This window comes from Micromonospora sp. H33 (genome assembly GCF_052068455.1).
GTDB lineage: Bacteria > Actinomycetota > Actinomycetes > Mycobacteriales > Micromonosporaceae > Micromonospora.
This window is the reverse complement of the sequence record NZ_JBQHDE010000020.1, coordinates 1-54,833: the sequence shown is the minus strand read 5'-3', so window position 1 is coordinate 54,833 and position 54,833 is coordinate 1. Positions and strand designations below refer to the sequence as shown.

The 54,833-nt window shown below is 73.7% G+C and carries 59 protein-coding genes and 2 pseudogenes (1 of these 61 running past the window's edge); 47 read left to right on the top strand and 14 right to left on the bottom strand.

Annotated elements, in window-relative coordinates; translation table 11 throughout:
- The 23 genes from ribD to argH form a co-directional block, all read left to right on the top strand.
- On the top strand, positions 1-338 hold the 3' end of the coding sequence (gene ribD, locus ACTMS0_RS27760; RefSeq protein ID WP_441158215.1) for a bifunctional diaminohydroxyphosphoribosylaminopyrimidine deaminase/5-amino-6-(5-phosphoribosylamino)uracil reductase RibD. It extends 724 nt beyond the left edge of the window; the window shows 338 of its 1,062 coding nt (coding positions 725-1,062); the start codon falls outside the window, past its left edge; its stop codon occupies positions 336-338.
- A gap of 1 nt (position 339) precedes the next feature.
- A complete protein-coding gene (locus tag ACTMS0_RS27755; RefSeq protein ID WP_441158214.1) occupies positions 340-1,038 on the top strand; it encodes a riboflavin synthase in 699 nt (232 codons plus the stop codon).
- Entirely contained in the window at positions 1,038-1,727 is a 690-nt protein-coding gene (gene pnuC / locus ACTMS0_RS27750) for a nicotinamide riboside transporter PnuC (protein ID WP_441158213.1), read from the top strand. Before ACTMS0_RS27755 ends, pnuC begins: the two co-directional genes overlap by 1 nt.
- 76 nt (positions 1,728-1,803) lie before the next feature.
- Complete coding sequence (locus ACTMS0_RS27745; protein WP_441158212.1) at positions 1,804-3,069, top strand: bifunctional 3,4-dihydroxy-2-butanone-4-phosphate synthase/GTP cyclohydrolase II; 1,266 nt, start codon at positions 1,804-1,806, stop codon at positions 3,067-3,069.
- Between the two features lie 2 nt (positions 3,070-3,071).
- The gene (gene ribH / locus ACTMS0_RS27740) at positions 3,072-3,572 is read left to right on the top strand and encodes a 6,7-dimethyl-8-ribityllumazine synthase (protein WP_441158211.1); all 501 of its coding nucleotides are present in this window, start codon (positions 3,072-3,074) and stop codon (positions 3,570-3,572) included.
- A gap of 481 nt (positions 3,573-4,053) precedes the next feature.
- A complete protein-coding gene (locus ACTMS0_RS27735) occupies positions 4,054-4,317 on the top strand; it encodes a phosphoribosyl-ATP diphosphatase (protein WP_130324127.1) in 264 nt (87 codons plus the stop codon).
- Positions 4,318-4,364: 47 nt separating this feature from the next.
- Entirely contained in the window at positions 4,365-5,210 is an 846-nt protein-coding gene (gene hisG, locus ACTMS0_RS27730) for an ATP phosphoribosyltransferase (protein ID WP_441158210.1), read from the top strand.
- 56 nt (positions 5,211-5,266) lie between these two features.
- A complete protein-coding gene (locus tag ACTMS0_RS27725; RefSeq protein ID WP_441158209.1) occupies positions 5,267-6,286 on the top strand; it encodes a DMT family transporter in 1,020 nt (339 codons plus the stop codon).
- Positions 6,283-6,756, top strand: coding sequence for a PH domain-containing protein (locus tag ACTMS0_RS27720; protein WP_441158208.1), 474 nt, complete (start codon positions 6,283-6,285; stop codon positions 6,754-6,756). Before ACTMS0_RS27725 ends, ACTMS0_RS27720 begins: the two co-directional genes overlap by 4 nt.
- A 357-nt stretch (positions 6,757-7,113) precedes the next feature.
- A complete protein-coding gene (gene infC, locus ACTMS0_RS27715; protein WP_441158207.1) occupies positions 7,114-7,728 on the top strand; it encodes a translation initiation factor IF-3 in 615 nt (204 codons plus the stop codon).
- Positions 7,729-7,748: 20 nt separating this feature from the next.
- The gene (gene rpmI, locus ACTMS0_RS27710) at positions 7,749-7,943 is read left to right on the top strand and encodes a 50S ribosomal protein L35 (RefSeq protein WP_441158206.1); all 195 of its coding nucleotides are present in this window, start codon (positions 7,749-7,751) and stop codon (positions 7,941-7,943) included.
- Positions 7,944-7,975: 32 nt separating this feature from the next.
- On the top strand, positions 7,976-8,368 hold the full coding sequence (rplT, locus tag ACTMS0_RS27705; protein WP_089008309.1) for a 50S ribosomal protein L20: 393 nt from the start codon (positions 7,976-7,978) through the stop codon (positions 8,366-8,368).
- A 29-nt stretch (positions 8,369-8,397) separates the two neighbouring features.
- Positions 8,398-9,288, top strand: a complete 891-nt coding sequence (locus tag ACTMS0_RS27700; protein WP_441158205.1) for a TrmH family RNA methyltransferase — start codon at positions 8,398-8,400, stop codon at positions 9,286-9,288.
- A gap of 167 nt (positions 9,289-9,455) precedes the next feature.
- Positions 9,456-10,523 carry a phenylalanine--tRNA ligase subunit alpha gene (pheS, locus tag ACTMS0_RS27695; protein ID WP_441158204.1) on the top strand — a complete coding sequence of 356 codons (1,068 nt, stop codon included), beginning with the start codon at positions 9,456-9,458 and terminating at the stop codon, positions 10,521-10,523.
- 35 nt (positions 10,524-10,558) lie between these two features.
- Positions 10,559-13,138 carry a phenylalanine--tRNA ligase subunit beta gene (gene pheT / locus ACTMS0_RS27690; protein ID WP_441158203.1) on the top strand — a complete coding sequence of 860 codons (2,580 nt, stop codon included), beginning with the start codon at positions 10,559-10,561 and terminating at the stop codon, positions 13,136-13,138.
- A gap of 204 nt (positions 13,139-13,342) precedes the next feature.
- A complete protein-coding gene (gene argC / locus ACTMS0_RS27685; RefSeq protein ID WP_441158229.1) occupies positions 13,343-14,344 on the top strand; it encodes an N-acetyl-gamma-glutamyl-phosphate reductase in 1,002 nt (333 codons plus the stop codon).
- Positions 14,341-15,513 carry a bifunctional glutamate N-acetyltransferase/amino-acid acetyltransferase ArgJ gene (argJ, locus tag ACTMS0_RS27680; protein ID WP_441158202.1) on the top strand — a complete coding sequence of 391 codons (1,173 nt, stop codon included), beginning with the start codon at positions 14,341-14,343 and terminating at the stop codon, positions 15,511-15,513. The genes argC and argJ overlap by 4 nt, the downstream gene beginning before the upstream one ends.
- A complete protein-coding gene (gene argB, locus ACTMS0_RS27675) occupies positions 15,510-16,397 on the top strand; it encodes an acetylglutamate kinase (RefSeq protein WP_441158201.1) in 888 nt (295 codons plus the stop codon). The genes argJ and argB overlap by 4 nt, the downstream gene beginning before the upstream one ends.
- Positions 16,394-17,701, top strand: a complete 1,308-nt coding sequence (locus ACTMS0_RS27670) for an acetylornithine transaminase (protein ID WP_441158200.1) — start codon at positions 16,394-16,396, stop codon at positions 17,699-17,701. Before argB ends, ACTMS0_RS27670 begins: the two co-directional genes overlap by 4 nt.
- Positions 17,698-18,669 carry an ornithine carbamoyltransferase gene (gene argF / locus ACTMS0_RS27665; protein ID WP_441158199.1) on the top strand — a complete coding sequence of 324 codons (972 nt, stop codon included), beginning with the start codon at positions 17,698-17,700 and terminating at the stop codon, positions 18,667-18,669. Before ACTMS0_RS27670 ends, argF begins: the two co-directional genes overlap by 4 nt.
- Positions 18,666-19,181: an arginine repressor gene (locus ACTMS0_RS27660; protein WP_441158198.1), complete on the top strand. Its 516-nt coding sequence runs from the start codon at positions 18,666-18,668 to the stop codon at positions 19,179-19,181. The genes argF and ACTMS0_RS27660 overlap by 4 nt, the downstream gene beginning before the upstream one ends.
- Complete coding sequence (locus ACTMS0_RS27655) at positions 19,178-20,383, top strand: argininosuccinate synthase (RefSeq protein ID WP_441158197.1); 1,206 nt, start codon at positions 19,178-19,180, stop codon at positions 20,381-20,383. Before ACTMS0_RS27660 ends, ACTMS0_RS27655 begins: the two co-directional genes overlap by 4 nt.
- 14 nt (positions 20,384-20,397) lie before the next feature.
- Positions 20,398-21,861 carry an argininosuccinate lyase gene (gene argH, locus ACTMS0_RS27650; protein WP_441158228.1) on the top strand — a complete coding sequence of 488 codons (1,464 nt, stop codon included), beginning with the start codon at positions 20,398-20,400 and terminating at the stop codon, positions 21,859-21,861.
- Positions 21,862-21,891: 30 nt separating this feature from the next.
- Here the strand turns inward: argH and ACTMS0_RS27645 are convergent, their stop codons facing one another.
- On the bottom strand, positions 21,892-22,248 hold the full coding sequence (locus ACTMS0_RS27645; RefSeq protein WP_441158227.1) for an MmcQ/YjbR family DNA-binding protein: 357 nt from the start codon (positions 22,246-22,248) through the stop codon (positions 21,892-21,894).
- 210 nt (positions 22,249-22,458) lie between these two features.
- Entirely contained in the window at positions 22,459-25,020 is a 2,562-nt protein-coding gene (locus tag ACTMS0_RS27640; protein ID WP_441158196.1) for an AMP-binding protein, read from the bottom strand.
- A gap of 75 nt (positions 25,021-25,095) precedes the next feature.
- Here ACTMS0_RS27640 and ACTMS0_RS27635 point away from each other — a divergent pair, with 75 nt between their 5' ends.
- Positions 25,096-25,728, top strand: coding sequence for a DNA-3-methyladenine glycosylase (locus ACTMS0_RS27635; RefSeq protein ID WP_441158226.1), 633 nt, complete (start codon positions 25,096-25,098; stop codon positions 25,726-25,728).
- A gap of 106 nt (positions 25,729-25,834) precedes the next feature.
- On the opposite strand, the gene ACTMS0_RS27630 is transcribed toward ACTMS0_RS27635, so the two are convergent.
- Positions 25,835-26,059, bottom strand: a complete 225-nt coding sequence (locus tag ACTMS0_RS27630) for a type II toxin-antitoxin system HicA family toxin (protein ID WP_441158195.1) — start codon at positions 26,057-26,059, stop codon at positions 25,835-25,837.
- Complete coding sequence (locus ACTMS0_RS27625) at positions 26,056-26,268, bottom strand: type II toxin-antitoxin system HicB family antitoxin (protein WP_441158194.1); 213 nt, start codon at positions 26,266-26,268, stop codon at positions 26,056-26,058. Before ACTMS0_RS27625 ends, ACTMS0_RS27630 begins: the two co-directional genes overlap by 4 nt.
- 391 nt (positions 26,269-26,659) lie before the next feature.
- Between ACTMS0_RS27625 and ACTMS0_RS27620 the strand changes: the two genes are divergently transcribed.
- Positions 26,660-27,241: a type 1 glutamine amidotransferase domain-containing protein gene (locus ACTMS0_RS27620; protein WP_441158193.1), complete on the top strand. Its 582-nt coding sequence runs from the start codon at positions 26,660-26,662 to the stop codon at positions 27,239-27,241.
- Positions 27,242-27,339: 98 nt separating this feature from the next.
- Positions 27,340-27,723 (top strand): DUF2267 domain-containing protein, encoded by a 384-nt coding sequence (locus ACTMS0_RS27615; RefSeq protein WP_441158192.1) that lies wholly within the window; start codon positions 27,340-27,342, stop codon positions 27,721-27,723.
- Between the two features lie 57 nt (positions 27,724-27,780).
- On the opposite strand, the gene ACTMS0_RS27610 is transcribed toward ACTMS0_RS27615, so the two are convergent.
- Together ACTMS0_RS27610 and ACTMS0_RS27605 are read right to left on the bottom strand one after the other, a co-directional pair.
- A complete protein-coding gene (locus ACTMS0_RS27610; protein WP_441158191.1) occupies positions 27,781-28,617 on the bottom strand; it encodes a hypothetical protein in 837 nt (278 codons plus the stop codon).
- A complete protein-coding gene (locus ACTMS0_RS27605; RefSeq protein ID WP_441158190.1) occupies positions 28,610-29,140 on the bottom strand; it encodes a SigE family RNA polymerase sigma factor in 531 nt (176 codons plus the stop codon). The genes ACTMS0_RS27610 and ACTMS0_RS27605 overlap by 8 nt, the downstream gene beginning before the upstream one ends.
- A gap of 155 nt (positions 29,141-29,295) precedes the next feature.
- Between ACTMS0_RS27605 and ACTMS0_RS27600 the strand changes: the two genes are divergently transcribed.
- From ACTMS0_RS27600 to ACTMS0_RS27590, 3 genes are all read left to right on the top strand, one after another.
- The gene (locus tag ACTMS0_RS27600) at positions 29,296-29,994 is read left to right on the top strand and encodes a GntR family transcriptional regulator (protein WP_441158189.1); all 699 of its coding nucleotides are present in this window, start codon (positions 29,296-29,298) and stop codon (positions 29,992-29,994) included.
- Complete coding sequence (locus ACTMS0_RS27595) at positions 29,991-31,013, top strand: 1-aminocyclopropane-1-carboxylate deaminase (protein WP_441158188.1); 1,023 nt, start codon at positions 29,991-29,993, stop codon at positions 31,011-31,013. Before ACTMS0_RS27600 ends, ACTMS0_RS27595 begins: the two co-directional genes overlap by 4 nt.
- 132 nt (positions 31,014-31,145) lie before the next feature.
- A complete protein-coding gene (locus ACTMS0_RS27590; protein ID WP_441158187.1) occupies positions 31,146-32,477 on the top strand; it encodes an RICIN domain-containing protein in 1,332 nt (443 codons plus the stop codon).
- 8 nt (positions 32,478-32,485) lie between these two features.
- Here ACTMS0_RS27590 and ACTMS0_RS27585 read toward each other — a convergent pair whose 3' ends face one another.
- Positions 32,486-32,746, bottom strand: a complete 261-nt coding sequence (locus tag ACTMS0_RS27585) for a hypothetical protein (RefSeq protein WP_441158186.1) — start codon at positions 32,744-32,746, stop codon at positions 32,486-32,488.
- A 176-nt stretch (positions 32,747-32,922) separates the two neighbouring features.
- Between ACTMS0_RS27585 and ACTMS0_RS27580 the strand changes: the two genes are divergently transcribed.
- From ACTMS0_RS27580 to ACTMS0_RS27515, 14 genes are all read left to right on the top strand, one after another.
- Positions 32,923-33,417 carry a hypothetical protein gene (locus tag ACTMS0_RS27580; protein ID WP_441158185.1) on the top strand — a complete coding sequence of 165 codons (495 nt, stop codon included), beginning with the start codon at positions 32,923-32,925 and terminating at the stop codon, positions 33,415-33,417.
- Positions 33,418-33,499: 82 nt separating this feature from the next.
- Positions 33,500-34,588 carry an AAA family ATPase gene (locus ACTMS0_RS27575; protein ID WP_441158184.1) on the top strand — a complete coding sequence of 363 codons (1,089 nt, stop codon included), beginning with the start codon at positions 33,500-33,502 and terminating at the stop codon, positions 34,586-34,588.
- Positions 34,589-34,756: 168 nt separating this feature from the next.
- Entirely contained in the window at positions 34,757-35,518 is a 762-nt protein-coding gene (locus ACTMS0_RS27570) for a DeoR/GlpR family DNA-binding transcription regulator (protein ID WP_441158183.1), read from the top strand.
- Complete coding sequence (locus ACTMS0_RS27565; protein WP_441158182.1) at positions 35,515-36,459, top strand: 1-phosphofructokinase family hexose kinase; 945 nt, start codon at positions 35,515-35,517, stop codon at positions 36,457-36,459. The genes ACTMS0_RS27570 and ACTMS0_RS27565 overlap by 4 nt, the downstream gene beginning before the upstream one ends.
- 67 nt (positions 36,460-36,526) lie before the next feature.
- Positions 36,527-37,702: a mannitol-specific PTS transporter subunit IIC gene (gene mtlA, locus ACTMS0_RS27560; protein WP_441158181.1), complete on the top strand. Its 1,176-nt coding sequence runs from the start codon at positions 36,527-36,529 to the stop codon at positions 37,700-37,702.
- Positions 37,703-37,707: 5 nt separating this feature from the next.
- On the top strand, positions 37,708-38,016 hold the full coding sequence (locus ACTMS0_RS27555; protein WP_441158180.1) for a PTS lactose transporter subunit IIB: 309 nt from the start codon (positions 37,708-37,710) through the stop codon (positions 38,014-38,016).
- Positions 38,009-38,479 (top strand): PTS sugar transporter subunit IIA, encoded by a 471-nt coding sequence (locus tag ACTMS0_RS27550; protein WP_441158179.1) that lies wholly within the window; start codon positions 38,009-38,011, stop codon positions 38,477-38,479. The genes ACTMS0_RS27555 and ACTMS0_RS27550 overlap by 8 nt, the downstream gene beginning before the upstream one ends.
- Entirely contained in the window at positions 38,476-39,516 is a 1,041-nt protein-coding gene (locus ACTMS0_RS27545; protein ID WP_441158178.1) for a zinc-dependent dehydrogenase, read from the top strand. The genes ACTMS0_RS27550 and ACTMS0_RS27545 overlap by 4 nt, the downstream gene beginning before the upstream one ends.
- A gap of 39 nt (positions 39,517-39,555) precedes the next feature.
- Positions 39,556-39,837 (top strand): HPr family phosphocarrier protein, encoded by a 282-nt coding sequence (locus ACTMS0_RS27540; protein WP_441158177.1) that lies wholly within the window; start codon positions 39,556-39,558, stop codon positions 39,835-39,837.
- Entirely contained in the window at positions 39,830-41,497 is a 1,668-nt protein-coding gene (gene ptsP / locus ACTMS0_RS27535) for a phosphoenolpyruvate--protein phosphotransferase (protein ID WP_441158176.1), read from the top strand. Before ACTMS0_RS27540 ends, ptsP begins: the two co-directional genes overlap by 8 nt.
- Positions 41,498-41,631: 134 nt before the next feature.
- Positions 41,632-42,717, top strand: a complete 1,086-nt coding sequence (locus tag ACTMS0_RS27530; protein WP_441158175.1) for a WD40/YVTN/BNR-like repeat-containing protein — start codon at positions 41,632-41,634, stop codon at positions 42,715-42,717.
- A 4-nt stretch (positions 42,718-42,721) separates the two neighbouring features.
- Complete coding sequence (locus ACTMS0_RS27525) at positions 42,722-42,994, top strand: MoaD/ThiS family protein (RefSeq protein WP_441158174.1); 273 nt, start codon at positions 42,722-42,724, stop codon at positions 42,992-42,994.
- Between the two features lie 140 nt (positions 42,995-43,134).
- Entirely contained in the window at positions 43,135-44,283 is a 1,149-nt protein-coding gene (locus ACTMS0_RS27520) for an LLM class flavin-dependent oxidoreductase (RefSeq protein ID WP_441158173.1), read from the top strand.
- Positions 44,280-44,909, top strand: a complete 630-nt coding sequence (locus tag ACTMS0_RS27515) for an FMN reductase (RefSeq protein ID WP_441158172.1) — start codon at positions 44,280-44,282, stop codon at positions 44,907-44,909. Before ACTMS0_RS27520 ends, ACTMS0_RS27515 begins: the two co-directional genes overlap by 4 nt.
- Positions 44,910-44,999: 90 nt before the next feature.
- Here ACTMS0_RS27515 and ACTMS0_RS27510 read toward each other — a convergent pair whose 3' ends face one another.
- The 6 genes and pseudogenes from ACTMS0_RS27510 to ACTMS0_RS27485 all read right to left on the bottom strand — a co-directional run.
- Positions 45,000-45,842 (bottom strand): universal stress protein, encoded by an 843-nt coding sequence (locus tag ACTMS0_RS27510; RefSeq protein WP_441158171.1) that lies wholly within the window; start codon positions 45,840-45,842, stop codon positions 45,000-45,002.
- 161 nt (positions 45,843-46,003) lie between these two features.
- A pseudogene (locus ACTMS0_RS27505) lies at positions 46,004-46,153 on the bottom strand (universal stress protein); the annotation flags it as partial.
- Positions 46,154-46,185: 32 nt separating this feature from the next.
- On the bottom strand, positions 46,186-48,309 hold the full coding sequence (locus tag ACTMS0_RS27500; RefSeq protein WP_441158170.1) for a M48 family metalloprotease: 2,124 nt from the start codon (positions 48,307-48,309) through the stop codon (positions 46,186-46,188).
- Positions 48,306-48,785 carry a hypothetical protein gene (locus tag ACTMS0_RS27495; protein WP_441158169.1) on the bottom strand — a complete coding sequence of 160 codons (480 nt, stop codon included), beginning with the start codon at positions 48,783-48,785 and terminating at the stop codon, positions 48,306-48,308. The genes ACTMS0_RS27500 and ACTMS0_RS27495 overlap by 4 nt, the downstream gene beginning before the upstream one ends.
- 52 nt (positions 48,786-48,837) lie before the next feature.
- Positions 48,838-49,065, bottom strand: coding sequence for a hypothetical protein (locus ACTMS0_RS27490; RefSeq protein ID WP_441158168.1), 228 nt, complete (start codon positions 49,063-49,065; stop codon positions 48,838-48,840).
- A 260-nt stretch (positions 49,066-49,325) separates the two neighbouring features.
- Positions 49,326-49,646 (bottom strand): annotated as a pseudogene (locus ACTMS0_RS27485) (PEP/pyruvate-binding domain-containing protein); the annotation flags it as partial.
- Between the two features lie 149 nt (positions 49,647-49,795).
- Between ACTMS0_RS27485 and ACTMS0_RS27480 the strand changes: the two are divergent.
- The 3 genes from ACTMS0_RS27480 (at position 49,796) to ACTMS0_RS27470 (ending at position 52,358) form a co-directional block, all read left to right on the top strand.
- A complete protein-coding gene (locus ACTMS0_RS27480; protein ID WP_441158167.1) occupies positions 49,796-50,323 on the top strand; it encodes a GNAT family N-acetyltransferase in 528 nt (175 codons plus the stop codon).
- A complete protein-coding gene (locus tag ACTMS0_RS27475; protein WP_441158166.1) occupies positions 50,320-50,943 on the top strand; it encodes a hypothetical protein in 624 nt (207 codons plus the stop codon). Before ACTMS0_RS27480 ends, ACTMS0_RS27475 begins: the two co-directional genes overlap by 4 nt.
- Positions 50,944-51,038: 95 nt before the next feature.
- Positions 51,039-52,358, top strand: coding sequence for a hemolysin family protein (locus tag ACTMS0_RS27470; protein WP_441158165.1), 1,320 nt, complete (start codon positions 51,039-51,041; stop codon positions 52,356-52,358).
- 81 nt (positions 52,359-52,439) lie between these two features.
- Here the strand turns inward: ACTMS0_RS27470 and ACTMS0_RS27465 are convergent, their stop codons facing one another.
- Positions 52,440-52,829: a PaaI family thioesterase gene (locus ACTMS0_RS27465; RefSeq protein WP_441158164.1), complete on the bottom strand. Its 390-nt coding sequence runs from the start codon at positions 52,827-52,829 to the stop codon at positions 52,440-52,442.
- Positions 52,830-52,930: 101 nt separating this feature from the next.
- Here ACTMS0_RS27465 and tyrS point away from each other — a divergent pair, with 101 nt between their 5' ends.
- Positions 52,931-54,217, top strand: coding sequence for a tyrosine--tRNA ligase (gene tyrS / locus ACTMS0_RS27460; RefSeq protein ID WP_441158225.1), 1,287 nt, complete (start codon positions 52,931-52,933; stop codon positions 54,215-54,217).
- Positions 54,218-54,833 lie beyond the last annotated feature (616 nt).

Genomic DNA, 54,833 nt, shown 5'->3' with positions numbered 1-54,833 from the left:
CCGCCGCCGCCACCTGGATCGCCACCGCCGCGGAGGTCGGCGCCGGTCCCGACGGCCGGGTCGACCTGCCGGTGCTGCTCGCCGCGCTGCACGGTCGCGGGGTGCGGGCGGCGCTGCTGGAGGGCGGGCCCCGCCTGGCCGGCGCGTTCCTCGCCGCCGGCCTGGTCGACAAGATCGTCGGCTACGTCGCGCCTCGGCTGCTCGGCGCCGGCCCCACCGCGCTGATCGACGCCGGTGTGACCACGATCGCCGAGGCCATCGACTGCGAGGTCGTCGACGTTACGCAGGTCGGTCCCGATCTGCGGATCACCGCGCTGCCCCGAAAGAGGGAGGGCTGACATGTTCACCGGCATCGTCGAGGAGCTGGGCGAGGTCGTCCGGGTCACCGAGACCGCGGGCGACTCCGCGCTGGTCGCGATCCGCGGCCCCCTGGTCACCTCGGACGCCCGGCACGGGGACTCGATCGCGGTCAACGGCGTCTGCCTGACCGTGGTGGACGTCGCCGACGGGACCTTCACCGCCGACGTGATGGGGGAGACGCTGCGGCGCTCGGCGCTCGGCGCGCTGCGGCCGGGCGACCCGGTCAACCTGGAACGGGCCGCCGCCCTCGGCAGCCGCCTGGGCGGGCACCTGGTGCAGGGTCACGTCGACGGCGTCGGCGAGGTCGTCTCCCGGGAACCGGCCGACCAGTGGGAGACCGTGCGGTTCCGACTCCCGGCCGCCCTGGCCCGGTACGTGGTGGAGAAGGGCTCGATCACCGTCGACGGGGTGTCGCTGACCGTGGCCGGCGTCGGGCCGGACTGGTTCTCGGTCGGTCTGATCCCGACCACGCTGAAGCTCACCACCCTCGGGACGCGCGGCGTCGGCGACCCGGTCAACCTCGAGGTCGACGTGCTGGCCAAGTACGTCGAGCGCCTGCTCGGCGCGCACCTGCCGGCCCTGCCGGCGAGCCGGCCCGAGGGGGATCTGCCCGGCGCCGTCAGCCTGCCCGGCAGCGGTGGCCTGCCCGGTGTCGCGACCGCGGGCGGGGTGGCCTGATGGGGCCGCTCGGCTGGCTGCTCGACGCGCAGGTGAGCATCGCCGGCTCGCCGGTGCTGGTTCGCGAGATCGTCGGCAACGTCTTCGGCCTCGCGTCCGCGCTGCTCGGGCTGCGCCGCCTGGTGTGGGCGTGGCCGGTCGGCATGATCGGCAACGCGCTGCTGTTCACCGTCTTCCTCGGCGGGGCGTTCGCCACCCCGCAGGCGCACGACCTCTACGGCCAGGCCGGCCGGCAGGTCTTCTTCTTCGGCGTCAGCCTCTACGGCTGGTGGCGCTGGTCGCGCAACCGCCGCCGGGGCGTCGACGGCGCTCCCGCCGTGGAGCCGCGCTGGGCCACCGGCCGGGAGCGGCTCGGCCTGCTGCTCGCCGCCGTCGCCGGCACCGCGGCCGCGTACCCGGTGCTCGCCGCCCTGGGCTCGTGGGGGCCGCTGCCGGACGCGTGGATCCTCACCGGCAGCCTGCTCGCCACGTACGGGATGGCCCGCGGCTACGTGGACTTCTGGCTCATCTGGATCGCCGTCGACGCGGTGGGCGTGCCGCTGCTGCTGCGCGGCGGTTTCTACCCCTCGGCGGCCATGTACCTCGTCTACGGGGCGCTCTGCGTGTGGGGCCTCGCCGCGTGGTGGCGCACGTCGCGCGCCAGCCGCCCCGCCCCCATCCCGCCGACCTACTCGGAGGCCGTCGCATGAGCGAGCGAAGCGAGCGAATCAGCAGGCTCAGGATGTTGCCGCCGCATGGCGGCACGGAGCGAAGCGGAGTGCCGGCATGAGTGCGTTCGGAAGCATCGAGCAGGCCGTGGAGGACATCGCGGCCGGCCGGCCCGTCGTCGTGGTCGACGACGAGAACCGGGAGAACGAGGGCGACCTGATCTTCGCGGCCGAGCTGGCCACGCCGGAGCTGCTCGCGTTCATGGTCCGGCACACCTCCGGCTACATCTGCGTGCCGCTGACCGAGAGCGAGTGCGACCGGCTGGACCTGCCGCCGATGTACCACACCAACCAGGACCGGCGCGGCACCGCGTACACGGTCACCGTGGACGCCCGGGAGGGCGTGAGCACCGGCATCTCGGCCGCCGACCGGGCGCACACGATCCGGCTGCTCGCCGACGCCGCCACCGGCCCGGCCGACCTGGCCCGGCCGGGCCACGTGGTGCCGCTGCGGGCCCGCGAGGGCGGCGTGCTGCGCCGGCCCGGGCACACCGAGGCGGCGGTCGACCTGACCCGGCTGGCCGGGCTGCGCCCCGCCGGCGTGCTCTGCGAGCTGGTCAACGACGACGGCACGATGATGCGGTTGCCGGACCTGGAGAAGTTCTGCGCCGAGCACTCGCTGACCCTGGTCACCATCGCGGACCTGATCGCGTACCGGCGGCGGACGGAGAAGCAGGTCGAGCTGGTCGCCGACGCCCGCATGCCCACGAAGCACGGGGTGTTCCGGGCGCTGGGCTACCGCAGCGACTACGACTCGGCCGAGCACGTCGCGCTGGTCATGGGCGACATCGGCGACGGCCGGGACGTGCTGGTGCGGGTGCACTCGGAGTGCCTCACCGGCGACGTGTTCGGGTCGGTCCGCTGCGACTGCGGCCCGCAGCTGAACGCCGCCCTGGAGCGGGTCGCCCGGGAGGGGCGGGGAGTGGTGCTGTACGTCCGCGGGCACGAGGGGCGGGGTATCGGCCTGCTGCACAAGCTCCAGGCGTACCAGCTCCAGGACCTGGGCCGGGACACCGTCGACGCCAACCTCGACCTCGGCCTGCCGGCGGACGCCCGGGACTACGGCACCGGCGCGCAGATCCTCTACGACCTGGGTGTGCGCTCGATGCGGCTGCTCACCAACAACCCGGCCAAGCGCGCCGGCCTGGAGGGGTACGGCCTGACCGTCACCGGGCGCGAGGGCCTGCCGGTGCGGCCACACCCGGAGAACGTGCGCTACCTGCGGACCAAGCGGGACCGGATGGGGCACCTGCTGGACGAACTGGACGAGGTGACCGAGGCGCCGATGGGCCGCCCGGTCCCCGGCAACGAGATCGGAGCGTAGACATGGCGGGTTTCGGGGAGCCGGGCATCGACACGGTCGACGCCACCGGGCTGACGGTGGGCGTGGTCGCGGCCCGCTGGCACGGTGACCTCACCGACCACATGCTGGACCGGGCGGTCGCCGCCGCCGAGGCCTGCGGGGCGCGCGCGGTGGTGGCCCGGGTGGCCGGCTCGGTGGAGCTGCCGGTGGTGGCGCAGGCCCTCGCCCGCCGCTGCGACGTGGTGGTCGCCCTCGGCGTCGTGGTGCGGGGCGCCACCGCCCACTTCGACTACGTCTGCCGCTCGGTCACGGACGGGCTGACCCGCGTGGCACTGGACGAGGGCAAGCCGGTCGCGCACGGCGTGCTGACCGTCGACACCATCGAGCAGGCCCGGGACCGCGCCGGCCTGCCCGGCTCGGCCGAGGACAAGGGCTGGGCGGCCACCGTCGCTGCGCTCGACGCCGCCCTCGCCGTCCGCGACGTGACGGTGGCCGCCGCGCAGCGCGTCGGCTTCGGCGGCTGACAGCCGGCTGCGCGCCGGAACCGACGCCGCGCCGCCGCCTCGGGTGGCCTGTCCGGGCCTCCCGTGACGTCCCGGCCACATGTGACGCACAGCGACCTGAGGTCGTACCCCCACGGGCCTTCGCGGCGACTTTGCTCTGCACCTCTATACGCGCCAGTGGCTCTCCGTGATCGCCGCTAGCCCATCGGGCGATTCCCGCGGATGCGCGACGCCAGGTCCGCAGGGTGGTGCGTCGACGGGTGCAGAGCAAAGTCTGTGATCCTTCGCCGCACACCGACAGGCGGCCGTGACCGTGCGTAGCGATGTCGGTGCTGTGACGCTGAGTAACGAGGGGTGGTGAGGGTCGACGCTACGGCGAGACCGGTCCGAGCCGCGACCCAGGTGGCACGACCGCCGGCGGGCAGGTGGGACGGGGAGCCGAGGGTGGGAGGGCCGGACCCCGGCGGAATCGTGCTGGCCGGGTGGTTGAGAGAATCGGCCCGTGAAGACGTTCGAGGAGTTGTTCGCCGAGCTGCAGGCCAAGGCCGCCGCCGGCACCCCGGGCTCGGGCACGGTCGCGGCCCTCGAGAAGGGGGTGCACTTCATCGGCAAGAAGGTCGTCGAGGAGGCGGCCGAGTCGTGGATGGCCGCCGAGCACGAGGGGCCCGAGCGGACCGCCGAGGAGATCTCCCAGCTGCTCTACCAGGTGCAGGTGCTGATGCTCGCCACCGGTCTCGACCTCAAGGACGTCTACCGACATTTGTGAGTGCGTCCCCGTGTCGATCCTCCCCGATCCCAAGGAGCACTCCCGTCATGTTGCGTGTCGCCGTACCCAACAAGGGCGCCCTCGCCGAGTCGGCCGCCCAGATGCTGCGTGAGGCGGGCTACCGCCAGCGCACCGACCCGAAGGACCTGGTCTGCCGGGACGAACCGAACGACATCGAGTTCTTCTACCTGCGCCCGAAGGACATCGCCACCTACGTCGGCTCCGGTGACCTGGACGTCGGCATCACCGGCCGGGATCTGCTGATCGACTCCGGCGCGCCGGCCGAGGAGGTCGTCGACCTGGCCTTCGGCCGCGCCACCTTCCGCTTCGCCGCCCGCCGCGAGGACGTCGAGTCCGTGCAGGAGCTGGGCGGGCACCGCATCGCCACCGCGTATCCGGGCCTGGTGGAGCGGCACCTCGCCGAGCTCGGTGTGAAGGCCGACGTGATCCGCCTCGACGGCGCGGTGGAGAACGCCATCCGCCTCGGCGTCGCCGACGTCGTCGCCGACGTGGTGGAGACCGGCGCCACCCTGCGGCAGGCCGGCCTGGTCGTGTTCGGCGAGCCGCTGCTGCGGTCCTCGGCCGTGCTGGTCCGCCGCGCCGACGCGCCGACCCACCCGCAGTGCGAGCAGCTCCTGCGCCGCCTGCACGGGGTCCTCGTCGCCCGGCGCTACGTGATGCTCGCGTACGACGTGCCGGCCGGCCTGCTGGACCGGGCCAGCTCGTTGACGCCGGGCATCGAGTCGCCGACCGTCTCCCCGCTGCACCGCGAGGGCTGGGTGGCCGTGCAGGCGATGGTGCTGCGCGACGACGTGCACCGGATCATGGACGAGCTGTACGAGTTGGGGGCCCGCGCCATCCTCGTCACGAACATCCACGCCTGCCGGCTGTGAGGCGGCACTCCCCGGAGCCCGGAGCGGCACCGTCCGCCCCGCCGGCGCCCCGACCGATGCCCGCCTGGGTCGCGCTGGTGGTGGTGACCATCGGCGGGGTCGCCTCGGCCGCACAGGGGGCGGTCAACGGCGAGCTGGGCGAGCGGGCCGGCGACGCCACCCTCGCCGCCGTGGTCAACAATCTCGGCGGGTGCCTGCTGGTGGGGCTCGGCCTGCTGGCACTCCGGACACTCCGCGCCGACCTGCGCGGGTTGCGGCGGGTGGGCCTGCCCTGGTGGGCGTACCTCGGTGGGCTCGGCGGCGCCGCGATCGTCGTCCTCGGCGCGTACCTCGTGCCGGTGCTCGGGGTGGCGGTGTTCACCATCGCCCAGGTCGCGGGCGGCAGCCTCGGCGGGCTGACGGTGGACCGGGCCGGTCTCGCGCCGGTGGGGCGCATCGCGCTCACCGGCCCCCGGCTGGCCGGGGCGCTGCTGGGCGTGGCGGCGGTGACGCTGGCCCAGCTCGGCCAGCCGGTCGGTGACCTGGCCCTGGGTCTGGTCCTGCTCGCCGTCGTCGGCGGCGTCGCGGTGGCGCTGCAGTCCGCGCTCAACGGCCGGGTCTCCGCCGCCAGTTCGGCCGCGGCCGGGGTGGCGGTGAACTTCGCCGTCAGCACCCCGGCCGTGCTGCTCGTCGCGGCGCTGGCCGGTGCCCTGACCGGGCCGGCCCCGAGCTGGCCGGACGCCTGGTACCTCTACACCGGCGGCCTCCTCGGCGTCGGCATCGTCGCCAGCCTGGTGGTCGGCGTCCGGGTGGTCGGCGTCCTGCGGACCGGGCTGCTCCTGGTCGCCGGTCAGCTCGGTGGCGCGCTGGTGCTCGACGCGCTGCTGCCCGGCGGCCCGGGCGTCCGGCTGCCGGTGCTCGCCGGGGCGCTGCTCACATTGGCCGCCGCCCTGCTCGCGGGCCGGGGCGAGGGGCGGGGCGACGAGCCGGGCGAGGGGCGGGGCGACGGGCCGTCGGCCGACGTGCGGGGGCGGGTGACGGGCCCGCGTGTGGCGGGCGCGGACCGGCCGGGGGCGGGTGGCAGACTGGTGGGGTGAGCGAAACCGAGTCGATCCGCATCCGGCCCCGCCGCATCCGGCTGGTCTGCTGGGCCTCGGCGGCCGCGCTGGTGGTGGTCTTCACCCTCCTGGCCACGTCGCTGACCGGGCCGACCGGCAACGGCTACGGCACGTTCCAGCGGGGCGACCAGCTCGCCATGATCGGCCTGGGCGTGTTCGGCGCGCTCGGCTTCCTGCTCTTCACCCGCCCGATGGTCGAGGCGGACGCGCGCCGGGTGCGGGTGCGCAACGTGATCGGCTCGTACGAGCTGCCGTGGGAGGTCGTCCGGGGGGTCCGCTTCGACCGGGGCGCGCCGTGGGCCAGCCTGGAGCTGCACGACGACGACCTGCTGCCGATGGTGGCCCTCCAGGCCGCCGACAAGGAACTGGCCGTCGAGGGGGTCCGCGCGCTGCGCCGCCTGCACCAGGGTCACCTGACCCGCCTGGCCGAGGGCGCCTCCGGCCGCTGACGGCACGCGGCACCGAAACGGCCTCCCCGCGCCGGCGACCACGGGCGCCCGGTTTGGGGCCACCCATGGCGGGGGTGTAGTGTGGTCGAGTCGACCAGGCTGTCCGCGTGCGCGGGCGGCCGTGAAAGCGGAGCGCCTGCTCCCACCCGAGTCGCCGCGAGGTGGCCGGGTCCGGTCACCGGTTCCGGGCACGTCCCGGTCCCGGATGCGCGACCATGTGGTCGTGCCGACCGGTCGAGCGGGCCCTGGCATGCGCCGGGGCCTTCTGCTTTCCGGGTCGGTTCCCACCCGGGAGCCGCGGGGTCGGCCACGCATGAACACTCGACTCGAGGAGGCCCCATCAGCGTCGAACCACGCGTGAACGAGCAGATCCGGGCACGTGAGGTCCGACTGGTCGGCCCCGAGGGTGAGCAGGTGGGCATCGTCCCGCTGGAGCGCGCCCTTCAGCTGGCCGCGGACGTCGACCTGGACCTGGTCGAGGTTGCGCCGATGGCGCGCCCGCCGGTGTGCAAGCTCATGGACTTCGGCAAGTTCAAGTACGAGAGCGCACTGAAGGCGCGCGAAGCGCGGCGTAACCAGCAGCAGACCGTCATCAAGGAGATGAAGCTTCGGCCGAAGATCGACCCGCACGACTACGAGACCAAGAAGGGTCACGTGGTGCGGTTCCTCAAGGCCGGCGACAAGGTCAAGGTGACGATCATGTTCCGCGGTCGGGAGCAGAGCCGTCCGGAGCTGGGATACCGGCTCCTGCGCCGGCTCGAGTCCGAGATCTCGGAGCTGGGGTACGTCGAGGCCGCGCCGAAGCAGGACGGTCGCAACATGATCATGGTGCTCGCGCCGCACCGCGCCACCAAGGCGGCCGCCACGGCTGCCCGCGGCGGCGTACTACCGCGGGGCGAGCGGGAATCCGGCGCCCCCGAGACGGCGCCGCCGGTCGAGCCGGCCGGGCCCGCCGGGACCACCGGCGAGTAACAGGGGAGAAGACGTTCCACATGCCGAAGATGAAGAGCCACACCGGGATGGGCAAGCGGGTCAAGGTGACCGGCAAGGGCAAGATCGTTGCCCAGCAGGCCGGCCTGCGCCACAACCTGGAGAAGAAGTCCTCCACCCGGACCCGCCGGCTGACCGGCACCGTCGAGCTGGCCAAGGCCGACGTCAAGCGCATCAAGAAGCTGCTCGGCCGCTGACGCGCGCCACCTGAACCGAAAAAGGAGTTGAGATGGCACGCGTCAAGCGGGCTGTGAACGCCCAGAAGAAGCGCCGTACCCTGCTGGAGACCGCCAGCGGCTACCGCGGTCAGCGCTCCCGCCTGTACCGCAAGGCCAAGGAGCAGGTGCTGCACTCGATGCAGTACGCGTACCGGGACCGTCGCGACCGCAAGGGCGACTTCCGGCAGCTGTGGATCCAGCGGATCAACGCGGGCGCCCGCGCCAACGGGCTCACCTACAACCGCCTGATCCAGGGCCTCAGGCTGGCCGGCATCGAGGTCGACCGGAAGATCCTGGCCGACATGGCCGTCAACGACGCCGCCGCGTTCGCGGCGATCGTCGAGCTCGCCCGTGCCGCCGTCGCGGCCGAGGGCACCGGTGGCGCCGCGGCCCAGGCCGCCTGATCCACCCACGGCAGATCGAGGCGCCTCCCATGCAGTCACGACCGCACGGGAGGCGCCTCGACGCCGTCTCCGGACCGTTCACGCCGCGTACCCCACGGGTCGTCGCCGCCCGCCGGCTCCAGCGCCGCCGGGACCGCGACGCCGCCGGCCGGTTCCTGGCCGAGGGGCCGCAGGCGGTCCGCGAGGCCCTGGCCCGGCCGCGCACGGTCCTGGAACTCTTCGGTACGCCCGCCGCGCTCGACCGGTACGCGGACCTGGCCGCCCGCGCCGCCACCGACGACGTCCCGGTCTCCGAGGTCACCGACGAGGCCCTCGCCGCGCTCACCGAGACCGTCGCCCCGCAGGGGCTGGTCGCCGTGTGCCGGCACCTCGACGTACCGCTGGACACGGCGCTGGCGCGCCGGCCGCGGCTGGTCGCGGTGCTCGCCGGCATCCGCGACCCGGGCAACGCCGGCACCGTCCTGCGCACCGCCGACGCGGCCGGCGCCCAGGCGGTCGTCTTCGCCGGCGAGGCCGTCGACCCGTACAACGGCAAGGCCGTGCGGGCCTCCGCCGGCAGCCTCTTCCACGTCGACGTGGTGCGGGCGGCGGACCCCCTCGCGGCGGTCGCCGCGCTGCGGGACGCCGGGCTCGCCGTGCTGGCCACCACCGGGTACGGCGCGGACGACCTGGACGACCTCGCCGACGCCGGACGGCTGGCCGCCCCCACGGCCTGGCTCTTCGGCTCGGAGGCGCACGGGCTGCCCGACGAGCTGACCGCGGCCGCCGACGCCCGGGTCCGGGTGCCACTGCACGGACGCGCCGAGAGCCTGAACCTAGCTGCGGCCGCGGCGGTGTGCCTGTACGCTTCAGCGAGAGCACAGCGCCGGCCGTCGACCGGCCGCGCGGCCGAGACAGCAGGGGAGAGCGCCCGCCCATGAACGCGCCACCGCGTTCGTTTAGCCAGCCCGCCGGTGTCGGCGGGCGGCGGGCCTGACCTGCTCTCCGCACAACTCCCACCGGCGGGCTGCGGCGAAGCCGCGCGTCCGTAGACTCGCTTCGCCGCCTGACGAGGGCCGGCGCCGCCGTGAGGGAGTGCCCGTACGCCATGACCTACCGCAACGATCCGTACGACCCGAAGCAGGTCGCCCTGCTCGACCCGGCCGCCCTGGCCGAGGCCGTCGCCGCCGCCGAGAAGGCGTTCGCCGACGCCGCCGACCCGGACGCGCTGACCGCGCTGCGCCCCGCGCACCTGGGTGACCGGGCCCCGGTCTCGCTGGCCCGCCGCGAGATCGGCGCGTTGCCGCCGGCCGCCAAGGCCGACGCCGGCAAGCGGGTCAACGAGGCGCGGCGGGCGATCGAGTCCGCGTACGCCGCCCGCGCCGAGGTCCTCGAGCGCGAGCAGGCCGAGCGGATGCTGGTCGAGGAGCGGGTGGACGTCACCCTGCCGTACGACCGGCGCCAGCGGGGCGCCCGGCACCCGGTCAGCACCCTCATGGAGCAGATCACCGACTTCTTCGTCGGGATGGGCTACGAGGTGGCCGAGGGGCCCGAGGTCGAGCTGGAGTGGACGAACTTCGACGCGCTCAACATCCCGCCGGACCACCCGGCCCGCGGCCTGATGGACACGTTCCACGTCGCACCGGAGGGCTCGGGCCTGGTGCTGCGGACGCACACCTCGCCGGTGCAGGCGCGGACGATGCTGACCCGCAAGCCGCCGATCTACGTGATCTGCCCGGGGCGGGTCTACCGCACCGACGAGCTGGACGCCACGCACGCGCCGGTCTTCCACCAGGTCGAGGGCCTGGTGGTCGACAAGGGCATCACGATGGCGCACCTGCGCGGCACGCTGGACCACTTCGCGCGGGCCATGTTCGGCCCGGAGGCGAAGACCCGGTGGCGCCCGCACTACTTCCCGTTCACCGAGCCGTCGGCCGAGTTCGACGTGTGGTTCCCGGAGCACCGCAAGGGCCCGCAGTGGGTCGAGTGGGGCGGCTGCGGCATGGTGAACCCGCGCGTGCTGCGGGCCTGCGGCATCGACCCGGAGGTCTACTCCGGATTCGCCTTCGGCATGGGCATCGACCGGACGGTCATGTTCCGCCACGGCGTCGGCGACATGCGGGACATGGTCGAGGGCGACGTCCGGTTCACCCGGGCGTTCGGATACGGGGCGTAGTGCGGGCACGAGTTACGGAGACGGTGGTCTGAGTCATGCGAGTTTCTGTCAGCTGGCTGCGCGAGTACGTCGACCTACCGGCCCACCTGGCCCCGGCCGACCTGGAGCAGGCCCTGGTGGACCTGGGCATCGAGGTCGAGTCCATCGTGGACCTGGGTGAGACGGTCACCGGGCCGCTCGTGGTCGGTGAGGTCCGCGAGATCGAGGAGCTGACCGGCTTCAAGAAGCCGATCCGGTTCTGCCGGGTCGACGTGGGCGACGCCAACGGCACCGGCGAGCTCCAGGAGATCGTCTGCGGGGCAACCAACTTCACAGTCGGCGACCGGGTGGTGGTGATCCTCCCCGGCGGCGTGCTGCCCGGGAACTTCGCCATCGGGGCGCGCAGGACGTACGGGCGCAACTCCAACGGCATGATCTGCTCCGCGAAGGAGCTCGGCCTGGGTGACGACCACTCGGGCATCATCGTGCTGCCGGAGTCCAGCCCGGCCAAGCCCGGCGACGACGCCCGCCCGGTGGTGGGGCTCGACGACGTCGTGGTCGAGGTCGAGCTGACGCCCGACCGCGGCTACCAGATGTCGGTGCGCGGCATCGCCCGCGAGCTGGCGCACGCCGTCGGTGTGCCGTTCCGCGACCCGGGGCTCGTACCGGCGCCGGGCGCGACCGAGCGGCCCGCGTACCCGGTCGAGGTGCGTGACACGGTCGGTTGCGACCGGTTCGCGGCCCGGATGGTCCGCGGGGTCGACCCGACCGCGCCGTCGCCCGCCTGGATGGTGCAGCGGCTCACCACCGCCGGCATCCGCAGCATCTCGCTGCCGGTCGACATCACCAACTACGTGATGCTCGAACTGGGCCAGCCGATGCACGCGTTCGACGCCGACCGGATCGCCGGCCCGCTGGTGGTCCGCCGGGCCGAGCCGGGGGAGAAGCTGACCACCCTGGACGGCGTGACCCGCAGGCTCACCGGCGAGGACATGGTGATCTGCGACGCTGGGTTGCCGAACCCCCTCGCCGGCGAGGGTGCCGGCGTCCCGATCTCGCTCGCCGCGGTGATGGGCGGGGAGACCAGCGAGGTGGTCGAGGGCACCACGAACGTGCTCTTCGAGGCCGCCCACTGGGACCCGGTGATGGTCGGGCGCACCGCCCGCCGGCACAAGCTGTTCAGCGAGGCCGCGAAGCGCTGGGAGCGGGGCGTCGACCCGGCCCTGCCGCTGGTCGCCATCGACCGGGCGGTCCGGCTGCTGGTCGAGCACGGCGGCGGCACGGCCGGTGACGAGATCCTCGACATCGACCACGTACGGCCGCGTACGCCGATCACCATCCCCGCCGACCTGCCGAGCCGGCGGGTCGGGGTGAGCTACCCGCCGGCGCGCGTGGTGGCCCTGCTGGAGCAGGTCGGCTGCGCCGTCGCCGCCGGAGCGGACCGGCTCGCCGAGGACCCGGGCGAGGTGGGCGTGGCCGCCGGCGACAGCGTCGCGCTGACCGTCACCCCGCCGACCTGGCGGCCGGACCTCACCGACCCCGCCGACCTGGTGGAGGAGGTGGTCCGCCTCGACGGGTACGACCGCGTGCCGTCGGTGCTGCCGGTCGCGCCCGCCGGTCGCGGCCTGACCTGGCAGCAGCGGCGCCGCCGGGCGATCGCCCGGGCGCTCGCCGACCAGGGGTACGCCGAGGTGCTGTCGCAGCCGTTCGTCGCTCCCGAACTGGCCGATCTGCTCGGGCTGCCGGCCGACGACCCGCGCCGCCGGGCGGTGCGGGTGGCCAACCCGCTGTCCGAGGAGGAGCCGCTGCTGCGCACCACGCTGCTCGGCCCGCTGCTCGGCGTGCTCCGGCGCAACCTCGGCCGGGGCCAGCGCGACCTCGCCCTGTACGAGATCGGCGCGGTCTTCCACCCGCGCCCCGGCGCGGGGACCCCGCCGCACATGGGGGTGGACCACCGGCCGTCCGACGCCGAGTTCGCCGCCGCCGACGCCGTCCTGCCGGACCAGCCGCGGCACGTCGCCGTGGTGCTGGCCGGCGAGGTCGAGCCGACCGGCTGGTGGGGCGCGGGCCGCCCGGCCGGCTGGGCGGACGCGATCGAGGCGGCGCGGACCGTCCTCGCGGTCGCCGGCATGCCCGACGACCGGGTCACCGTACGGGCCGCCGAGCACGCGCCCTGGCACCCCGGGCGGTGCGCGCAGGTGCTGGTCGACGACACCGTCGTCGGGTACGCCGGCGAGCTGCACCCGGCCGTCGTCGCCGCGCTGGAGCTGCCCCGGCGGACCTGCGCGATGGAGCTGAACCTGGACGCGGTGCCCGCCGCGCCGATGCTCCAGGCGCCGGCGGTCTCGTCGTTCCCGCCCGCGCTGATCGACGTGGCGCTGGTCGTCGACGCCTCGGTGCCGGCGGCGCAGGTCCAGGAGGCGCTGGTGGAGGGCGCCGGGGACCTGCTGGAGTCGGTCCGCCTGTTCGACGTGTACGAGTCCGACCAGCTCGGGGCGGGTCGCCGGTCGCTGGCGTACAAGCTGGCGTTCCGGGCGCCCGACCGCACCCTGACGGTGGAGGAGGCGGTAGCGGCCCGCGACGCCGCCGTGGCCCGCGCCGCCGAACGCCACGGCGCCACCCTCCGGGGAGCGTGAAAGGAAGGGCCCCTTCTTAACGCCTCCGGTTGTAGAAGGGGCCCTTGTTAACAGCGGGGTCGAGGCCCGTGCCGCATCAGCGGTACGGGCCTCTACGCATTCCCCGTCACGGTGATCCGCGACACCGCCTCATCGCCATGCAATCCATTGCATGAACATGCAGAACGCTGTTAGCCTTCTCTGCATAGTCATGCGGAGGTGAGTATGGGAATCCGGGTCGCGGTCGCCGGGGCGAGCGGCTACGCCGGGGGCGAGCTGCTGCGCCTGGTCGCCGGGCACCCGGAGTTCGACCTGGTCGCCGCCACCGCCCACACGCAGGCCGGGCACCGGCTGGACGCCGTACACCCGCAGCTCACCGGGCTGGACCTGGTGCTCACCGAGACCGACCCGGTGGCCCTGGCCGACGCGGACCTGGTCTTCCTGGCGCTGCCGCACGGGCAGTCGGCGGCGCTCGCCGCCCAGCTGCCCCCCGACGTGCGGGTCGTCGACCTCGGGGCCGACCACCGCCTCGCGGACCCGTACGACTGGGCCAACTACTACGGCGGCACCCACGCCGGGCAGTGGACCTACGGGCTGCCCGAGCTGCCCGGCCAGCGGGAGCGGATCGCCGCCGCGACCCGGGTGGCGAACACCGGCTGCTACGCCGCCGCGATCACCCTCGCGCTCGCCCCGCTGATCGCCGCCGGCGCCGCCCAGCCCGCCGACGTGGTGGTGGTCGCCGCCTCCGGCACCTCCGGCGCCGGCCGGGCCGCCAAGCCGCACCTGCTCGCCAGCGAGGTCATGGGCGACCTGTCGCCCTACCGGGTCGGCGCGCACCAGCACGTACCGGAGATCAAGCAGGCCACCGGCGCGACCAGCCTGTCGTTCACGCCGGTGCTCGCGCCGATGCCGCGCGGCATCCTGGCCACGGTGACCGCCGTGCCCGCCCGGGGTGTCGACCCGCAGGCGGTGCTCGCCGAGGCGTATGCGGACGCGCCGTTCGTGCACGTGCTGCCGGAGGGCCGGTGGCCGCACACCGCCGCCACCCTCGGCTCCAACTCCTGCCACCTCCAGGCCACCGTCGACGTCGACTCCCGCCGGCTGATCGTGGTGAGCGCACTGGACAACCTCGGCAAGGGCGCGGCCGGCCAGGCCGTGCAGAACGCGAACATCATGCTCGGCCTGCCGGAGACCACCGGCCTGTCCGTCTGGGGGACCGCACCGTGAGCATCACCGCACCGCGGGGGTTCCGGGCGGCCGGGGTGGCCGCCGGGCTCAAGGCCAGCGGCGCCGCCGACGTCGCGCTCGTCGTCAACGACGGCCCGGACGCCGGTGTGGCCGGTGTCTTCACCGCCAACCGGGTCAAGGCCGCCCCGGTGCTCTGGACCCAGCAGGTCGTCCACGGCGGCGTGGTCCGGGCGGTGGTGCTCAACTCCGGCGGCGCCAACGCCTGCACCGGCCCCGGCGGCTTCCAGGACACCCACGCCACCGCCGAGCACACCGCCGCCGCGCTCACCGCCGCCAGCCCCCGGCTGATGCTCGGCGCCGGCGAGGTCGCGGTCTGCTCGACCGGCCTGATCGGCGAACGGCTGCCCATGCCCGCGTTGCTCTCCGGCGTGCGCGCCGCGGTGCGCGGGCTCTCGCGTGAAGGTGGGGCGGCCGCCGCCCAGGCCATCATGACCACCGACACCCGGCCGAAGAACGCCGTCGCCGAGGGCAGCGGCTGGACCGTGGGCGGCATGGCCAAGGGCGCGGGGATGCTCGCCCCGGCGCTGGCCACGATGCTCTGCGTCCTCACCACCGACGCGGTGGCCGGCCCGGAGACCCTGGACGCGGCGCTGCGGGCGGCCTGCCGGGTCACGTTCGACCGCATCGACTCCGACGGCTGCATGTCGACGAACGACACGGTGCTGCTGCTGGCCAGCGGCGCGAGCGGCATCGCGCCCACCGAGGCGGAGCTGACCGCCGCGGTCACCGCCGCCTGTCACGACCTCGCGCAGCAGCTGATCGCCGACGCCGAGGGCGCCACCAAGCAGATCGCGATCGACGTGGTCGGCGCCGCCGGCGAGGACGACGCGGTCGAGGTCGGCCGCAGCGTGGCCCGCAACAACCTGGTCAAGACCGCGCTGTTCGGCAACGACCCGAACTGGGGGCGGATCCTCGCCGCGGTCGGCACCACGGCCGCCGCGTTCGAGCCGGACGCGGTCGACGTGGCCGTCAACGGTGTGTGGGTGTGCCGGGGTGGCGCCGCCGCCGAGGACCGGTCGAAGGTCGACCTGAGCGGGCGGGACGTCACCATCCGGATCGACCTGCACGCCGGCGACGCCGAGGCGACCATCTGGACGAACGACCTGTCGCACGCGTACGTGCACGAGAACTCGGCGTACTCGACATGAGCCTCACCACCGACCTCACCCGCGCGCAGGCCAAGGCCGCCACGCTGATCGAGGCGCTGCCCTGGCTGGCCCGGTTCTCCGGCTCGAGCGTCGTCGTCAAGTACGGCGGCAACGCGATGGTCGACCCGGAGCTGCAGAGGGCCTTCGCCGCCGACATGGTCTTCCTGCGCTACGCCGGTCTGAAGCCGGTCGTGGTGCACGGCGGCGGCCCGCAGATCTCGGCGATGCTGGGCCGGCTCGGCATCGACAGCGAGTTCCGGGGCGGGCTGCGGGTGACCACGCCGGAGGCGATGGACGTGGTCCGCATGGTGCTCGTCGGCCAGGTGGGCCGGGAACTCGTGGGGCTGGTCAACGCGCACGGTCCGTTCGCCGTCGGCCTCTCCGGCGAGGACGCCGGCCTGTTCACCGCGGTGCGGCGGCCCGCGTACGTCGACGGGCAGCCGGTCGACGTCGGCCAGGTCGGCGACGTGGAGTCGGTGGACGTCTCGGCGGTCACCGACCTGATCGCGGCCGGCCGGATCCCGGTGATCTCCACGGTGGCGCCGGACGCGGACGGGGTGCTGCACAACCTCAACGCCGACACCGCCGCCGCCGCGCTCGCGGTCGCCCTGGAGGCCCGGAAGCTGGTCGTCCTCACCGACGTGCCCGGCCTCTACGCCGACTGGCCGGACACGTCCAGCCTGGTCAGCGAGATCACCGCGGACGACCTGGCGAAGCTGCTGCCCTCCCTGGAGTCCGGCATGGTCCCCAAGATGGAGGCCTGCCTGCGGGCGGTACGCGGGGGAGTGCCCGCCGCGCACGTCGTCGACGGTCGGGTCGCCCACTCCACGCTGCTGGAAGTGTTCACGTCGGAAGGCTTCGGAACCATGGTGATCCCGTCATGAGCACGCTCCTCGACCGCTGGCAGCAGTCCATGATGGACAACTACGGCACGCCGCCGCTCGCGCTGGTCGGCGGCTCCGGCGCCGTCGTGGTCGACGACGCGGGCCGGGAGTACGTGGACCTGCTCGGCGGCATCGCCGTCAACGCGCTCGGCCACGCCCACCCGGCCGTCGTGGCCGCCGTGTCCAAGCAGGTCGCCACGCTCGGGCACGTCTCCAACCTGTACATCGCGGAACCGCCGGTGGCCCTCGCCGAGCTGCTGCTCGCGCTCGCCGGCCGGCCCGGCCGGGTGTTCTTCGCCAACTCCGGCGCGGAGGCCAACGAGGCCGCCTTCAAGCTCTCCCGGCTCACCGGGCGCACCCACGTGGTCGCCACCCGGGGCGGCTTCCACGGCCGGACCATGGGCGCGCTGGCGCTCACCGGCCAGCCCGCCAAGGCCGACCCGTTCCGCCCGCTCCCCGGCGACGTCACCCACGTCGAGTACGGCGACGCCGCCGCGCTCGCGGCGGTCGTCACCGACGCGACCGCGATGGTGATCCTGGAGCCGATCCAGGGCGAGAACGGCGTCGTCGTCCCGCCCCCCGGCTACCTGGCCGAGGCCCGCCGGATCACCGCCGCACACGGCGCCCTGCTGGTGCTCGACGAGGTGCAGACCGGGGTCGGCCGTACCGGGCACTGGTTCGCCCACCAGGCCGACGGCGTCGAGCCGGACGTGGTCACCCTCGCCAAGGGCCTCGGCGGTGGGCTACCCATCGGCGCGTGCCTGGCCTTCGGCCGGGCCGCCGAGCTGCTCGGTCCCGGCTCGCACGGCACCACCTTCGGCGGCAACCCGGTCAGCTGCGCGGCCGCCCTCGCGGTCGTCGCCACCATCGCCAACGAGGGGCTGCTCGATCATGTCAAGCGGATCGGGGAACGGCTGCGCCGGGGGATCGAGGCGCTCGGCCACTCCCTGGTCACCGAGGTCCGGGGCGCCGGCCTGCTGCTCGGGATCGCGCTCACCGGGCCGGTCGCCGGCTCGGTGGCGAGCGCGCTGCGGGATGCCGGCTTCCTGGTCAACCCGGTGCAGCCGGACGTGGTCCGGCTCGCCCCGCCGCTGATCCTCACCGCCGGCCAGGTCGACGCGTTCGTCGCCGCCCTCCCGGCCGCCCTCGACACCGCCGCGCTCGCCAACGCCGCGCTCGCCACCGCCGCCCCGGTCAGCGATGCCCGCGAGGCCGCCGCACCCGCCGGCCCGGGTGGCTTCGCCGACAGCGCCCCGGACGGACTCATCGACACCGGCCCGACCTGCCCGGAGGAGACCGCATGACCCGGCACTTCCTGCGGGACGACGACCTCTCGCCCGCCGAGCAGTCGGCCGTGCTCGACCTCGCCGCGCGGATGAAGGCCGACCGGTTCGCGTACAAGCCGCTCGCCGGGCCACGGTCGGTGGCGGTGCTGTTCGACAAGCAGAGCCTGCGTACGCGGATCTCCTTCGACGCCGGCATCGCCGAGCTGGGTGGGCACCCGCTCGTCGTGGACACGCAGGTCACCCACTTCGGGCGTGGCGAGACCCTCGCCGACGCCGGGCGGGTGCTGTCCCGCTACGTGGCCGCGATCGTGCTGCGCACCCACGGCGACGACCGGATCGCCGAGGTCGCCGCCCACGCCACCGTGCCGGTGGTCAACGCGCTCACCGACACCTACCACCCCTGCCAACTGCTGGCCGACCTGCTCACCGTCCGCGAGCGCCTGGGCGGCACCGCCGGGCGGACCCTCGCGTACGTCGGGGACACGGCCAACAACATGTCCCACTCGTACCTGCTGGCCGGGGCGATCGCCGGCATGCACGTCCGGGTGGCCGGGCCGGCCGGTTTCCAGCCCGACCCGGACGTGGTGGCCCGCGCCGAGAAGATCGCCGCCGGCACCGGCGGGTCGGTCCGCGCCGGAACCGACCCGGTCGAGGCGGCCCGCGGCGCCGACGTGGTCGCCACCGACGCCTGGACCTCGATGGGCCAGGAGGAGGACGGCCTGGACCGGCTCACGCCCTTCCTGCCGTACCAGGTCAACGCCGCGCTGCTCACGCACGCCGCGCCGCACGCGATCGTGCTGCACTGCCTGCCCGCGCACCGCGGCGAGGAGATCACCGACGAGGTGCTCGACGGCCCGCGGAGCGCGGTCTTCGACCAGGCGGAGAATCGGCTGCACGCCCAGAAGGCGCTGCTGACGTTCCTGCTCGGGGCCGCACCCGCCCCGGACGTGGTGGCGCTGGACGCCACCACCAGGGAGACACCATGACCGCCCCGGTGACCCGGGCCGCCCGCCACGGCCGCATCGTCGAGCTGATCCGCGACAAGGCGATCCACTCGCAGACCGAGCTGGCCGAACTGCTCGCCGGCGGCGGCATCCAGGTCACCCAGGCCACCCTCTCGCGGGACCTCAAGGAGTTGGGCGCGGTGACCGTGCGCGGCGGCGACGGGCGCGGCGTCTACCTGATCCCCGAGGACGGCCACCGCCCGCTGCGCGAGGCGGAGGCCGCGCCGACCCGCCTCGTGCGGCTGCTGCACGAGCTGCTCAACGGGGTCGACTCCAGCGGCAACATCGCCGTGCTGCGTACCCCGCCGGGCGCAGCCCACTACCTGGCCAGCGCGTTGGACCGAGCGGGCCTGCCCGAGGTCGTCGGCACGATCGCCGGCGACGACACCATCCTCGTCGTGGCCCGCGAGGCCGACGGCGGAGCCGCGCTCGGCGACAAGCTCGCCGGCTGGGCCCGCCGCGAAGAGAACGTTGAAGGGAGCACCACCCCATGACCGAGCGGGTCGTCCTGGCGTACTCCGGAGGGCTGGACACCTCCGTCGCCATTCCCTACCTCGCCGACAAGACCGGCGCCGAGGTGATCGCGGTGGCGGTCGACGTCGGGCAGGGCGGCGAGGACCTCGACGCGATCCGGCAGCGCGCCCTGGACTGCGGCGCGGTGGAGGCCGAGGTGGTCGACGCGCGCGATGAGTTCGCCGCCGACTACTGCCTGCCGGCGATCCGCGCCAACGCCCTCTACATGGACCGCTATCCCCTGGTCTCCGCCCTCAGCCGGCCGCTGATCGTCAAGCACCTGGTCGCCGCGGCCCGCAAGCACGGCGGCACCATCGTGTCGCACGGCTGCACCGGCAAGGGCAACGACCAGGTCCGCTTCGAGGTCGGCCTGGCCGCGCTCGCCCCCGACCTGAAGATCGTCGCGCCGGCCCGGGACTTCGCCTGGACCCGGGACAAGGCCATCGCCTTCGCCGAGGAGAAGGGCCTGCCGATCGACGTGACGGCGAAGTCGCCGTACTCGATCGACCAGAACCTGTGGGGCCGCGCCGTCGAGACGGGCTTCCTGGAGGACATCTGGAACGGCCCCATCGAGGACCTGTACTCGTACACGTCCGACCCGGCCCAGGAGCGGGACGCCGACGAGGTCGTCATCACCTTCGACGGCGGAAACCCGGTCGCCATCGACGGTGAGACCGTCACCCCATACCAGGCGATCCTGGAGCTGAACCGGCGCGCCGGCGCCCAGGGCGTCGGCCGGCTCGACATGGTCGAGGACCGGCTGGTCGGCATCAAGAGCCGCGAGGTGTACGAGGCGCCGGGCGCGATCGCGCTGATCACCGCCCACCAGGAGCTGGAGGCCGTCACCGTCGAGCGGGACCTGGCCCGGTTCAAGCGCGGCGTCGACCAGCGCTGGGGCGAGCTGGTCTACGACGGCCTGTGGTTCTCCCCGCTGAAGTACGCGCTGGACGCGTTCATCGACGACGCCCAGAAGCACGTCTCCGGCGAGGTGCGGCTCACCCTGCACGGCGGCCGCGCCACCGTCACCGGCCGGCGCTCCGAGGCCAGCCTCTACGACTTCGGCCTGGCCACGTACGACACCGGCGACACCTTCGACCAGTCCCTCGCCAAGGGCTTCGTGCAGCTGTGGGGCCTGCCCAGCAAGATGGCCGCCGCCCGGGACGCCCGGTTGGGTGGCGCCTGACCGTGGGCACCACAATGGGCGGGGTGGACGACAAGAGCCTGACCGAGAACACCGCCGCCACCAACCGGACGAGCCTGTGGGGCGGCCGCTTCGCCGGCGGCCCCGCCGAGGCCCTCGCGCGGCTGTCGGTGAGCGTGCAGTTCGACTGGCGCCTCGCCCCGTACGACATCGCGGGGTCCCGGGCCCACGCCCGGGTCCTCGCCGGTGCCGGCCTGCTCGATCCGGAGGAGCTGGGGAGGATCCTGGCGGCGCTGGACGACCTGGAGGCGGCCTGCGCGTCCGGGCAGTTCCGTCCCACCGTCGACGACGAGGACGTGCACACCGCCCTGGAACGCGGCCTGCTGGAGCGGCTCGGCAGCCTCGGCGGCAAGCTGCGCGCCGGGCGGTCCCGCAACGACCAGGTCGCCACCGACCTGCGGCTGTACCTGCGCGACCACGCCCGTGGCGTGGCCGCGCGGCTGGTCGAGCTGGCCGAGGCGCTGGTCGAGCAGGCCGAGCGGCACGTGGACACCGCGGCGCCGGGCATGACCCACCTCCAGCATGCCCAGCCGGTAACCTTCGGGCACTGGCTGCTCGCCCACGTGCAGCCGCTGCTGCGCGACCTGGAACGCCTGCGCGACTGGGACCACCGCGCCGCGATCAGCCCGCTCGGCGCGGGCGCCCTCGCGGGCTCCGGCCTGCCGCTGGACCCGGTGGCGGTCTCCAAGGAGCTGGGCTTCCGCACGTCCTTCGCCAACTCCATGGACGCCGTCGCCGACCGCGACTTCGTCGCCGAGTTCCTCTTCGTCACCGCGCTGATCGGCGTGCACCTGTCCCGCCTCGGCGAGGAGGTGGTGCTGTGGACGTCGCACGAGTTCGGCTGGGTGGAGCTCGACGACGCCTTCGCCACCGGCTCGTCGATCATGCCGCAGAAGAAGAACGCGGACATCGCCGAGCTGGCCCGGGGCAAGTCCGGCCGCCTCGTCGGCGGGCTGATGAGCGTGCTCACCATGCTCAAGGGCCTGCCCCTGACGTACGACCGGGACATGCAGGAGGACAAGGAGCCGGCCTTCGACGCGGTCGACACCCTGGAGCTGCTGCTGCCCGCTCTCGCGGGGATGATCTCCACGATGACCGTACGCGTCGACCGCCTGGTCGCCGCCGCGCCGGTCGGCTTCTCCCTCGCCACCGAGGTGGCCGACTGGCTGGTCCGCAAGGGCGTGCCGTTCCGCGACGCGCACGAGATCACCGGCAAGCTGGTGGCGCTGTGCGCGGCCCGGGACTGCGCGCTCGACGAGGTCTCCGACCCCGATCTCGCCGCGGTCAGCGAGCACCTCGACCCGTCGGTGCGGGACGTCCTGTCGGTGCGTTCGGCGCTCGCCGCCCGCACCACCCCCGGCTCGACCGGCCCCGGCCCGGTCGCCGACCAGCTCGCCACCGCCGCCGACAAGCTCGCCGGCTGGCGGGAGTGGGCGGCCGAACGGGTCGTCCCGCGCTGAGGTCGTGAGCCCCGCGCCCCGGCGCGGGGCTCACCCCGTCGGGCGTTCCCGCTTCGGCAGCTTCGCCACCACCGCGTCGTACGACGCGTCGACCGCGACGGTCAGCTCCTCGTCCTCGATCTCGCCGTCCAGGCGCAGCGTGTTCCACCCGGACCGGCCGATGTACGGCGACGCCTTCGCGTCCGCCGGGTACCGGTGGATCCACTCGTCGGCCACGTCCCGGTTGGGGCCGCACTTCACCCCGATCCTCGGCTCCCCCTCCGATGAGCCGAGGAAGGCGAAGATCCGGCTGCCGACCTTGACCACCTCGTCGCCCTCCCAGGGCTGGTCCAGCCACGCTCCCGGCTTGCCCAGGCAGTACGCCCGCATCTCCTCGCGCTCCACCATGCCTCCCACCGGCCGACTCTGTCCGCCCAGTCTCCTATGCTCGCCGAAGTGGATCGGCATCAGCTCACCGACGAGGTCGAGGCGATCTCCCGCCGGTACGCGAAGCGCCATGGCATCGACGGTCGGCCACCTGGTTCCTGCTCAAGGTGCAGGAGGAGGTGGGGGACGACGCTCAGCCGGGTGTGGACCCGCCGACGGGCCGGCTGAGCGTCAATCGATCACGGCGACAGTCTCGCGGTGGCGGAGCGAGGCCACCCAGCGCCAGGCCCGGTTGACCAGGGCCGCGTACGCGATGCCGAGCGCGATCGACGCGGCGAGCGCGACCAGCGGCAGGTCCCGCAGGTGCGGGTAGACCTGCCAGTGGGTCAGGTAGATGTAGAGCGAACCGGCGGCGAGTACCCCCGCCGCCTTGTTGACCACGGCCAGGCTCGGCACGGTGGGCAGCCAGGTCAGCAGCGCGAACCCGGCCACGATCAGCGCCTCCCGCCACGGCTGCCCGAAGAAGCCCGGCACGGTGACCGCGACCGCGGCGGTCACCAGCAGCCGCTGCCGGACGCTGTCGGCCCGGGCGGCCGCCCAGCCGAGCGTGAACAGCCAGCCGGCGACCAGCGCCGACGGCAGGTCGTAGCGGGCGTCGAGGCCGAACACGTCGTACCGGCCGAGGAGCGCGAGCGCGGTCAGCCCGAGCGGGAAGGCGAAGGCGTGCCGCCGTTCCCAGCGGTCCACCCGGCGCAGCCCGAGCAGCGCGGCGAGGCCCACCAACAGGTAGACCACCGCCTCGACGAACCAGAAGTGCCAGCCGTCCGGCACGTCGTCCGGCCGGAGGATGCTGTTGACCAGCAGCAGGGTGCTCAGCTCGTACTGGTCGCCCACCAGCATGACCGCGCCGATCCACGCGGTCGTCGGCAGCACGATGCGCAGCAGGCTCGCGCCGATCTGCCGCTGCCGGTCGCGCCGGCCGGCGTCGGTGAGCTGGAACCGGGCGAAGTTGAAGCCGGCCACCGCGAGCAGCAGGTGCGCCCCGCCGGTGATCGTGAACAGGGGGATGTGCGAGCCGACGATCAGCACGATCGCCGCCGCGCGCAGGGCCACGCTGGTCTCCAGCGAGCGCCGCCGACGGGCACCGGGGCCGTTTGGGCGCCCGGCGTCGGCCGGTCCGCGCAGTGCCGCGATCGGCAGGGTGTGCCAGTTCGCCGGCAGGTGGCCCAGCTCCTGCTCGAGGCGCACCGACATCTCGACGTACGACAGGGAGTCGCCGCCGAGGTCCACGAAGCTCAGGTCCGGGGTGACGTCGGTGCGGTCGAGCACCTCCGCGTACAGCCGGCAGAGGTCACCGGCGGCGGCCGGTTCGGGCGCCGGGGCCTCGACCTCGGCGGCGGCCAGGCCGCGCAGCGTCACCAGGTCCGGCTTGCCCGAGGCGAGCCGGGGCAGCTCGGCCAGCGGGAGAACCCGCACCGCGCGCGGTGGCAGCCCCACCTCGTCGGCGACCAGTCGGCGGATCCGGCGCGGATCGCCCGCGCCGACCATCGCCACGATCAGCTCGTCGTCGCCATCGACGCAGGTCGCGGTGACGCCGTGGGCGGTCAGCAGTGCCTCGATCTGCTGCGGGTCGATCCGCAGCCCGAGGATCTTGGCGAACCGGCTGCGCCGGCCGACGATCTCCCACAGGCCGTCCGGTGTGCGGCGGGCCAGGTCGCCGGTGTGCAGTTCGTCGACGGTGCGGCCGAGCGCCAGGTCGGCGGGGGAGTGCGCGTACCCGAGCATGACGTTCGGGCCGGAATACACCAGCTCACCGACGTCCGGGTCGGGGTGGTCGGCGACCGGGGCGAGCCGGAAGGCGCCGCCGGGCACCGGCACACCGATCGTCGCCGGGTGGTCGAGGGCCAGGTCCGGCGGGAGGTACGCCATCCGCGCGGTCGCCTCGGTCTGCCCGTACATGACGAAGAGGTCCCAGCCGGCGCGGCGGCCCAGCTCGGCGTACCGGCGCACCCGCTCGGGGGCGAGCCGGCCGCCGGCCTGGGTGACGTAGCGCAGGTGGGGAAGGTCCATCGCGGCGAAGCCGACCCGGTCCAGCAGGTCGAAGGTGTACGGCACCCCGGCGAACGTGGTCGCCCGGGCGTCCCGGAACAGCTCCCAGAAGCAGGCGTCGGCGACCGACAGGTCGGTCAGCACCAGCGCGGCGCCCCGGACGAGGTGGCTGTTGACCACCGACAGGCCGTAGCAGTAGTGCAGCGGCAGCGTGGTGGCGGCGCGGTCGGTGTCCCGGATGCCCAGGTACCCGGCGATCGACTCCGCGTTGGCCTGGAGGTTGGTGTGCGACAGCCGGACCAGCTTCGGCGAGCCGGTCGAGCCGGAGGTGCTGAGCAGCAGCGCCAGGTCCGGGTGCAGGTCGTGCGCCGAGGCGGCCCGGCGGTGCTGGATCCGCCAGCCGCCGTCGGCCGGGCCGGCCACCACGTCCGGGTCGTACGCGTCGACCAGGCTGGCGAGAGCCGCGTCGTGCCCGCCGGGCACCACCAGGACCGGGTGGCCGGCGTGCAGCGCCGCCAGGTAGGCCACCAGCGAGTCGACGGTGTTCGCGCCGACCACCAGCACCAGCCGCCGGCCGACGCCGAGGCGTTCGGCGGTCCGGGCGACCCGCTGGGCGAGGTCGGCGTACGAGATCTTCCCGTCCCGGGTGATGATCGCGGGACGGTCCCCGTGGACGGCCAGGTCGCGAACGAACGGCACCGCCCCGACGGCCGGGAGCAGGGAGGACAGGGGTGTCACGGGCACCAACTCTAAGGTAAGCCTGGCCTTATCCCTAGGGTCGGGCGACCCGCATCACGGCCGGATAGGGTCGCAGCCGTGGTGACCTGTCCCGACCGGCGCTCCGGTGATCTCGCGGAACTGGCCGACCTGCTCGCCGGGCCGGTGGTGCCGGCCGCGCGCGGCCTGCTCGGCGCCCGGCTCTCCGCCGGCGGGGTCACCGTCCGGATCACCGAGGTGGAGGCGTACGCGGGCACGGCCGGCGACCCCGCCTCGCACGCCCACCGGGGCCGCACACCTCGCAACGCGGTGATGTTCGGCCCGGCCGGTCACGCCTACGTGTACTTCACCTACGGAATGCACTGGTGCATGAACGTCGTGACCGGCCCGGACGGGGAGGCCTCGGCGGTGCTGCTGCGGGCCGGCGAGGTGGTCGACGGCCTCGACGTGGCCCGGGCGCGGCGCCCCGCCGTACGCCGGGACGTGGATCTCGCGCGCGGGCCGGCCCGGCTCTGCGCGGCGCTGGGGATCGACAGGTCGGTCTACGGCGTTCATCTGCTCGGTGACGGACCGGTCCGGCTGCGACCGCCGGCCGAGCCGGTGCCGGAGGAGGCCGTCGCGGCCGGGCCGCGGGTCGGGGTGACCGGGGCGCACGACGTGCCGTGGCGGTTCTGGATCGCCGGCGACCCGACGGTCAGCACCTACCGCCGCCACGTCCCCCGCCGGCGGACCTGACCCTGCCGATACGGCGGGTATCTGGCTCCTTGGCCGATCAGGAGGACTGGACTCATGGGGTGGCAGCGCAGCTATGGCCATGGCCGTCCCAAGGGGTCACCTTGCGTTAATCGAGCAGCTGCTGGAACTCTGCTGGCGTCAATCCGGCCTGGCGAAGGATGGATGCGAGTGTCCCTCGCTTGATCGTGTTGTGCTGGGGAACGACGACGACGTTCCCAGCAGAGTTGCGGTAGACCGCATGGCTTCCCTTCGTCCGCACGTGATCGAATCCGGCCTTGGCTAGCCCGCCGAGTACCTTCCGCAGCGGAAGGTCGGCCAGAGCAGGACTCACGCAGCCCTCCCTACCTGGAAGGACGTCACGAGGGGAGTGGCCTCGATGGGCGGCTGGGACACCTCTTCGAGATAGACCTCGACTGCCTCCCGCAGATTGCTCAGGGCCTCGTCGAGCGTCTCGCCCTGGCTGGCGACCTCGAGCTCCAGGCATCGGGCGACGTACCAGTCCTCCTCCTGGTGAACCGCCGCAGTGAACGTCCGAACCATCAAGGTCCTCCTGATGTGGCGAGCCGGTTCCGTCATCCTACGATCGGCCGGCCCGGTGGATACGTTGACGCCGTCCTGCCGGCTTCGCGGAGCCGGTCCACGACCAGAGGCCGGTCCACGTAAAGCCAGCCGGCCCATCGATCCGATGCGGTGACCTGCGTCTGCTCCGGCATCCCACGCAGGCAGCCCGACTGTGCCGACATGTCCGGTGTGATCCTTCTTGGCGGTTTGGCCGACGGTTGTGACGCAAGTCCGGCGCGGCTGGGCGGCTGGATTGTCGCTCACGAGGCACGCCGTGCGCGCCCGTTTGTCGGAAGCGGCACCGGGAACGCGATCTGTACGCCAGCCAGTGCGCCGCCGATGGCGGCGGTGCCGGGAAGGGAGCCGAATCATGACGAGCGCCCAGCAACCACTGACCGGCAAGCGGGTCGCGATTCTCGCCGCGGACGGGGTCGAGGACGTCGAGTACACCCAGTCCCGAGCCGCCGCGGAGCAGGCGGGCGCGGAGATCCATCTGGTATCCCTGAAGCCCGGGGAGATCCAGTCGATGAACCACGACGTCAATCCCGCCAACCGATATCCGGTGGACCGTACGGTGGATAAGGCCGACGCGTCCGACTACGACGGCCTCGTGCTGCCCGGCGGGACGGTGAACCCGGACCGGCTCCGGATGAATTCCGACGCGATGGCCTTCGTCACGGCGTTCTTCCAACAGGAGAAGCCGGTCGCCGCGATCTGCCACGGCCCGTGGTCGTTGGTGGAGAGCGGGATGGTCAAGGGTCGGACGGTCACCTCGTACCCCAGCCTGCGCACCGACATCCGCAACGCTGGCGGGAACTGGGTCGACCAGCCGGTCCAGGTCGACAACGGCCTGGTCACCAGCCGCAAACCCGGTGACCTTCCGGCCTTCTGCGAGAAGTTGGTCGAGGAGTTCGCCGAGGGGCGGCACGCGGGGCAGTTGGCCAGCGTGTGACCGGGTGACGTGCCGGCACCGGGACGCGCCCGGTCCCGGCACGTCCTCACGGGCGGCGTGAGGCCGCGACGCCCGACGGCCCCGGAAGGAGAGAGCCGGTGAACAGTGCGGAGTTCCTGAACGCGGTGGCGGAGCGCGCCGGACTGCCGCCCCACGAGGCGGTGACCGTCACCCGTGCCACGCTCACGACGTTGACCGAGCGGGTCAGCGGCGGGCAGGCCCGCGACCTGGCCACACAGCTTCCCGAGGAGTTGCGAGGGTATCTGCGCAAGGAGGTGGACTTCGCCGAGCCGCTCGACCTCGTCGAGTTCCTCAACGAGGTGAAGGCCCGCTCGGGGATGGATGACGAGCAGGCCGCCACGGGTGCCCGCGCCGTGGTGACCACCGTGTGCGAGGCGGTCAGCGCCGACGAGCGCGACGACCTGGTCGCGGAGCTGCCGAAGGATCTGCGCCGGCTGCTCCAGCCGACACCTCGCGTCTAGGTGCCGTGCGGCGGCGCCGGGCATTGGCCGGCGCCGCCGGAGTTGGCGGACGCGTGCTCACCGCAGTCGAGCGGCGGCCCGTTCGGCGAGGTCGCGCACCCGGTCCGGGTCCGAGGGGTACGCCCGGACCGTGGTCACCAGATCCCCGACGCGTACGACGGCGATGTAGTCGATCTGCGGTTCCGCGCTGTCCGCCGGCGTCTGTTCCTGCCGGACGAGCAGCGACTCGTCACCGGCGATCCCGCTGTCCACGACGGTGACGCGGATGTCCGGCACGCCGGAAGCGGCTTTCCCGCACCGGTCGATGACGGCGCGGACGTCGTTCAGGTTCTCGTCGCCCCAGCCGGTCTCGTACCGCTCCACGATCTGGAACGCGCTGGCGGCTTCGCCCTGCCGGTAGGCGACCGTGTCGACGTCGTCCTGGTGCGGCAACGACGCGATGGGGCCGGACCGGTAGGTCGCGCAGACGCCGTCCCAGAACCCCCAGAACCACATGTCCGCGTTCTGCATCTGTTCCGCCTCGAACCGCCGCCAGGTGCCCGGGCCGAGGTCGTCGGGCTGGAGCAGCAGGGCGGCGGCGTCGCCGGTGGGCGCCGGTCGGGACGTCGGTGGCGGCGTCGGAGAGACGGTCGTGGGGGGTGACGTCGGGGTTGGCGCCGTGGCGGTCGGGGTCGGGTCGGCCGGCGGCGCGACCCCGTCGGGCCGTGGCAGGCCCACACCCGCGCCGAGACCGACGGCCGCGGTGGCGACGGCGAGGACGCCGGCTCCCGCCGCGACAGCCGTGCGCCGGGTACGTTGCCGGCCGCGCCGTCGCACCTGCTCGGCGGCCGCGAAGTCAGCCGGGGGCCGCGCGCCGCGCACCCCGGCGAAGAGCGTATCGAGCTGGTCAGACACGGCTCTCCTCCTCAAGGTCGATGCCGAGCATTCCGGCGAGCGCACGTCGACCGCGCGCGAGCCGGGCCTTCACGGTGCCCTCGGGCGCCTCCGTCTCCCGCGCGACGGCCGAGACCGGCAGGTCGCAGAGGTGATGCAGGACGATGGCGGTGCGCTGCTCGACCGGGAGCCGGGCGAGCGCGGCGACGAGCGCGACGCTGTCCGGGTTGGGCCCCGGCAGGTCCTCGGGTGGGCCGGCCCGCCGGTGGGCGAAGACGGCGTTGCGTGCCCGTCGCCACCGGCTCACCGCGATCCGCCGGGCCACGGTGCGCATCCACGCCTCGGGGGCGTCGTACTCACGCACGGTCGACCATCGTTGCCAGGCCCGGGCGTACGCCTCGTGCAGCACGTCCTGGGCTTCCGCGGCGTTTCCGGTCAGGGCGTAGAGGAACTCGAAGAGCCGCTGCCGGGTCGCGCGGTAGAACGCGTCGAAGGAGTTCTGCGGGTCCTCCGCCGCCGTCATGGCGGTGTCGGCGTCCGGCATCGGATCCCCCTCCCGTTTCAGCCCGTCGAGCCCGACCGCGGGCGCGGTCGGCGTGACACCCCACTGACGCCCGGCTCGGAGCGGCGGTTGCATCGGTTCGGACAAGACTGCCCGCGGGGTTGGCCGGACGATAATTGACATCTAACATGTCAGTTGTGGATCTCAAGCCGGTGGGCCGCACACTCCTGCGCGACCAGGCGTACGTCGCCATCAAGGCGGCCATCGTCGCCGGGACGCTCGCGCCCGGCCAGGTGGTCCGCGACCGCGACCTCGCCGAGCGCCTGGGTTTCTCCCGGGCGCCGGTCCGCGACGCGCTCGCGCGGCTCGCCGACGAAGGGCTGGTCGAGTCCAAGCCCCAGAGCCACACCCGCGTGACGCCGCTGATCCTGCGCGACGTCCGCGACGCCCTGGTCGTCGTGCGGACGATGCACGAGGTGGCGGCCCGGGTGGCGGTCTCCCGGCTGAACCCGGAGGACCTCGACGCGATGCGCGCGGCCAACGCCGAGTTCGCCGGCGCCGTGCGGACGGGCGACGTGGAGCGCGCGCTACGCGCCGACGACACCCTGCACGACGTGCTCGTTGCCGCGTGCGGCAACCGGGCGGTCGCCGCGACGATCGACCGTTACACCCCGCTCATCCGCCGGCTCGAGCGGCAACGCTTCGCGACCCTGCCCGGCGAAGGGTCGGTACGCCGGCACGAGGCACTGATCGTGGCGTGCGCGTCCGGCGACGCGGACGCCGCCGTCGACATCACCGCCACCATCTGGTCCAGCCTGGACGAGATCCTGCGGGCCGACCTCGCGGACGGACCCGTCCCGGCGGCCCGTGACGAGTTTCCCGAGGAGATGTCATGAGCCCCGCACTCGATTCGTTCGCCCGTTATCCCCTGCTCTTCGGCGCCTCCCCGGTGCACCCGCTGGAGCGGCTCACCGCGCACCTGGGCGGTGCGCAGGTGTGGGCGAAGCGGGAGGACTGCAACTCCGGCATCGCGTTCGGCGGCAACAAGACGCGCAAGCTGGAGTACCTGGTCGCCGACGCGCTCGCGCAGGGCTGCGACACGCTGGTCTCGATCGGGGGTGTGCAGTCCAACCACACCCGGCAGGTCGCGGCGGTGGCCGCCCGGGTGGGCCTGCGCTGCGTCCTGGTGCAGGAGAGCTGGGTGGACTGGCCGGACGCGGTCTACGACAAGGTCGGCAACATCCTGCTGTCCCGCCTCGCCGGCGCGGACGTCCGCCTGGTCCGGGCAGGCTTCGGCATCGGCTTCAAGGAGAGCTGGCAGCAGGCGCTCGGCGAGATCGAGGAGGCGGGCGGGAAGCCGTACGCGATCCCGGCGGGCGCCTCCGACCACCGGCTCGGCGGGCTCGGCTTCGCGCGGTGGGCGTACGAGGTGGCCGAGCAGGAACGCGAGCTGGGGGTCTTCTTCGACACGATCGTCGTCTGCTCGGTGACCGGGAGTACCCAGGCCGGAATGGTCGCCGGATTCGCGGCGCTGGAGGCGGCCGGCGGGCGCCCCCGCCGGGTCATCGGTGTCGACGGCTCCGCCAAGCCGAGCCAGACCCGGGAGCAGGTGGCCCGGATCGCTCGCGGCACCGCGGCCCTCATCGGGCTCGACCGCCCGCTGACCGACGACGAGGTCATCCTGGACGAGCGCTACCACGCCGGCACGTACGGCATCCCGGACGAGCGCACGCTGGACGCCATGCGAACGGCCGCGCGCACGGAGGGGATGATCACCGACCCGGTGTACGAGGGGAAGTCGATGGCGGGACTCATCGACCTCGTCAGCACCGGTGAGATCGGTCGGGACTCGACGGTGCTCTACGCCCACCTCGGTGGCCAGCCCGCGCTCAACGGCTACAGCGCGCTGTTCTGACACCGGTCGCCCCCGTCGGCGGGGGCAGGGGGGTGCTCGCGGACCGCATCCATGGATAGACTTCCATGCATCCATGGCTGATCGCGTGGCGGCACCCGAGCGGGTGCGGTGGTCGGCCGGGCGGGAGGACGCATGCGCCGGGCCCTGGCCGGTCTGTTGGCAGGTGTGCTGGCCGCCATCGAGCTGTTCCCGGCGTCCGGGGCGGCCCGTGCGGCGGCGTCGGACACCCCGCACATCACCGGACCGTTGACCATCCAGAGCGTGCCGAACGGGCGCATGGTCGACGTCGACGGCGGCGCGATGCAGGACGGCCGCAAGGTCCAGGAGTGGACGTACAACGGCACCGGCGCCCAGCAGTGGCGGCTGCGGCCCAGCGGTGACGGCTACCGGATCGAAGCCGTCCCCGATCCGGCGTACTGCCTCGGCCGGGAACACGCCGGTGACCTGGCCGGGGCCGTCCTGCGACGCTGTGCCGACGGGCTGACCGACTGGCGGTTCCAGGCGCTGGGCGGCGAGCGGTACCGGATCACCGACCCGGCCGGTGGCCGCCACCTGCGCGTGCGGGACGAGGTGCCGACCAGCGGGCGGGACCTGGTGCTGAGCGCCGACGGCGGGACCGGCGCCGAGTGGTACCTCACCGACCTCACCGTGCCGCGCCGGCCCGTACCCGCCGACCCGCGCCTGGACCAGGTGACCTTCCTGGTCGCCCACAACGCGATGGCCAACACCGACGAGGGGTTCTGGGGGCGTTTCCCGAACCAGTCGTACCGGCTGCGCGACCAGCTCGGTCACGGCGTCCGCGGGCTGCAGCTCGACGTGTACCCGTACCGGGGCGACGTGCGGATGTGCCACGGCAGCTGCTGGGGCAACGAGCGGATGCTGAGCGACGGGCTGCGCGACGTGGTGGCCTTCCTCAACGCCGACCGGGACGCGGTGGTCACCCTATTCCTCGAGGACTACACCGGCGTGGACGAGTTGCGCGCAGCCGTCGAGCGGGTCGCCGGCCTCGACGCCCTGCTCTTCCGCCCGGACCGGTCCGGCGTCCGCGACCACGGGTGGCCACGCCTGTCGGAGCTGCGGTCGAGCAACCGGCGGCTGCTCATCTTCTCCCAGCGTCCCGGGCGGGAGGCGTTTGGCGTGATGTACGACCGGGACTGGACCGCCGAGAACTACTGGTCGCTGGGGAACGGCGGCGCGCTGGACTGCTACAGCCGCTGGAACGAGGTCGCGCTGGCGAAGGAGGAACCGGGATTCCGCCGGCTGCACGTCATGAACCACTACCGCGACATCCCGACCGAGTGGGCGGCCTCGGCCGACAACGGCGCGAAGCTCCGGGATCGGGTGCAGCGGATCTGCGGCCCGTCGGCGCGGCGCAAGCCCAACTACGTCGCGGTGGACTTCTACCAGAAGCCCGAGGGCGGGGCGACCTGGGACCTGATCCGGGAGCTGAACACGTACTGGTGAGCCCGTACTCAGCGTCGATTCTTGAGCTCGTCGCACAGCCTCTCGGGATCGCGGATGAAGGACCTCTTCGCGTCCCGCAGGCGGGAGAAGTCCTCGATCATGTGTCGTACCTCCCCAGGCGTGAACCGCCGGTCGGCGTCGCCTTCCCGCTCGAGCCACTTGATCACCTCGTCGTAGCTTGTCCATTCGCGCTTGCCCATGAGGCGCTCGATGTCCGTGACGTCGTAGTCCTTCTCCGTTGCCTGACTGGCCGGGTCGTGAATCCGCACTGGTTCCCCCTACAGTGACGAGCAGTCGGACCGTTTGCGGGGTGCGGTAGCGCCGCGTTCCCGCCGGTGCCGTCTTCCCCTGAGGATCTCCGTGAAACTGGCGAGGCTCCGGTTCACGCGCGATGGCCGGGGGACCGATCGCCGCTACGGTGGGGTTGCCGACAGGGAGGGTGGACATGGACCGGAGGCATCCCGCGCTCGCCCGGCTCGACGTGCTCGTCGGGCGGTGGACGGTACAGCCGAAGGTCGAGGGCCTGGGCGCGGCGTGGACCGAGTTCGCCTGGCAGGACGGTGGCCAGTTCCTGCGCCAGATCTCCGACGTCGATTCGATCTCGGCCAGCGCGCCGCAGGCATGGCGGGACAATGCGCCCTTTCCCATCACCGCCGTGATCGGGCTCGACGACGCCGCCGAGGACTTCACCATGCTGTACGCCGACGGACGTGGCGTACACCGGGTGTACCGGATGACGCTCGGCGCCGGTGAGTGGGTGCTGTGGCGGGACGCGCCGGGATTCCACCAGCGGTTCACCGCCACCCTCAGCCCGGGGGAGGACCGGATCGACGGGCGCTGGGAGATGTCGAAGGACGGCACGACGTGGCACCTCGACTTCGAGCTGAGCTACCTCCGCGTGGTAGCCGGCCATCGCGGATTGGCTGACCACGCGCCGTAGCCTGTGCGGGTGATGACCACGCTGGCCGTGGAGAACTACCGGTCGCTGCGGAACCTGGTCGTGGAGCTGGGTCGAGAGAGTGGTGACCGGGGCCAACGGCACCGGCAAGTCGAGCCTGTACCGGGCTCTTCGGCTGCTGGCGGACTCGGCGCGCAACGGCGCGGTGTCGGCGCTGGCCCGGGAGGGCGGACTGCCGTCGACGCTGTGGGCGGGGCCGGAGACCATCGGGAAGGCGGTACGGGCGGGGGAGCACCCGGTGCAGGGCACGGTGCGGCGCGGCCCCGTCAGCCTGCGGTTGGGCTTCGCCGGGGACGACTTCGGGTACGCGGTCGATTTCGGCCTGCCGCAGCCCTCGACGTCGGCCTTCGCGTTGGACCCGGAGATCAAGCGTGAGGCCGTGTGGGCCGGTCCGGTGCTGCGCCCGTCGTCGCTGCTGGCTGAGCGGTCGGGTACTGCCCTGCGCATCCGGGACGGCGGCTCGTGGCTGTCCGTGCACGACGCGGTCGCGACGTTCGACAGCATGCTCAGCGAGTACACCGACCCGCGGCGTGCACCGGAGCTGCTCACGGTGCGGGAGCGGATCCGGTCGTGGCGTTTCTACGACCATCTCCGGACGGACGCGGACGCGCCGGCGCGCCGCCCGCGGATCGGCACCCGGACCCCGGTCCTCGCCCATGACGGCGCTGACCTGGCCGCCGCCCTCCAGACGATCCGGGAGATCGGTGACCGCAGCGCGCTCGCGGCCGCCGTCGACGCGGCGTTCCCCGGAAGCGAGTTGGAGATCGACGCTGAGTCCGGGCGCTTCGTGCTGCGGCTGCGGCAGCCGGGCCTGCTGCGGCCGCTGGGCACCGCCGAGCTGTCCGACGGCACGCTCCGCTACCTGCTGTGGGTCGCCGCGCTGCTCACGCCGCGGCCGCCCGCGCTGCTGGTGCTCAACGAGCCGGAGACGAGCCTCCATCCGGACGTGCTACGGCCCCTCGCCGGTCTGATCCTCGCCGGGGCCGCCCGTACCCAGGTCGTGGTCGTCACCCATTCCCGGGCGCTGGTGAACGCGCTCGAACACGATGCCCACGAGCTGACGACGATCGAGCTGGTGAAGGACCTCGGCGAGACGCGAATCGCCGGCCAGGGCCGCTTCGACCAGCCGGCGTGGCACTGGCCCAAGCGCTGACGCGGGCCGGCCAGCCGAGGCCGGTGCCGGCCGGCGCGGGCCGGTGCCGTGTCGATCGACCCTTCCTCGGCCCCCGGACTCGGTCGTGAATGACGGCCTCTTGACTTCCCCACACACTCGGGCGTAAACAAAGAGGAAGCCACATTGAAACGGCGGTGAAACCAAGCGATGTACGCCGAGGAACGGCAACAGGAGATCCTCCGCAGGGCCCGGGCCCAGGGGCGCGTCGACGTGATGGTCCTGGCCGAGGAGCTGGCGGTGACCAGCGAGACCATCCGGCGGGACCTGACCGCGCTGGAGCGCGCGGGGGTGCTGCGCCGCGTGCACGGGGGTGCGATCCCGGTCGAGCGTCTGGGTTTCGAGCCGGCCCTGGCCGCTCGGGACACGGTGCTGACCACGGAGAAGGAGCGCATCGCCAAGGCGGCCCTCGCCGAGGTCCCGGACGAGGGGGCCATCATCATCGACGCGGGCACGACCACCGGGCGGCTGGCCCAGGCGCTGAACACGGAGCGCGAGCTGACGGTGATCGTCAACGCTCCGCCGCTGGCGACCCTGCTGGCCGCCCGGCCCAATCTCAACGTGATCATGCTCGGCGGCCGGGTTCGGGGCCGGACCATGGCGACGGTGGACGACTGGGCCCTGCAGGCGCTTTCCCAGATGTACGTCGACGTGGCGTTCATGGCGACCAACGGCTGCTCGGTCGAGCGTGGGCTCACCACGCCGGATCCCGCCGAGGCCGCCGTCAAGCGGGCGATGATCGCCTCGGCCCGGCGTACCGTGCTCCTGGCCGACCACACGAAGTTCGGCAACGACTACCTCGCGCGGTTCGGCCGGCTCGCGGATGTCGACCTCGTCATCACCGACACCGGGTTGAGCACCGCCGCCGCCGGTGAGCTGCAGCACGCCGGCCCGGAGGTGATCCGGGCATGATCCTCACCGTCACCCTCAATCCGAGCCTGGACCGGGCCGTCGCCGTCGAATCGCTGGTGCGCGGAGCGGTGCTGCGGGTGGCACCCGCGCACCTCGACCCCGGCGGCAAGGGAGTCAACGTCGCGCGGGCGCTGCTCGCCAACGACGTGCCGTCGCGAGCCGTCATCCCGTGCGGCGGGCCGGAGGGGGAGCAACTGGTCCGGCTGCTGGCGGCGGAGGGCGTACCCATGGTCGCCGTACCGGTCGCCGGACGGACCAGGTCCAACATCACCCTCGCCGAGCCGGACGGCACGATCACGAAGATCAACGAACCGGGCCCGGCGCTCTCCGGCGCCGAGCTGGAGGCGGTGACCGAGCTGGTCCTGTCCGCCGCCAGCTCGGCCGACTGGGTCGTGGTGTGCGGCAGCAACCCGCCGTCCCTGGCGGTCGACGAGTTCGGCAAGCTGTGCCGCCGGTTGCTCGACGCGGGAGTCCGGCTCGCGGTCGACACCAGCGGCCCGGCGCTGGTCGCCGCGGCGGCCGCGGGAGCATGGCTGCTCAAGCCCAACCGGGAGGAGCTCGCCCAGGCCACCGGGCGGGCGGTCGACTCGACGGAGGACGTCGTCGCCGCCGCCCAGCACCTGCGCGCGCTGGGCGCCCGGGCCGTGGTGGCCAGCCTGGGCGCGGACGGCGCGGTCCTGGTCGACGGCGACGGCGTCGTCACCGGAACCGCACCCGTCGCCGAGCGCCGCAGCAACGTTGGCGCCGGGGACGCCCTGCTCGCCGGCTTCCTGGCCGGTGGCGCCACCGGCGGGCAGGCGCTCGCCGAGGGCCTCGCCTGGGGCGCGGCGGCGGTCAGCCTGCCGGGCAGCCGGATGCCCGGACCCGGCGACCTGCGCCGCGACCACGTCCACATCGAACGTCGGCCGGACCTGGTCCGGCACCTGCTCACAAGGGACTGACTGACCCGACCCCCCCCCACCACCCCCTCACCGGCCCGGCGGCCGGCAGTCGAACAGGAGGCCTCCCATGGCCACGGATTACACCCCCGCCGTCACGGGGACCGGCATCAAGGCCCGGATCCAGCGGGTCGGCGGTCACCTGGCCGGCATGGTCATGCCCAACATCGGTGCGTTCATCGCCTGGGGCCTGATCACCGCGCTGTTCATTCCCACCGGCTGGCTGCCCAACGAAACTCTCGCCGAGCTCGTCGGGCCGATGATCATGGTCCTGCTTCCGGTGCTGATCGGCTACACCGGGGGTCGGCTGGTGCACGGCCAGCGCGGAGCGGTCGTCGGCGCCGTCGCCACGATGGGCATCGTGGTCGGCAGTGACGTGCCGATGTTCCTCGGCGCCATGCTGATCGGCCCGCTGGCCGCGTACCTGCTGAAGCTCTTCGACAACGCCGTCGAGGACCGCGTCCGGGCCGGCTTCGAGATGCTGGTCAACAACTTCTCCGCCGGCATCATCGGCGGCGGCATGGCGCTGGTCGGCGTCTGGGTCATCGGCCCGGTCGTCCGGTCCGTCACCAACCTCGCCGGTGACGGTGTCGACTGGCTGGTCGGGAACAACCTGCTGCCCGTCGCCTCGGTACTGGTCGAGCCGGCGAAGGTGCTCTTCCTCAACAACGCGATCAACCACGGCGTGCTCGGCCCGCTGGGCGTCGCGCAGGCGGCGGAGACCGGCAAGTCGATCCTCTTCATGATCGAGTCCAACCCCGGTCCCGGGCTCGGGCTGCTGCTGGCCTACCTGTTCTTCGGGCCCCGCACGCTGCGCCCCAGCGTGCCGGCCGCGATCATCATCCAGTTCCTCGGCGGCATCCACGAGATCTACTTCCCGTACGTGCTGATGAAGCCGCGGCTCATCCTCGCCACGATCGCCGGCGGGGCCGCCGGTGTCGGCACCTTCATGATCACCGGCGCCGGTCTGGTCGCCACCCCCTCGCCGGGAAGCATCTTCGCCTACGCGGCCGTCACGCCGCGGGGCGGCTGGTTCGGCGTCTTCCTCGGGGTCCTCGTCGCCGCGGCGGTCTCGTTCGTCGTCGCCTCGGCGCTGCTCGGCTTCGGCCGGCTCAAGGACGAGCAGCCGGACGACCAGGCGGGCGATGACGACGCGGATGCCACTCCCGCGACCGCCGACGAGGTCGCGCCCCTGCCGCGGCAGACCGCCGGAACCCGTACCCCCACCGCAGCTTCGGAGGCCTGAGCGACATGACCACCATCCAGGGAAGCGACATCCGCAAGATCGTCGTCGCCTGCGACGCCGGCATGGGCAGCAGCGTGATGCTCGCCAGCCAGCTCCGCAAGCAGCTCGGCAAGCACTCGGTGGCGGTGGAGCACACCCCGGTCGAGCACATCCCCGCCGACGCCGACGTGGTCGTCGTCCACACCGGACTCGCCGCCCGCGCCCGGGCCGTCGCCCCCGGGAAGGTCATCGTGCCGTTCCAGGTGTTCGTGGGCGACCCGTCGGTGGCCAAGGTCGTCGCCGCGGTGAAGAACGGCGGTGCGGTCGATGGCTGAGGTGGCGACCGGACCGCTCGCCGCGCTGCTCGACCGGCGGGCGATCCGGCTCGGCGAGACCGCCGCCGACCGGGAGGACGCGATCCGGCGCAGCGGCGCGGTGCTGGTCGAGACCGGTGCCGTCAATCCCGCGTACGTCGACACGATGCTGGCGCGGGAACGCTCGGTGTCGACGTACGTGGGCGAGGGGGTGGCGATCCCGCACGGCACCCTCGCCGGCAAGGACGCCGTACGCCGGGACGCGCTCGCGGTGCTCCGCTTCCCCGCCGGCGTGGACTGGGGCGGCGAGCAGGTCGTGCTCTGCGTGGCGATCGCCGCCCGCGGCGACGGTCACGTGGCCCTCCTCGCCCAGTTGGCCGAGATCCTGCTGGACCCGGAGCGAGCCCGCGCGCTGCGGGAGGCGACCGACGCCGACGACGTTCTCCGGCTGCTCAAGCCCGTCGATGAGGAGACAGACAGATGAAGGTTGTGCGCTTCCACGCTCCCGGTGACGTGCGGGTCGAGGACGCACCCGAACCGACGCCGGGACCGGGCGAGGTCAGGATCCGGGTACGCAACTGCTCCACGTGCGGCACAGACGTGAAGATCTGGCGCTTCGGCCACCACCACATCGACCCGCCCCGGGTGATGGGCCACGAAATCGCCGGCGAGATCGTCGACACCGGTGCCGACGTGACCGGCTGGCGGCCCGGCGACCGCGTCCAGGTCATCGCCGCGATCCCGTGCGGGCGGTGCGACCAGTGCCGCCGCGGCCGGATGACGGTCTGTCCCAACCAGGAGTCGATCGGCTACCACTACGAGGGCGGCTTCGCCCAGTACATGGTCGTGCCGGCCAAGGTGCTCGCCGTCGACGGCCTCAACCGCATCCCGGACGGGGTCAGCTTCGCCGAGGCGTCGGTGGCGGAGCCGTTGGCGTGTGTCCTCAACGGCCAGGAACTCGCCCGGGTCGGGGAGGGCGACGACGTCGTGGTCATCGGCTCCGGCCCGATCGGCTGCCTGCACGTACGGCTCGCCCGGGCGCGCGGTGCCGCCCGGGTCACCCTGGTCGACCTCAACCGGGACCGGCTGGACCTGGCGGCGGCGCTCGTCGCGCCGGACGCCACGGTCTGCGCGGCGGAGACCGACCCGGTCGACGCGGTCCTCAAGGTGACCGACGGCGCCGGAGCCGACGTCGTCATCACCGCGGCCGCCTCCGGCGCCGCACAGGAGCAGGCGCTGCAGATGGTCGGCCGCCAGGGCCGGATCAGCTTCTTCGGCGGCCTGCCCAAGGACAAGCCGGTCATCGCCGTCGACGCCAACCTGGTGCACTACCGCGAGCTCACCATCGTCGGCGCCAACGGCTCCAGCCCCGCGCACAACAAGGCCGCACTGCAGCTCATCGCCAGTGGTGCGGTGCCGGTCGCGGACCTGATCACCGACCGGCTGCCGCTGGAGCGGGCCCTCGACGCGTTCGACATCGTCTCCCGGGGCGCCGGCATCAAAGTCACCATCGAGCCCTGACCGGCTCGGATCCGCGGATCCACCACCTGAGGAGTCGTCATGCCCGAACGTACCGTCCCCGTCGGGTCGACCAGCGGGCTGCACGCCCGCCCCGCCGCTCTCTTCGTCGAGGCCGCCGCCGCCCAGCCCGTCGCGGTCAGCATCCGGCTGCCGGGCGGCCGGCCGGTCCCCGCCCGCAGCATGCTCTCCGTCCTGTCCCTCGGGGCCACCCACGGCACCGAGGTGATCCTCTCGGCCGAGGGCGACGGGGCGGAGGCCGCGCTGGAGGCCCTCGCCGATCTGCTGCGGCGCAACCTGGACGAGGAGCCGGCCGATGCCTGAGCGGCTGACCGGCATCGGCGTCAGTCCCGGTCTGGCCGCCGGTCCGCTGCTGCGGGTGGCTCCCGCGCCCCGGTTGCCGGAACCGGCCGCCGTCACCGACGTCGAGGCGGAGACGACCCGCGCCGACGCGGCCCTCGCCGCGGTCGTCACCGAGCTGCGCCGCCGCGCGGACTCGGCGGGGCGGCCGGAGGCGGCAGCGATCCTCCGGGCCCAGGCGATGATCGCCGAGGACCCGATCCTCCGCGAGACGATCGCCGAGGCCGTCCGGGCCGGTCGGGACGCCCCGCACGCGATCGCCGACGCCTTCGCCGAACACCGTCGGGCGTTCCAGGCCGCCGGCGGCTACCTCGCCGAACGGGTCACCGACCTCGACGACATCCGGGACCGCGCCGTCGCCGCGAGCCTCGGGCGGCCGATGCCGGGCGTCCCGACCCCGGGTTACCCGTACGTGCTGGCCGCGCGCGACCTCGCCCCGGCCGACACCGCCGACCTCGATCCCGAGCTGGTGCTCGCCCTGGTGACCGAGCTGGGCGGCCCGACCAGTCACACCGCGATCCTGGCCCGGTCCCTCGGTCTGCCCGCCGTGGTGTCCTGCGCCGGGACGCTGACCGTCCCCGACGGAACGGTGGTCCGGGTGGACGGGGCTTCCGGCGAGGTGCTCACCGACGCCGACGAGGCCGTCGTCGCCGCCACCCGGGCCGCGGTGGCAGCCCGGCGCCGGAGGGCCGGCCGGAGCCGGGGACCGGGCCGCACCGCGGACGGGCACGAGGTGAAGCTCCTGGTCAACATCGGCTCCGCGGCCGAGCTGCGCGGGGAGGAGGCGGGCGGGGCGGAGGGCGTCGGGCTCTTCCGCACCGAACTGCTGTTCCTCGACCGGACCACGGCGCCCGGCATCGAGGAGCAGAGCCGGGCGTACGCGGAGGTCTTCGCGGCGATGGACGGCCGTCCGGTGGTGATCCGGACGCTGGACGCGGGCGCCGACAAGCCGCTGCCCTTCCTCGACCAGGCCGGCGAGCCCAACCCGGCCCTCGGCGTGCGGGGCCTGCGAATCGCCCGACGCCGGCCCGAGGTGCTCCGGACCCAGCTGCACGCCATCGAGCTGGCGGCCCGGCGGACCGGCGCCGACGTCCGGGTGATGGCGCCGATGGTGGCGACCGCCGCGGAGGCCGGCGAGTTCGCGGCGACCGCGCGCGGCGCCGGCCTGGACGCCGTGGGCGTCATGGTGGAGGTGCCGGCGGCGGCGCTGCGCGCCCGGCAGCTGCTCGAAAAGGTCGACTTCCTCAGCGTGGGCACCAACGACCTGAGCCAGTACGCCTTCGCCGCCGACCGGCAGTGCGGCGACCTCGCCGACCTGCTCGATCCGTGGCAGCCGGCACTGCTGGAGCTGATCGCCGGCTGCGCGACCGCCGGCCGGAGGGCCGGCAAGCCGGTCGGCGTCTGTGGGGAGGCGGCCGCCGACCCGCTGCTCGCGGTGGTGCTCGCCGGTCTCGGCGTGACCAGCCTGTCGATGTCACCGCGGGCGCTGGCACCGGTGCGGGCGGCGCTGGCCGCGCACTCCCTCGCCGACTGCGAACGGCTGGCCGCGCTCGCGCTCGCCGCCGACGACGCGGAGCAGGCACGGGCCGCCGTCCGGCGCGAGGCCCGGCCGGCGCCGGACTGAGCGGGCCGGTCGCCCGCGGTCCGCGACACCGCGGGGACGGACAGCCGCGTGTACCGCCCGGCCGGCCGTCGGTTTCTGTCGGTCGGTGTGGCCATAATCACGGCACACCTGCCACCGAGGGACGGAGACGGTCGATGGCCACACTGCTCGCGATCGGGACGGCCAAGGGCCTCTTCCTGGCCACCAGCACCGACGACCGGCGCACCTGGGAGGTCTCCGGGCCGCAGCACCCGATGACCGGGGTGTACGCGGTCGCGATCGACACGCGCCGCGCCACGCCCCGGCTGCTCGCCGGGACGACCAGCTCGCACTTCGGCCCGACCGTCGCCACCAGCGACGACCTCGGCGCCACCTGGCACGAGCCCGAGCAGGCGCCGGTGGCCTTTCCCGCCGACACCGGGGCCAGCCTGGGCCGGGTCTGGCAGCTCACCCCGGCCGGCGCCGACCAGCCCGACGTGGTGTGGGCGGGCACCCAGCCGTCCGCGCTGTTCCGGTCCGACGACGGTGGCGTGACCTTCGAGCTGGTGCGGGGCCTGTGGGACCACCCGCACCGGGAGCAGTGGGGTGCCGGCTTCGGCGGCCAGGCGGTGCACACCGTGCTGCCGCACCCGGCCGACGCCGACCGGGTCACCGTCGCCATGTCCACCGGGGGCGTCTACCACTCGAGCGACGCCGGCGCGACGTGGGCGCCCGGCAACACGGGCATCCGGGCATACTTCCTGCCCGACGAGTGGCCCGAGTTCGGTCAGTGCGTGCACAAGGTCACCCGCGACGCGGGCGACGCCGCCCGCCTCTACGCGCAGAACCACCACGGCGTCTACCGCTCGGACGACGACGGGCGCACCTGGTCCTCGATCGCCGAGGGCCTGCCCAGCGACTTCGGCTTCCCGATCGTCACGCTGCCGGGCCGGCCCGGCTCGGTCTTCACCTTCCCCCTCGCCGCCGACAGCGAGCGCTTCCCGGCCGGCCGCCGGTGCCGGGTCTGGCGGTCCGGCGACGCGGGCGCCACCTGGGAGCCGCTGACCGCCGGCCTGCCGGAGGGCCCGTTCTTCCCGGCCGTGCTGCGCGACGCGATGTGCGCCGACGCCCACGATCCCGGCGGTGTCTACTTCGGCACCCGCTCCGGCGAGGTCTACGCGAGCCGCGACGCCGGCGACTCGTGGTCCCTGGTCGCCGCGCACCTGCCCGACGTGCTCTGCGTCCGCGCGGCGGAGGTGTGACGTGGTGACGGTGCTGCTGCCCGGCCCGCTGCGGAGCGAGGCCGGGGGAGCGAGCCGGCTGACCGTCACCGCCTCGGGCACGCTGCGGGCCGTCCTGGACGAGGTGGCCGACGGCTGGCCCCGGCTCGGCCGGCGGATCCGGGACGAGCGCGGTGAGCTGCGCCGCTACGTCAACGTGTACGTCGACGGGGAGGACTGCCGGCACCTCGGCGGCCTCGACGCGCCGGTCGGCGACGCGGCCGAGGTCCAGGTGCTGCCCTCGGTGGCGGGCGGCTGACGCGCGGACGGCCGACCGGGCGGACGGCGTGATCCGGGCCACCCGGGGGACCGGTGCGACCGGAATAGTTGACTCGTCAAATATGTTGTGGGGGTCGTCCGGGGCCACCGCGGCCCTGGCGGTCACACAGGGAGCGGGTCATGCAGTTCGGGATCTTCACCGTCGGTGACGTCACGGTCGATCCGACCACCGGTCGGGAGCCGACGGAGCGTGAGCGCATCAAGGCGATGGTCACGATCGCGCTCAAGGCCGAGGAGGTCGGTCTCGACGTCTTCGCCACCGGCGAGCACCACAACCCGCCGTTCGTGCCGTCGTCGCCGACCACCATGCTGGGCTTCATCGCGGCCCGGACGCAGCGGCTGCTGCTGTCCACCGCCACGACGCTGATCACCACCAACGACCCGGTGAAGATCGCCGAGGACTACGCGATGCTCCAGCACCTGGCCGACGGCCGGGTGGACCTGATGCTCGGGCGCGGCAACACGGGCCCGGTGTACCCCTGGTTCGGACAGGACATCCGCAACGGCATCCCGCTGACCATCGAGAACTACGACCTGCTGCGCCGGCTCTGGCGGGAGGACGTGGTCGACTGGTCCGGCCGGTTCCGTACGCCGTTGCAGTCGTTCACCTCGACGCCGCGGCCGCTCGACGGCGTACCCCCGTTCGTCTGGCACGGCTCGATCCGGAGTCCGCAGATCGCCGAGCAGGCCGCGTACTACGGCGACGGCTTCTTCGCCAACCACATCTTCTGGCCGAAGGAGCACACGCAGCGGATGGTCGGCCTGTACCGGCAGCGGTTCGAGCACTACGGGCACGGCTCCGCCGACCAGGCCATCGTCGGGCTGGGTGGCCAGGTGTTCATGCGGAAGAACTCCCAGGACGCGGTCCGGGAGTTCCGCCCGTACTTCGACAACGCCCCGGTCTACGGGCACGGGCCGTCGCTGGAGGAGTTCACGGCGCAGACCCCGCTGACCGTCGGCAGCCCCCAGCAGGTGATCGACCGGACGCTGACGTTCCGCGAGTACGTCGGCGACTACCAGCGGCAGCTGTTCCTCGTCGACCACGCCGGCCTGCCCCTGAAGACCGTGCTGGAGCAGCTCGACATCCTCGGCGAGGAGGTGGTTCCGGTGCTGCGCAAGGAGTTCGCCGCGCTGCGCCCCGCGCACGTGCCCGAGGCGCCGACCCACGCCTCCCTGCTGGCGGCCGCCGAGAAGGCCGCCGCCGACAAGGCCGCGACCGGCGCCGGCACGGCCACCGAAGAGGGCGACCTGGCGGAGGCGGGCCGATGACCGCCCGTACCCTCGCCGTCGTCTCGGCCGGCCTGAGCCAGCCGTCGTCGACCCGCCTGCTCGCCGACCAGCTCGCCGCGGCCACCCGCGACGAGCTGGTCCGGCGGGGCGACACCGTCGAGGTACGGTCCGTCGAGCTGCGCGAGCACGCCCACGACATCGTCAACCACCTCCTCACCGGCTTCCCGTCGCCGGCCCTGCGGGAGGTGCTGGACGCGGTGACCGGCGCCGACGGGCTGATCGCCGTGACGCCGATCTTCAACGCGTCGTACAACGGACTGTTCAAGTCCTTCTTCGACCTGGTCGAGAAGGACGCGCTCGCGGACCGGCCGGTGTTGGCCGCCGCCACCGGCGGCACGGCTCGGCACTCGCTCGCCCTGGAGCACGCGCTGCGGCCGATGTTCGCGTATCTGCGGGCGGTCGTCGTGCCCACGACGGTGTTCGCGGCACCGGAGGACTGGTCCGGCGGCACCGCCGACGGCGCCCTGCGGCGCCGCGTCGAGCGGGCCGGCGCCGAGCTGGCCGACCAGGTGCACCGGCGGGCGGCGTCGACCGGACCGACCGACCCGTTCGCGCTCACCGGCAGCTTTGAGGACCTCCTCAGCGGCCTGCGGCGCGACGCCTGACCCCGGTCCCGGCCCGGCTGTCCCGTCGGGCCGGGACCGGGCACCGGCCCCATCGGGGTCGAGCTGCCGAGCGGGGCCGGATCGGGCGGGTCAGCGCCCCTCGCCGTACGGGTGCGCCACCAGCACCGGGCAGTGGGCGTGCTGCACCAGGGCCTGGCTGACCGAACCGAGCAGCATCCCGGCGAAGCCACCCCGCCCCCGCGTCCCGACGACCACCAGCCCGGCGCCGCCGCTCGCCTCGATCAGGGCCGGCTCGGGCTTGTCGGCCCGCAGCAGCCTTACCGTGACGGTCAGCCCGGGGTGGCTGCCGCGGGCGGCGGACGCCGCCGTGTCGAGCAACTCCCCGGTCGCCGCCGCGTTCTCCTCGTCGGGTCGGCTGACGTGCGCGACCACCAGCTCGACCTCCCGCCGGGCGGCCTCGTCGGCGGCGTACCCGACGGCCAGTTCGGCCGCCTCCGACCCGTCCACGCCGACCAGCACCGGACCGTCGACCGGGATCGTCTCCTCGGCGGGACGGACCACCAGCACTGGGCAGTGGGCGTGGGCCGCGACCTGCGTACCGACCGAGCCGAGCAGCAGCCCCGCAAAACCGCCGTGGCCCCGGCTGCCCACCACCACCAGTTCCGCCCGGCGCGACTCCTCGACCAGGGTGGCGCCCGGCCCCCCCGCGACCTGGCGCACCGCGACGTCCAGCCCGGGCCACCGGCCCGCGAGGTCGGCCGCCGTCTGCTCCAACATCTTCCGGGCGTCCTCGTTCGGCGCGGGGATACCCATCTCGTACGGGTTGATCGGGATGCCGTAGCCGAGCGGATGCAGGTAGCCGTGCACCAGGTGCAGCGGACACGACCGCAGCACGGCGGCGCGGGCGGCGTGCTCGGCCGCCACCAGGCTTGGCGGCGATCCGTCCACTCCCGCCACGACGGGTCGGTTCATTGCGGCCCTCCCAGCCTCGATCAGCTCATTGTCGGCGCGTGCCCGCCGATCGACCGGTATTTCCCGGCGGGTCACCGTCCCGAACACCGTTCGCGAGCGCCGCTCACGTCGGGCAACGGTCGCGCCGGCCGCGAGGCCGGCGCGACGGCACCGTGCGGTCGTCAGGAGCTACCGGGGTGTAGCACGATGACCAGAGGGCAGTGCGCGTGGTGCAGGACGGCGTGGCTGACCGAGCCGAGCAGCAGGCCACCGAGGGCGCCGCGCCCGTGGGCGCCGACCACCACCAGCTGGGCGTCCTTCGACTCCTCCACCCGGCCCGAGGGCGGCTGCTCGACCTGTACGGCTACCCGACCGCGCTGCCGTCGGCGGGCTGACCGGCGCAGTCGCCCGCCGATCCGCCGACTCCCTCGGCGTGGGCCGGCGGCTCCGGGGGGCGGGCCCGCGGCGGCGCCGCCGTGCCGCCCTCGCGCCGCGCCAGCCCCGCCCGTGCGGCGAGCACCCCGGCCACGGCGAGCAGGAGCAGGGCGTACGCCGCGCCGAGGTGGAGCCCGACGACCAGGCGGTACTCGTCGAGGCGCAGCGCGACCGCGTCGCCGGTGCGCCCGAGCACCCAGACCGCCAGCCCGACGGCGAGCACCAGCAGCGCGCCCGCAGCCGCGACCGGCCCGGCCACCGGCCGGGGGAGCAGCGTCGCCAGCGCCACCGCCACCAGCAGCGCCACCTGGAGGGCGAGGACGAGGTCGACGAGGTCGAACGGGCGGTGCAGGGACGCCCAGACATCGAGGGCCAGCCCGTCGGCGGACGGCAGCCGGGGCAGCACCACCACCAGTCCGACCCCGGCGGCGAGGACGGTCGGCGCCCACCATTCGGTGACCGCCGCGGTGCCGTGGCGGCGCAGCGTCACCGCCAGCAGCGTGACCGTGCCCAGCCCCAGCGGCACGGCGGCCCACGGTTCGCCGAGCAGGGTGAGCACGATGCGCGGGGTGACCAGCGGCCCGCAGCCCACCATGGAGAACGCGCAGCCGAACTTTTGGGAGATCAACCAGCCGGTGGTCTCCCAGACCAGCACCAGCAGCGCGACCCCCACCGTCACCGCGACCGGCAGGAGGACCGCGCGTGACCATCGGGCCGGCACCGACCGGTCCACCAGCGCGGCGAGCCACCAGCACAACGCCGCCGCGCCGGCGACGCACACCAGCAGACCGGTCACCAGGGGCGGCCTGGGTGGCGGAACGCGGTAGAGGAGAGCGCCGTACGGGGCCAGGTACATCCCGGCGAGCAGCCCGACGCCGAACACCGCACCGACGAGCGCGGGGCGGGCCGCCGCGCCGGCGAGCCGCCGGGCGCGGGTGTCCCGCCAGACGCCCAGGGCCAGGAACACCGCGACCGGCACGGCGGGCAGCGCCACCATCAGCAGCCGCGTCCACGGCACGGTGCCCGGCTCCGGCCGGTCGAGCAGCCCGGCGTCGAACAGCAGGTCGGCGAGGATCTGGAGGTTGGTCAGGGCGACCGAGGTGAACAGCCCGGCGCCGAGCAACTGCCCCAGCGGCAGGGCCAGCACCACCCGGTCGTCGTCGAGCCCGGCGAGCCGGGCGGCCACGGCGGGGTGCCGGGCCAGCAGGCGCTCGCGCAGCCCGCGCGGGCGCTCCCGACCGCCGTGCAGGGCGGCCCGGAGCCCGGCCGGCGCACCGGCGGCGGCCCGCAGGTCCGCCTCGTGCTCGCGGGCCCGGAAGAACGCCCGTACGACCAGCTCGGCGGCGACGGCGAGCAGCAGCGTCCGGACCACGACGCCGGCCGCCGCGCCGGCCGGGACCGGCTCGTCCGACCAGAGCTGCTGGGCGAGCAGGAACAGGGCGGTCAACACCGCGGTCGCCCGGGTGCTGATCCGCAGGGAGGTGGCGAACTGCAACCGGAGCAGGTCCAGGTTCTGCACGTGGGCCAGCTCGTGTCGCAGCACCGCCTCGAAGACCTCCCGCCCGGCCGGCCTCTTAGCGGGCAGGGTCAGCAGCTCCGGCCCGAGCGCCACGTATGGCTTCGCCCCGATGCCGCCGGTGAACGCCCGGCGGCCCAGCCGCGGGCCGAGCACCACCTCGACCGGCCGGGGCAGCCGCACCGACGCCAGCACCTCGCCGATCACATCCGCCGCAGCGGGGAACACCGACTCGTCCAGCGGCCGGGTCCGCCGCCGGTGCCCGCGCGACAACCACAGGAACATGACCGCCCCCGGCACGATCATGAGGTTGAACGTCATCTGGAAGACGTTGAGCATGTTCGTGCAGGGGTGCACGAAGGCGTCCCCGAGGTCGCAGCCGGGCGGCACGATCAGCGTCCCCGCGAACAACGCCGCCAGCAGCACCGCCGTGCTGAACACCAGCGCCGCGAGTGGCAGCAGCAGGAACCCGGTGTCGGCGGGGCGGCCGTCGCGGGCGGTGCTCGTCACCCGGCGGCCCGGCTGCGCGCCGCTCATCCGGCCGCCTCCGGGCCCTCCAGCAGCAGCGCGCCGACCACCGCGTCGGCGATCGCCCCGGCCAGCTCCGGCTCGACGCCGAGCGCGGCGGCCCGCCCGGCGGCCACGGTCCGGACCTCGGCCAGCTGCTCCCGGGTCCACTCCGTACGCGGCGCGGCGGTCACCCCCGGCCGCCGCCGCAGCGCGCCGAACAGGCCCCGGGCGGCCCGCCCGCCGAGCTGCTCCAGCTCGCTCTCGGCGCCACGGGCCAGGGCGCCCACCACACCCGCGCAGACCAGCGTCACCACCGGCGTCACCGTGGCCACCGCCTCCACGACGCCGAACTGGAGCCGGTCCCCCTCGGCGGAGTCGTCCACGCCGGCCAGGTACGGCCCGGCGAGCAGGTCGAAGGCGGGCAGTTCCTCCGGGGCGAGCCGGGACACCACCGCCCGGGCCAGCGTCGCGGTGCGGTCGGTCGATGCGGATCGAGGCGCCATGGCACATTCGTAGCGAACGGACGCGAGTCCCCGCCACAGTGGACACTGTCCGCTATCCGTCGCGCGAGCGCACCACCAGTTCGTCGACCTCCAGCCGGCCGATGCGCAGCTCCCGGATCACCGCCCGCCGGACCGCGAGCCGCCCGATGGCCAGCGCTCCCACCGCGACCGCGCCCACGGCCAGCGCCCCCACGGCCAGCGCCCCGAGAGCCGCCGCTCCGGCCGCCCCTGCGCGGCCCGCCCCGGCTCCACGCGCCCGTCTCCGCCGTACTCCTTCCATCCCGCCATTGTCGCGGCCCGCGGACCCGCACGGGCCGCAACCGGCCCGGCGCCGAGGGGCCGGGCGGACACCGGTGTTAACAAGGGGCCCGGGTACGACGCGAGGCGTTAACAAGGGCCCCTCCGGAAGTCGTGCCCGACCTGCGGCGAACACCTTCTTGTACGTGTCGACCAGCGCCCGCAGCGCGGCCACGTCCGGCCCGTCCGGCCCGGCCGCGGCGCGTACCGCAGCCAGTTCCCGCTCGAACTCCTCCGCCGGCACCCCGTGCACGTGTAGCGCCCGCCGGAGCGGACGGCGAGCAGCAGCGGGTCGTGCGCGTCCCCGAGCCGCCGGTCCAGCCGTACCTCGATCTCCCGTAGGTGAGCGTTGACCTCGTCGAGGAGCCCGACCGGCGGCCGGCCATCGGCCAGGTACGCCCGGCACGCGTCGGTGCTGACCGTGAAGCCGGGCGGCACCGGAAGCCCGAGCCGGGTCATCTCCGCGAGGTTCGCGCCCTTGCCGCCGAGCAGGTCCGCCCTGCTCCGGTCGCCCTCGATGAAGTCGTAGCGTATCTCGTCATGGCTGCCGGCCTCCTCCGTCACCGCCCGCGGGACGTCGTCCCCCTTCGTTGGTAGCCCCGCGGAGGACGGCGTCGGCAGGGCCGGACGGGGCAGCGGCCGGGCCAGAGGTCCCGGGATCCGGGTCGTCGGCTCGACCCGCACTTCCAAGACACCCCCTATCCTCTACGTCGATGAACGCCGACCTGCGCCTGCGCCCCGTCCTCGACGACGACCTGCCGCTGTTCTTCGCCCACCAGCAGGACGTCGAGGCCAACTGGATGGCCGCGTTCGGTCCGGTGGACCCGGCCGACCGCGCGGCGTTCGACGCGCACTGGCGCCGGGTCCGCGCGGACGCGGCCGTGGTGCCGCGCACGGTGGTCGTCGGCGGCGAGGTGGTCGGCCACGTGGTCGCCTTCCCGGCCGGCGACCGCACCGAGGTCAGCTACTGGATCGACCCGCGCCGCTGGGGCCGGGGGTACGCGACCGGCGCGCTCGTCGCCCTGCTCGGCGAGGTGTCCCGCCGGCCGGTGCACGCCCGCGCCGCCAAGGACAACCGCGCCTCGCTCGCCGTGCTCCGCAAGTGCGGCTTCGTCGTCACCGGCGAGGACCGGGGGTACGCCCACGGGCGCGGCGCCGAGGTCGAGGAGTGGGTCCTGGAGCTGTCCGGGCCCGGCCCCGTCACCGGCCTGACCAGGGCAGGCACTACCCTCGCGGGGTGAACTGGCTGGAACTGATCGGCTGGACCGGCTCGGCGGTGCTGGTCTGGTCGCTGCTGCAGACGCGCATCCTCCGGCTGCGCGCCCTGAACCTGATCGGCTGCCTCATCCTCATCGGCTACAACGCCGCGGTGCAGGTGTGGCCGATGGTCGGGCTGAACGTGGTGCTGGCGGCGATCAACGTCTGGTACCTGCGCGGGATGCTCGCCACCCGGCACGACGAGGCGACCTACCAGGTGGTCGAGGTGGGCGTCGACGACCAGTTCCTGGCCCACACCCTCCGGGTGCACGCGGCCGACATCGCCCGGTTCAACCCCGGCTTCACCTTGCGGGCCGAGGGGGAGCGGTCGGCGTTCGTCGTGATGAAGGACGACGAGGTGGTCGGGGTGGTGCTGTCACACGCCGAGCCGGGCGGGGTGGCGCAGGTCGACCTCGACTACGTGACCCGCCGGTTCCGCGACTTCACCCCCGGCGAGTTCGTGTACCGGCGTAGCCGCCTGTTCACCGACCGGGGTTTCCGCCGCGTGATCAGCCCGCCCGGCATGGTCGCCCCCTACTATCACCGGCTCGGCTTCCGTCGGGAGGGTGACGCGTACGTGTTGGATCTGCCCGCCCCGGCGTGACTCCGCCGCTGCGAGGATTCGGTTCCCCATCTGCGGGGCACAGATGCGCCTACGCCGGCGGTGCCGGCCGACGGACGCGGTGAGGAGTGCCCGGCGTGCAGAGCTACGGGAGCCAGCTGGCCCTGGTAGGTGTCCTGGTCGTCCTGAACGCGCTCTTCGCCGGCAGTGAGATGGCGCTGGTGTCGCTGCGGGACAGCCAGATCCAGCGCTTGAAACGCACCAGTCGGGCCGGGCGCACGCTGGCCCGCCTCGCCCGAGACCCGAACCGCTTCCTCGCCACCATCCAGATCGGCATCACCCTGGCCGGGTTCCTGGCCTCGGCCGCCGCCGCGGTGTCGCTGGCCCGGCCCCTGGTGCCGCTGCTGGCACCGCTGGGCGGCGCCGCCGAGACGGTCGCGATCGTGCTGGTCACCCTGGCGCTGACGTTCGTCACGCTGGTCTTCGGTGAGCTGGCGCCGAAGCGGATCGCCATGCAGGCCGCCGAGCGGTGGGCGCTGCTGGTGGCCCGCCCGCTGGACGTGCTCGCCGGTCTCACCCGCCCGGCGGTCTGGGCGCTCGGCGCCACCAGTGACCTGGTGGTCCGCCTGGTGGGGCTCGACCCGCGGCACGAGCCGGACGAGATCGGCCCGGACGAGCTGCGGGACATCGTCGCCGGCAACCACGGCTTCACCAAGGAACAGCGCATGATCATCGCCGGAGCGGTGGAGATCGCCGACCGGCAGCTGAAGGCGGTGCTCGTACCCCGGTTGCAGGTCTTCACGCTCGACAGCGGCACCACCGCGGACGCCGCCCGGCTGGTGCTCGCCGCCACCGGCCACTCCCGGGCGCCGGTGGTCCGGCACGGCGGGCTCGACGACGCGGTCGGCGTGATCCACCTGCGCGACCTGGTCGGCGTGCCCGACGACCGGCCGGTCGACGAGATCGCCCGACCGCCGATGCTGTTGCCCGACTCGCTGCCCGTGGTCGACGCGCTGCGCCAGTTCAAGGCGGAGCGGCAGCACATCGCCCTGGTGGTCGACGAGCGCGGCGCGGTCGACGGGATCGTCACCCTCGAGGACATCCTCGAGGAGGTCGTCGGCGAGATCTACGACGAGACCGACCGGGACGTGCGCTCGGTACGCACCGACCCGGACGGGTCGATGCTGCTGCCCGGCACGTTCCCCGTGCACGACCTGCCGGACGTCGGCGTCGAGCTGCCCGGCCGGCCCAGCGGCGACTACACCACGGTCGCCGGGCTGGTCCTCGCCGGCCTCGGCCACATTCCGACCGTGGCCGGGGAGAGCGTCACCGTCGACGGCTGGGACCTCGAGGTGACCGGCATCGACCACCGCGCCATCGCCCAGGTGCGGGTACGCCGACCCGCGCCCGCCCCGGACGACGCGCCCGCCCCGGCACTCGGCCCGGCCCGCCCCTGACCGACCTCCGGCGGGCGGGCTGTCCGCGTACCGCCGGCTCGTCGGCGTGGGACGGCCGGGACCGGCCGGCGGACCCGGTGGTCAGGCGGTGGTGAGGTTCTGGAGCCGGACCTGGCCGCGCGCGACCAGGCGGTCGTCGGCGTCGGTGATCTCGACCTGCCACAGCTGCTGGCTGCGGCCCCGGTGCACGGGGGTGCCGACGGCCGTCAGCTCCCCGTCCCGGACCGCGCGGAGGAAGTCGGTCTGGTTGGACACCCCCACCACCTGCCCGCGGTCGCCGAACCACAGGGTCGCGCCGACGCTGGCCGCCGTCTCGACGACCGAGCAGTACACGCCGCCGTGCTGGATGCCGAACGGCTGGTGCAGCTCGGGGCGGACCTGCCACCGGATGACCACCCGGTCGGCGCTCACCTCGTCGAACTTCAGGCCCAGCAGCGCCACGAAGCCACCCGTCAGGTCCGGCTCGTCCACGGCAAATCCCCCTCGTCGATCGGCAGACGGCCAGCGTAGCGGCCACCCAACCGGTAAACCCGGTACGGTCGGTCCTCGTTCATGGGGGAGAATCGGTGACCGTGACCGACACCAGCCTCCCGCCGTCCGGGCGGGACTCCCTCTTCGACGACCTGCGGTGGCGTGGCCTGATCCAGGACTCCACCGGCCCCGACGAGCTGCGCGCGCTGCTCGACGGCCCCGGGATCGCCTTCTATGTGGGCTTCGATCCGACGGCGCCGAGCCTGCACGTCGGCCACCTCGTGCAGGTCACCACCGCACGGCGGCTCCAGCTGGCCGGCCACCGGCCGCTGCTGCTGGTGGGCGGCGCGACCGGCCAGATCGGCGACCCGAAGGAGAGCGCGGAGCGCACCCTGAACCCGCCGGAGGTCGTGGCCGGCTGGGTCGCGCGGATCCGCGAGCAGCTCGCGCCGTTCGTGTCGTACGAGGGTGCCAACGCGGCGCAGCTGGTCAACAACCTGGACTGGACCGGCGAGATGTCGGTGGTCGAGTTCCTGCGGGACGTCGGCAAGCACTTCCCGGTCAACAAGATGCTGGCCCGCGAGGTGGTTCGCGCCCGGCTGGAGACGGGGATCAGCTTCACCGAGTTCAGCTACCAGCTGCTCCAGGCCAACGACTTCTTCGAGCTGCACCGCCGGCACGGCTGCCAGCTCCAGTACGGCGGCTCCGACCAGTGGGGCAACATCACGGCCGGTGTTGACTACATCCGCCGCCGGGGTGCCGGTCCGGTCGAGGCCTTCACCACGCCGCTGGTGACCAGGTCGGACGGGACGAAGTTCGGCAAGACCGAGGGCGGCGCCGTCTGGCTGGACCCGGAAATGACCAGCCCGTACGCCTTCTACCAGTTCTGGGTCAACGTGGACGACCGGGACGTGACGCGTTACCTGCGCTTCTTCAGCTTCCGCTCCCGGGAGGAGCTGGAGGTTCTGGAGAAGGAGACCGCGGAACGGCCGGCTGCCCGGATCGCCCAGCGGGCCCTGGCCGAGGAACTGACCACCCTCGTGCACGGCGAGCGGGAGATGGCCCAGGTGGTGGCCGCCAGCCAGGCTCTGTTCGGGCGGGGCTCGCTGGAGGAGCTCTCACCGGTCACCCTGCGGGCGGCGCTCACCGAGGCCGGTCTGGTCCACCTCGACGAGCTGCCCGACGTGGCCAGCCTGCTGAAGGAGTCCGGCCTGGTGCCGAGCAACAAGGAAGCCCGCCGGGTGATCGCCGAGGGGGGCGCCTACATCAACAACAACCGGGTGACGTCGGCCGACGCCGTCGTCACCCCGGAGGACCTGCTGCACGGCCGGTACCTGGTGCTGCGCCGCGGGAAGCGCACGTTCGCGGGCGTTGAGCTGCGGAGATAGGCGTACGCCGACAGTGTGACCGGGGACGCGTCCGGCGGATTTGACGATTACTCCGCCGGACGCGTAACTTTCTCTCTGCCAGCGCGGAACGGGCGAAACAGGGCGAAAGACCTGGCGGCCGGAGCGCGGGAATGACCTCAGGGTCGTCCGGGTTGTATCTCGGTACGAGCCTGGACCGGGCGGTGCGACCCATCGGGTTGCGAGGCCGGCCGGATCTGCGGGAATGACTCCAGGGTCGGACGGGTTGAACCCCATGCGAGCCTGGACCGGGCGGTGCCCCGGATTCGTCGCGAGGCGGATTTGGTGAGGCGGAACCGACCGGGTATGGTTGACGACCGGCAGGGCACCCGGGCGAGCCAGCGGGAAACCGCGGCGGCCGGCCTGCCGAAACCACGACACGAACGACGAAAGTCGGTCGCGCAGTGGTGCCCCGGAAATGGTGTGAAGCATGACAAAGCGCCATAGAGCGGTTTGACACGGCAGAAGCCACCGGGTAACGTAGTAAAAGTGCCCGGCGCGGGAGCGGCGGGTGGGTGATAGCCCCGGATGGGGCCCACGTGGTGGGTTTCCGGATGGTGTGTGGTTGTTCTTTGAGAACTCAACAGGGTGCTTGATA

Excerpts from the sequence above, each read along its gene's own strand:
- ACTMS0_RS27755 (WP_441158214.1), top strand. The coding sequence starts at position 340 with ATGTTCACCGGCATCGTCGAGGAGCTGGGCGAGGTCGTCCGGGTCACC.
- pnuC (WP_441158213.1), top strand. The coding sequence starts at position 1,038 with ATGGGGCCGCTCGGCTGGCTGCTCGACGCGCAGGTGAGCATCGCCGGC.
- ACTMS0_RS27745 (WP_441158212.1), top strand. The coding sequence starts at position 1,804 with ATGAGTGCGTTCGGAAGCATCGAGCAGGCCGTGGAGGACATCGCGGCC.
- ribH (WP_441158211.1), top strand. The coding sequence starts at position 3,072 with ATGGCGGGTTTCGGGGAGCCGGGCATCGACACGGTCGACGCCACCGGG.
- hisG (WP_441158210.1), top strand. The coding sequence starts at position 4,365 with ATGTTGCGTGTCGCCGTACCCAACAAGGGCGCCCTCGCCGAGTCGGCC.
- ACTMS0_RS27725 (WP_441158209.1), top strand. The coding sequence starts at position 5,267 with ATGCCCGCCTGGGTCGCGCTGGTGGTGGTGACCATCGGCGGGGTCGCC.
- rpmI (WP_441158206.1), top strand. The coding sequence starts at position 7,749 with ATGCCGAAGATGAAGAGCCACACCGGGATGGGCAAGCGGGTCAAGGTG.
- rplT (WP_089008309.1), top strand. The coding sequence starts at position 7,976 with ATGGCACGCGTCAAGCGGGCTGTGAACGCCCAGAAGAAGCGCCGTACC.
- ACTMS0_RS27700 (WP_441158205.1), top strand. The coding sequence starts at position 8,398 with ATGCAGTCACGACCGCACGGGAGGCGCCTCGACGCCGTCTCCGGACCG.
- pheS (WP_441158204.1), top strand. The coding sequence starts at position 9,456 with ATGACCTACCGCAACGATCCGTACGACCCGAAGCAGGTCGCCCTGCTC.
- pheT (WP_441158203.1), top strand. The coding sequence starts at position 10,559 with ATGCGAGTTTCTGTCAGCTGGCTGCGCGAGTACGTCGACCTACCGGCC.
- argC (WP_441158229.1), top strand. The coding sequence starts at position 13,343 with ATGGGAATCCGGGTCGCGGTCGCCGGGGCGAGCGGCTACGCCGGGGGC.
- argB (WP_441158201.1), top strand. The coding sequence starts at position 15,510 with ATGAGCCTCACCACCGACCTCACCCGCGCGCAGGCCAAGGCCGCCACG.
- ACTMS0_RS27670 (WP_441158200.1), top strand. The coding sequence starts at position 16,394 with ATGAGCACGCTCCTCGACCGCTGGCAGCAGTCCATGATGGACAACTAC.
- argF (WP_441158199.1), top strand. The coding sequence starts at position 17,698 with ATGACCCGGCACTTCCTGCGGGACGACGACCTCTCGCCCGCCGAGCAG.
- ACTMS0_RS27660 (WP_441158198.1), top strand. The coding sequence starts at position 18,666 with ATGACCGCCCCGGTGACCCGGGCCGCCCGCCACGGCCGCATCGTCGAG.
- ACTMS0_RS27655 (WP_441158197.1), top strand. The coding sequence starts at position 19,178 with ATGACCGAGCGGGTCGTCCTGGCGTACTCCGGAGGGCTGGACACCTCC.
- argH (WP_441158228.1), top strand. The coding sequence starts at position 20,398 with ATGGGCGGGGTGGACGACAAGAGCCTGACCGAGAACACCGCCGCCACC.
- ACTMS0_RS27645 (WP_441158227.1), bottom strand. The coding sequence starts at position 22,248 with ATGGTGGAGCGCGAGGAGATGCGGGCGTACTGCCTGGGCAAGCCGGGA.
- ACTMS0_RS27625 (WP_441158194.1), bottom strand. The coding sequence starts at position 26,268 with ATGGTTCGGACGTTCACTGCGGCGGTTCACCAGGAGGAGGACTGGTAC.
- ACTMS0_RS27620 (WP_441158193.1), top strand. The coding sequence starts at position 26,660 with ATGACGAGCGCCCAGCAACCACTGACCGGCAAGCGGGTCGCGATTCTC.
- ACTMS0_RS27605 (WP_441158190.1), bottom strand. The coding sequence starts at position 29,140 with ATGCCGGACGCCGACACCGCCATGACGGCGGCGGAGGACCCGCAGAAC.
- ACTMS0_RS27595 (WP_441158188.1), top strand. The coding sequence starts at position 29,991 with ATGAGCCCCGCACTCGATTCGTTCGCCCGTTATCCCCTGCTCTTCGGC.
- ACTMS0_RS27590 (WP_441158187.1), top strand. The coding sequence starts at position 31,146 with ATGCGCCGGGCCCTGGCCGGTCTGTTGGCAGGTGTGCTGGCCGCCATC.
- ACTMS0_RS27580 (WP_441158185.1), top strand. The coding sequence starts at position 32,923 with ATGGACCGGAGGCATCCCGCGCTCGCCCGGCTCGACGTGCTCGTCGGG.
- ACTMS0_RS27570 (WP_441158183.1), top strand. The coding sequence starts at position 34,757 with ATGTACGCCGAGGAACGGCAACAGGAGATCCTCCGCAGGGCCCGGGCC.
- ACTMS0_RS27565 (WP_441158182.1), top strand. The coding sequence starts at position 35,515 with ATGATCCTCACCGTCACCCTCAATCCGAGCCTGGACCGGGCCGTCGCC.
- mtlA (WP_441158181.1), top strand. The coding sequence starts at position 36,527 with ATGGCCACGGATTACACCCCCGCCGTCACGGGGACCGGCATCAAGGCC.
- ACTMS0_RS27555 (WP_441158180.1), top strand. The coding sequence starts at position 37,708 with ATGACCACCATCCAGGGAAGCGACATCCGCAAGATCGTCGTCGCCTGC.
- ACTMS0_RS27550 (WP_441158179.1), top strand. The coding sequence starts at position 38,009 with ATGGCTGAGGTGGCGACCGGACCGCTCGCCGCGCTGCTCGACCGGCGG.
- ACTMS0_RS27545 (WP_441158178.1), top strand. The coding sequence starts at position 38,476 with ATGAAGGTTGTGCGCTTCCACGCTCCCGGTGACGTGCGGGTCGAGGAC.
- ACTMS0_RS27540 (WP_441158177.1), top strand. The coding sequence starts at position 39,556 with ATGCCCGAACGTACCGTCCCCGTCGGGTCGACCAGCGGGCTGCACGCC.
- ptsP (WP_441158176.1), top strand. The coding sequence starts at position 39,830 with ATGCCTGAGCGGCTGACCGGCATCGGCGTCAGTCCCGGTCTGGCCGCC.
- ACTMS0_RS27530 (WP_441158175.1), top strand. The coding sequence starts at position 41,632 with ATGGCCACACTGCTCGCGATCGGGACGGCCAAGGGCCTCTTCCTGGCC.
- ACTMS0_RS27520 (WP_441158173.1), top strand. The coding sequence starts at position 43,135 with ATGCAGTTCGGGATCTTCACCGTCGGTGACGTCACGGTCGATCCGACC.
- ACTMS0_RS27515 (WP_441158172.1), top strand. The coding sequence starts at position 44,280 with ATGACCGCCCGTACCCTCGCCGTCGTCTCGGCCGGCCTGAGCCAGCCG.
- ACTMS0_RS27510 (WP_441158171.1), bottom strand. The coding sequence starts at position 45,842 with ATGAACCGACCCGTCGTGGCGGGAGTGGACGGATCGCCGCCAAGCCTG.
- ACTMS0_RS27500 (WP_441158170.1), bottom strand. The coding sequence starts at position 48,309 with ATGAGCGGCGCGCAGCCGGGCCGCCGGGTGACGAGCACCGCCCGCGAC.
- ACTMS0_RS27495 (WP_441158169.1), bottom strand. The coding sequence starts at position 48,785 with ATGGCGCCTCGATCCGCATCGACCGACCGCACCGCGACGCTGGCCCGG.
- ACTMS0_RS27490 (WP_441158168.1), bottom strand. The coding sequence starts at position 49,065 with ATGGAAGGAGTACGGCGGAGACGGGCGCGTGGAGCCGGGGCGGGCCGC.
- ACTMS0_RS27480 (WP_441158167.1), top strand. The coding sequence starts at position 49,796 with ATGAACGCCGACCTGCGCCTGCGCCCCGTCCTCGACGACGACCTGCCG.